Origin of the sequence: Peribacillus sp. TH14, from assembly GCF_016651145.1 — a bacterium.
In the GTDB taxonomy this organism is placed as follows: Bacteria; Bacillota; Bacilli; order Bacillales; family DSM-1321; genus Peribacillus; species Peribacillus butanolivorans.
In genome coordinates this window covers 4226519-4284189 of sequence record NZ_JAEKEK010000001.1, presented here as the reverse complement: position 1 = coordinate 4284189, position 57671 = coordinate 4226519, and the positions used below count along the sequence as shown (strand labels likewise).

59 protein-coding genes, 7 pseudogenes and 1 riboswitch (2 of these 67 running past the window's edge) are annotated in these 57671 nt (G+C 36.4%); of the genes and pseudogenes, 15 read left to right on the top strand and 51 right to left on the bottom strand.

Going from position 1 to position 57671, the window contains the following annotated elements; genetic code table 11:
* Positions 1-380 carry the 5' end (the start) of a DNA topoisomerase III gene (locus JFU50_RS20915; RefSeq protein WP_201185456.1) on the bottom strand. Its footprint begins 1795 nt before the window's first position, so only the first 380 of its 2175 coding nucleotides appear in the window; its start codon is at positions 378-380; its stop codon lies beyond the left edge, outside the window.
* Positions 381-759: 379 nt separating this feature from the next.
* Positions 760-894: a hypothetical protein gene (locus JFU50_RS31535; protein WP_274608359.1), complete on the bottom strand. Its 135-nt coding sequence runs from the start codon at positions 892-894 to the stop codon at positions 760-762.
* Between the two features lie 112 nt (positions 895-1006).
* Between JFU50_RS31535 and JFU50_RS20910 the strand changes: the two genes are divergently transcribed.
* Positions 1007-1156 carry a hypothetical protein gene (locus JFU50_RS20910; protein WP_201223939.1) on the top strand — a complete coding sequence of 50 codons (150 nt, stop codon included), beginning with the start codon at positions 1007-1009 and terminating at the stop codon, positions 1154-1156.
* 108 nt (positions 1157-1264) lie between these two features.
* Here the strand turns inward: JFU50_RS20910 and JFU50_RS20905 are convergent, their stop codons facing one another.
* The 8 genes and pseudogenes from JFU50_RS20905 to JFU50_RS20875 all read right to left on the bottom strand — a co-directional run bounded on the left by JFU50_RS20905 (position 1265) and on the right by JFU50_RS20875 (position 8910).
* On the bottom strand, positions 1265-1408 hold the full coding sequence (locus tag JFU50_RS20905; protein WP_201188178.1) for a hypothetical protein: 144 nt from the start codon (positions 1406-1408) through the stop codon (positions 1265-1267).
* A 481-nt stretch (positions 1409-1889) separates the two neighbouring features.
* Positions 1890-2198 carry a MaoC family dehydratase gene (locus JFU50_RS20900; RefSeq protein WP_342366290.1) on the bottom strand — a complete coding sequence of 103 codons (309 nt, stop codon included), beginning with the start codon at positions 2196-2198 and terminating at the stop codon, positions 1890-1892.
* Entirely contained in the window at positions 2176-2334 is a 159-nt protein-coding gene (locus JFU50_RS31770) for a MaoC/PaaZ C-terminal domain-containing protein (RefSeq protein ID WP_342366289.1), read from the bottom strand. The genes JFU50_RS20900 and JFU50_RS31770 overlap by 23 nt, the downstream gene beginning before the upstream one ends.
* Positions 2335-2537: 203 nt before the next feature.
* On the bottom strand, positions 2538-4004 hold the full coding sequence (locus tag JFU50_RS20895) for a GntP family permease (RefSeq protein ID WP_201185459.1): 1467 nt from the start codon (positions 4002-4004) through the stop codon (positions 2538-2540).
* Between the two features lie 147 nt (positions 4005-4151).
* Positions 4152-4539, bottom strand: a pseudogene (locus tag JFU50_RS20890) (CoA-transferase); the annotation flags it as partial.
* 61 nt (positions 4540-4600) lie between these two features.
* Positions 4601-5395, bottom strand: a complete 795-nt coding sequence (locus JFU50_RS20885; protein ID WP_201223937.1) for an enoyl-CoA hydratase/isomerase family protein — start codon at positions 5393-5395, stop codon at positions 4601-4603.
* 197 nt (positions 5396-5592) lie between these two features.
* Positions 5593-7146, bottom strand: a complete 1554-nt coding sequence (locus JFU50_RS20880; protein ID WP_201223935.1) for an acyl-CoA synthetase — start codon at positions 7144-7146, stop codon at positions 5593-5595.
* Between the two features lie 396 nt (positions 7147-7542).
* The gene (locus tag JFU50_RS20875; protein ID WP_201223933.1) at positions 7543-8910 is read right to left on the bottom strand and encodes a sigma-54 interaction domain-containing protein; all 1368 of its coding nucleotides are present in this window, start codon (positions 8908-8910) and stop codon (positions 7543-7545) included.
* A 1538-nt stretch (positions 8911-10448) separates the two neighbouring features.
* Positions 10449-10596, top strand: a riboswitch (cyclic di-AMP (ydaO/yuaA leader).
* Between the two features lie 167 nt (positions 10597-10763).
* Here JFU50_RS20875 and JFU50_RS20870 point away from each other — a divergent pair.
* Positions 10764-12026 (top strand): cation:dicarboxylate symporter family transporter, encoded by a 1263-nt coding sequence (locus JFU50_RS20870; RefSeq protein WP_201185466.1) that lies wholly within the window; start codon positions 10764-10766, stop codon positions 12024-12026.
* A 594-nt stretch (positions 12027-12620) separates the two neighbouring features.
* Here JFU50_RS20870 and JFU50_RS20865 read toward each other — a convergent pair.
* The 10 genes and pseudogenes from JFU50_RS20865 to JFU50_RS20820 form a co-directional block, all read right to left on the bottom strand.
* Positions 12621-12974, bottom strand: a pseudogene (locus JFU50_RS20865) (GyrI-like domain-containing protein); the annotation flags it as partial.
* 95 nt (positions 12975-13069) lie between these two features.
* Entirely contained in the window at positions 13070-14077 is a 1008-nt protein-coding gene (locus JFU50_RS20860; protein ID WP_201185469.1) for a histidinol phosphate phosphatase domain-containing protein, read from the bottom strand.
* Positions 14071-14859: a DeoR/GlpR family DNA-binding transcription regulator gene (locus JFU50_RS20855; RefSeq protein WP_201185471.1), complete on the bottom strand. Its 789-nt coding sequence runs from the start codon at positions 14857-14859 to the stop codon at positions 14071-14073. Before JFU50_RS20855 ends, JFU50_RS20860 begins: the two co-directional genes overlap by 7 nt.
* Complete coding sequence (locus tag JFU50_RS20850; RefSeq protein WP_201223931.1) at positions 14856-15860, bottom strand: ABC transporter ATP-binding protein; 1005 nt, start codon at positions 15858-15860, stop codon at positions 14856-14858. The genes JFU50_RS20855 and JFU50_RS20850 overlap by 4 nt, the downstream gene beginning before the upstream one ends.
* Positions 15857-16636 (bottom strand): ABC transporter permease, encoded by a 780-nt coding sequence (locus tag JFU50_RS20845; protein ID WP_201223930.1) that lies wholly within the window; start codon positions 16634-16636, stop codon positions 15857-15859. Before JFU50_RS20845 ends, JFU50_RS20850 begins: the two co-directional genes overlap by 4 nt.
* Positions 16633-17469, bottom strand: a complete 837-nt coding sequence (locus JFU50_RS20840; protein ID WP_201223929.1) for an ABC transporter permease — start codon at positions 17467-17469, stop codon at positions 16633-16635. Before JFU50_RS20840 ends, JFU50_RS20845 begins: the two co-directional genes overlap by 4 nt.
* A 29-nt stretch (positions 17470-17498) precedes the next feature.
* Positions 17499-18317 carry an alkaline phosphatase family protein gene (locus tag JFU50_RS20835; protein WP_201223928.1) on the bottom strand — a complete coding sequence of 273 codons (819 nt, stop codon included), beginning with the start codon at positions 18315-18317 and terminating at the stop codon, positions 17499-17501.
* The gene (locus JFU50_RS20830; protein ID WP_446728187.1) at positions 18307-19332 is read right to left on the bottom strand and encodes an ABC transporter substrate-binding protein; all 1026 of its coding nucleotides are present in this window, start codon (positions 19330-19332) and stop codon (positions 18307-18309) included. Before JFU50_RS20830 ends, JFU50_RS20835 begins: the two co-directional genes overlap by 11 nt.
* 583 nt (positions 19333-19915) lie before the next feature.
* Positions 19916-21376 (bottom strand): catalase, encoded by a 1461-nt coding sequence (locus tag JFU50_RS20825; protein WP_201223923.1) that lies wholly within the window; start codon positions 21374-21376, stop codon positions 19916-19918.
* 1035 nt (positions 21377-22411) lie between these two features.
* Complete coding sequence (locus tag JFU50_RS20820) at positions 22412-22918, bottom strand: hypothetical protein (RefSeq protein ID WP_201223921.1); 507 nt, start codon at positions 22916-22918, stop codon at positions 22412-22414.
* Positions 22919-23125: 207 nt separating this feature from the next.
* Between JFU50_RS20820 and JFU50_RS20815 the strand changes: the two genes are divergently transcribed.
* The gene (locus JFU50_RS20815) at positions 23126-24400 is read left to right on the top strand and encodes an IS110 family transposase (RefSeq protein WP_201223919.1); all 1275 of its coding nucleotides are present in this window, start codon (positions 23126-23128) and stop codon (positions 24398-24400) included.
* Between the two features lie 476 nt (positions 24401-24876).
* Here the strand turns inward: JFU50_RS20815 and JFU50_RS20810 are convergent, their stop codons facing one another.
* The 7 genes from JFU50_RS20810 to JFU50_RS20780 form a co-directional block, all read right to left on the bottom strand.
* Positions 24877-25320 carry a carboxymuconolactone decarboxylase family protein gene (locus tag JFU50_RS20810; protein WP_201223916.1) on the bottom strand — a complete coding sequence of 148 codons (444 nt, stop codon included), beginning with the start codon at positions 25318-25320 and terminating at the stop codon, positions 24877-24879.
* 396 nt (positions 25321-25716) lie between these two features.
* Complete coding sequence (locus JFU50_RS20805) at positions 25717-26508, bottom strand: DUF817 domain-containing protein (RefSeq protein ID WP_201225140.1); 792 nt, start codon at positions 26506-26508, stop codon at positions 25717-25719.
* A gap of 69 nt (positions 26509-26577) precedes the next feature.
* Entirely contained in the window at positions 26578-26799 is a 222-nt protein-coding gene (locus JFU50_RS20800) for a helix-turn-helix domain-containing protein (RefSeq protein ID WP_201185490.1), read from the bottom strand.
* 10 nt (positions 26800-26809) lie between these two features.
* Entirely contained in the window at positions 26810-27292 is a 483-nt protein-coding gene (locus JFU50_RS20795; RefSeq protein ID WP_201185492.1) for a DUF2975 domain-containing protein, read from the bottom strand.
* Positions 27293-27786: 494 nt separating this feature from the next.
* Positions 27787-28068: a hypothetical protein gene (locus JFU50_RS20790; RefSeq protein WP_201223914.1), complete on the bottom strand. Its 282-nt coding sequence runs from the start codon at positions 28066-28068 to the stop codon at positions 27787-27789.
* A gap of 10 nt (positions 28069-28078) precedes the next feature.
* Positions 28079-28468, bottom strand: a complete 390-nt coding sequence (locus JFU50_RS20785) for an SHOCT-like domain-containing protein (protein WP_201223912.1) — start codon at positions 28466-28468, stop codon at positions 28079-28081.
* Between the two features lie 15 nt (positions 28469-28483).
* Entirely contained in the window at positions 28484-28849 is a 366-nt protein-coding gene (locus JFU50_RS20780) for a DUF2089 domain-containing protein (RefSeq protein WP_018393054.1), read from the bottom strand.
* 148 nt (positions 28850-28997) lie between these two features.
* Between JFU50_RS20780 and JFU50_RS20775 the strand changes: the two genes are divergently transcribed.
* Entirely contained in the window at positions 28998-29165 is a 168-nt protein-coding gene (locus JFU50_RS20775) for a hypothetical protein (protein WP_201223908.1), read from the top strand.
* Between the two features lie 494 nt (positions 29166-29659).
* Here JFU50_RS20775 and JFU50_RS20770 read toward each other — a convergent pair whose 3' ends face one another.
* The 8 genes and pseudogenes from JFU50_RS20770 to JFU50_RS20735 form a co-directional block, all read right to left on the bottom strand.
* Positions 29660-30013, bottom strand: a complete 354-nt coding sequence (locus JFU50_RS20770) for a hypothetical protein (RefSeq protein ID WP_201223907.1) — start codon at positions 30011-30013, stop codon at positions 29660-29662.
* A gap of 51 nt (positions 30014-30064) precedes the next feature.
* Positions 30065-30364, bottom strand: coding sequence for a hypothetical protein (locus JFU50_RS20765; RefSeq protein WP_201223905.1), 300 nt, complete (start codon positions 30362-30364; stop codon positions 30065-30067).
* Between the two features lie 9 nt (positions 30365-30373).
* On the bottom strand, positions 30374-30589 hold the full coding sequence (locus JFU50_RS20760; RefSeq protein ID WP_201223904.1) for a hypothetical protein: 216 nt from the start codon (positions 30587-30589) through the stop codon (positions 30374-30376).
* A gap of 8 nt (positions 30590-30597) precedes the next feature.
* Positions 30598-30792, bottom strand: a pseudogene (locus JFU50_RS20755) (GNAT family N-acetyltransferase); the annotation flags it as partial.
* A 164-nt stretch (positions 30793-30956) separates the two neighbouring features.
* Positions 30957-31391 (bottom strand): hypothetical protein, encoded by a 435-nt coding sequence (locus tag JFU50_RS20750; RefSeq protein WP_242486043.1) that lies wholly within the window; start codon positions 31389-31391, stop codon positions 30957-30959.
* A gap of 249 nt (positions 31392-31640) precedes the next feature.
* Positions 31641-32147, bottom strand: coding sequence for a DinB family protein (locus JFU50_RS20745; protein ID WP_201223900.1), 507 nt, complete (start codon positions 32145-32147; stop codon positions 31641-31643).
* A 332-nt stretch (positions 32148-32479) separates the two neighbouring features.
* Positions 32480-33280 (bottom strand): nucleotidyltransferase domain-containing protein, encoded by an 801-nt coding sequence (locus JFU50_RS20740; RefSeq protein WP_201223898.1) that lies wholly within the window; start codon positions 33278-33280, stop codon positions 32480-32482.
* A gap of 632 nt (positions 33281-33912) precedes the next feature.
* Positions 33913-34317, bottom strand: a pseudogene (locus JFU50_RS20735) (IS110 family transposase); the annotation flags it as partial.
* 165 nt (positions 34318-34482) lie between these two features.
* Here JFU50_RS20735 and JFU50_RS20730 point away from each other — a divergent pair.
* Positions 34483-34604: pseudogene (locus JFU50_RS20730) on the top strand (IS6 family transposase); the annotation flags it as partial.
* Here the strand turns inward: JFU50_RS20730 and JFU50_RS20725 are convergent.
* Positions 34600-34783 (bottom strand): annotated as a pseudogene (locus JFU50_RS20725) (Tn3 family transposase); the annotation flags it as partial. The pseudogenes JFU50_RS20730 and JFU50_RS20725 overlap by 5 nt on opposite strands.
* 252 nt (positions 34784-35035) lie before the next feature.
* Here JFU50_RS20725 and fmdA point away from each other — a divergent pair.
* On the top strand, positions 35036-36214 hold the full coding sequence (gene fmdA, locus JFU50_RS20720) for a formamidase (RefSeq protein ID WP_201185513.1): 1179 nt from the start codon (positions 35036-35038) through the stop codon (positions 36212-36214).
* A 28-nt stretch (positions 36215-36242) separates the two neighbouring features.
* On the top strand, positions 36243-36515 hold the full coding sequence (locus JFU50_RS20715) for a zinc ribbon domain-containing protein (RefSeq protein WP_201185515.1): 273 nt from the start codon (positions 36243-36245) through the stop codon (positions 36513-36515).
* 533 nt (positions 36516-37048) lie between these two features.
* Here JFU50_RS20715 and JFU50_RS20710 read toward each other — a convergent pair.
* The 5 genes and pseudogenes from JFU50_RS20710 to JFU50_RS20690 form a co-directional block, all read right to left on the bottom strand.
* Positions 37049-37321, bottom strand: a complete 273-nt coding sequence (locus JFU50_RS20710) for a hypothetical protein (protein WP_201223896.1) — start codon at positions 37319-37321, stop codon at positions 37049-37051.
* A gap of 132 nt (positions 37322-37453) precedes the next feature.
* On the bottom strand, positions 37454-37873 hold the full coding sequence (locus JFU50_RS20705) for a hypothetical protein (protein ID WP_201223894.1): 420 nt from the start codon (positions 37871-37873) through the stop codon (positions 37454-37456).
* 323 nt (positions 37874-38196) lie between these two features.
* Positions 38197-38571, bottom strand: coding sequence for a hypothetical protein (locus JFU50_RS20700; protein WP_342366288.1), 375 nt, complete (start codon positions 38569-38571; stop codon positions 38197-38199).
* A 239-nt stretch (positions 38572-38810) separates the two neighbouring features.
* Entirely contained in the window at positions 38811-39650 is an 840-nt protein-coding gene (locus tag JFU50_RS20695) for a tyrosine-type recombinase/integrase (RefSeq protein WP_201223892.1), read from the bottom strand.
* A gap of 264 nt (positions 39651-39914) precedes the next feature.
* Positions 39915-40398 (bottom strand): annotated as a pseudogene (locus JFU50_RS20690) (SRPBCC family protein).
* A gap of 346 nt (positions 40399-40744) precedes the next feature.
* Between JFU50_RS20690 and JFU50_RS30865 the strand changes: the two are divergent.
* Genes JFU50_RS30865 through JFU50_RS30855 form a run of 3 tightly spaced genes read left to right on the top strand, consistent with a single transcriptional unit; the run spans position 40745 to position 41974 of the window.
* Positions 40745-41158 carry an IS110 family transposase gene (locus tag JFU50_RS30865; RefSeq protein ID WP_242486028.1) on the top strand — a complete coding sequence of 138 codons (414 nt, stop codon included), beginning with the start codon at positions 40745-40747 and terminating at the stop codon, positions 41156-41158.
* Positions 41155-41664, top strand: coding sequence for a transposase (locus JFU50_RS30860; RefSeq protein ID WP_242489067.1), 510 nt, complete (start codon positions 41155-41157; stop codon positions 41662-41664). The genes JFU50_RS30865 and JFU50_RS30860 overlap by 4 nt, the downstream gene beginning before the upstream one ends.
* Positions 41642-41974: a hypothetical protein gene (locus JFU50_RS30855; RefSeq protein ID WP_231688430.1), complete on the top strand. Its 333-nt coding sequence runs from the start codon at positions 41642-41644 to the stop codon at positions 41972-41974. Before JFU50_RS30860 ends, JFU50_RS30855 begins: the two co-directional genes overlap by 23 nt.
* Before the next feature lie 146 nt (positions 41975-42120).
* Here the strand turns inward: JFU50_RS30855 and JFU50_RS20680 are convergent, their stop codons facing one another.
* Complete coding sequence (locus JFU50_RS20680) at positions 42121-42993, bottom strand: AraC family transcriptional regulator (protein WP_201223890.1); 873 nt, start codon at positions 42991-42993, stop codon at positions 42121-42123.
* A 111-nt stretch (positions 42994-43104) separates the two neighbouring features.
* Positions 43105-43557 (bottom strand): GNAT family N-acetyltransferase, encoded by a 453-nt coding sequence (locus tag JFU50_RS20675; protein ID WP_201223888.1) that lies wholly within the window; start codon positions 43555-43557, stop codon positions 43105-43107.
* 389 nt (positions 43558-43946) lie between these two features.
* On the opposite strand from JFU50_RS20675, the gene JFU50_RS20670 reads away from it, so the two are divergent.
* Complete coding sequence (locus JFU50_RS20670; RefSeq protein WP_201223886.1) at positions 43947-45182, top strand: IS110 family transposase; 1236 nt, start codon at positions 43947-43949, stop codon at positions 45180-45182.
* Positions 45183-45826: 644 nt separating this feature from the next.
* On the opposite strand, the gene JFU50_RS20665 is transcribed toward JFU50_RS20670, so the two are convergent.
* Positions 45827-47011, bottom strand: coding sequence for a serine hydrolase domain-containing protein (locus tag JFU50_RS20665; protein ID WP_201223884.1), 1185 nt, complete (start codon positions 47009-47011; stop codon positions 45827-45829).
* A gap of 295 nt (positions 47012-47306) precedes the next feature.
* Between JFU50_RS20665 and JFU50_RS20660 the strand changes: the two genes are divergently transcribed.
* Positions 47307-49100, top strand: coding sequence for a helix-turn-helix transcriptional regulator (locus tag JFU50_RS20660; RefSeq protein WP_201223882.1), 1794 nt, complete (start codon positions 47307-47309; stop codon positions 49098-49100).
* Positions 49101-49642: 542 nt separating this feature from the next.
* Here the strand turns inward: JFU50_RS20660 and JFU50_RS20655 are convergent.
* From JFU50_RS20655 to JFU50_RS20645, 3 genes are all read right to left on the bottom strand, one after another.
* Entirely contained in the window at positions 49643-50155 is a 513-nt protein-coding gene (locus JFU50_RS20655) for a hypothetical protein (RefSeq protein WP_201223880.1), read from the bottom strand.
* A 277-nt stretch (positions 50156-50432) separates the two neighbouring features.
* Positions 50433-50699: a hypothetical protein gene (locus JFU50_RS20650; protein WP_242489066.1), complete on the bottom strand. Its 267-nt coding sequence runs from the start codon at positions 50697-50699 to the stop codon at positions 50433-50435.
* Between the two features lie 326 nt (positions 50700-51025).
* Positions 51026-51628 (bottom strand): hypothetical protein, encoded by a 603-nt coding sequence (locus tag JFU50_RS20645; protein ID WP_201223878.1) that lies wholly within the window; start codon positions 51626-51628, stop codon positions 51026-51028.
* A 227-nt stretch (positions 51629-51855) separates the two neighbouring features.
* Between JFU50_RS20645 and JFU50_RS20640 the strand changes: the two genes are divergently transcribed.
* From JFU50_RS20640 to JFU50_RS20630, 3 genes are all read left to right on the top strand, one after another.
* A complete protein-coding gene (locus JFU50_RS20640) occupies positions 51856-52467 on the top strand; it encodes a TetR/AcrR family transcriptional regulator (protein WP_201223876.1) in 612 nt (203 codons plus the stop codon).
* Between the two features lie 671 nt (positions 52468-53138).
* Positions 53139-53624, top strand: coding sequence for a DUF2690 domain-containing protein (locus JFU50_RS20635; protein ID WP_242486046.1), 486 nt, complete (start codon positions 53139-53141; stop codon positions 53622-53624).
* Positions 53625-54080: 456 nt separating this feature from the next.
* A complete protein-coding gene (locus JFU50_RS20630; RefSeq protein WP_201223874.1) occupies positions 54081-54182 on the top strand; it encodes a YjcZ family sporulation protein in 102 nt (33 codons plus the stop codon).
* Positions 54183-54323: 141 nt separating this feature from the next.
* Here JFU50_RS20630 and JFU50_RS20625 read toward each other — a convergent pair whose 3' ends face one another.
* The 4 genes from JFU50_RS20625 to JFU50_RS20610 form a co-directional block, all read right to left on the bottom strand.
* The gene (locus tag JFU50_RS20625; RefSeq protein WP_201223872.1) at positions 54324-54698 is read right to left on the bottom strand and encodes an STAS/SEC14 domain-containing protein; all 375 of its coding nucleotides are present in this window, start codon (positions 54696-54698) and stop codon (positions 54324-54326) included.
* Between the two features lie 320 nt (positions 54699-55018).
* The gene (locus JFU50_RS20620; protein ID WP_201223870.1) at positions 55019-56434 is read right to left on the bottom strand and encodes a DUF4179 domain-containing protein; all 1416 of its coding nucleotides are present in this window, start codon (positions 56432-56434) and stop codon (positions 55019-55021) included.
* A complete protein-coding gene (locus JFU50_RS20615; RefSeq protein ID WP_207196119.1) occupies positions 56427-56969 on the bottom strand; it encodes a sigma-70 family RNA polymerase sigma factor in 543 nt (180 codons plus the stop codon). The genes JFU50_RS20620 and JFU50_RS20615 overlap by 8 nt, the downstream gene beginning before the upstream one ends.
* A gap of 386 nt (positions 56970-57355) precedes the next feature.
* Positions 57356-57671, bottom strand: partial view of a DUF192 domain-containing protein gene (locus JFU50_RS20610; RefSeq protein WP_201223868.1) — the 3' portion only. 71 nt of this gene lie beyond the right edge of the window; only the last 316 of its 387 coding nucleotides appear in the window; its start codon lies off the right edge, out of view; the stop codon is at positions 57356-57358.

Sequence of the window (57671 nt, the reverse complement as noted above, 5' to 3'; positions counted from 1 at the left end):
ACGCTGCATAGATTGACGATATTGCGTACAATCAATTCTCCTTCACGACCGGCATCGCCAGCATGAATAATTTCATCCACATCCGACTTCCTAAGCAAAGTTTTCACAACATTGAATTGCTTTGCCTTTTGTCGAGTCACTTCATATTGGAATTTCTCAGGAATCATCGGCAATGTATCAATCGACCATTTTTTCCATTTTGAATGATACGTTTCCGGTGAAACTAGTTGACATAAATGCCCGACTGCCCATGTTACATAAGCACCATCCGGAAAAAGTTCATTCGGCAAAATTTCTATATAGCCTTGCTGTTTCTTCGTTTTAAATTGACCTGCTAACGTTGAACCTTGATCTGGTTTCTCCGCAATGATTAGCTTCATATTTTCGTCACCTAATCCGTTAAAAAATATCTTTCTTTATTATTATACCTTAAATATATATATCGGCTAGATTTGAGTTAGTTTTTACAGAACTGCTCCTGCAACGGGATAGAATAATTACTTAACGCCGGTGGAGAATGGGATTTTCATGCATATAATAAGGCCCGTCCAAATATAAGCAGATTAATATGCAAAAAAAGCTACACTAAATGATTAGTTTTTCTTTTGACAATTCAGCTAAACTAGAATTTCTTGTCCATATTTTTTTAAAATTATGGATGTTTTGTAGTGTGATATGCTTTTCTTTATTTCTCTTTCCAATAAGAGTCCCCTTCTTGTAGAATGGGTTATCCGGATTTAATATAAGTTGAGTCGCAATTCAAAAAGAGCAGCCGTCAACGGTTCTGCTCTTTTTGAACCATTCGCAAACCGATAGAAATGGTTTCTTAGCTTCTGTTTTCATTTTGCCTTTATTCAGATCCCCTATTTCTAATCCATACCATCCTTTTTCCATAAAACCGCCTCATACTATGTAAAATATGGCATAATTCCCTTATGTAACTAACCGGGTGGGAGGTTGCCTTACCCCTATCTCTTTTATCTAAGAGAGAAGGGAGGTGACCGCAATGGATCTTCTAATAGACGTACTAGTGGAAGTTGCCAATTCGACAGTTGTATATTTATTTAGCTTCCTTCCTGCTAAAAAAGTCAAAAAGAAAACCACCCGTTCTACATCCAAACAGCACGGGAGGCCTTCTAAGAAGCGTAATATTTAGGAGCAACCGACCACTTTGGATTGGTTACTAGGCGAGATGTTAGCGCATCTCGTCTTTTTTATATATTCCACATTATAACATAAATATACTAAAAAGATAAAAAAGAAACTACTTTCCCTTCGATAGTTCTTGCTTTATTTTACTCCGGTTATATGATCCTTTGCCTTTCTTATTCAAAATCACACGAGTTGAGGCATCAAATCCCCAACTTAATCTACTATTGGTCATTTCACCGATTGTTTTCTTTCTCATATACATACCTGCTTTCTTTGAGACTTTCTTAGACCGCTACATTATTTCACAAGGAGAAGTGTTTTGGTTTTGGCCTATTTACACAGCTGTAACAAAGAGAATAGATAAAGAGCGATTGCTAATTAAATGCAGTCGCTCTTATTTTGATTATTATGTTATTCTCGTTTCTTCTGCCTACCGCCACGTTTAATTTCTGTGCTAAGTTTGGGGATAATACTTTTACTTCGAATTTCCTCTTATAACCATAAGCTAATTCGATAGATTTAATCAATGATAGTGATTGTATTCCAAAGCACGTTTTAAGTATTAATTACAGCTACTTCAACGGCTCCCTAATTTGAGCAAGAATTATTTCAATGTCTCTTAAATCTATAAACTATGTCATCTAGACATACTTTTTAGAACAAACGCCATCTGAATTCAAGTTTGATTTGCACCTGCTCAAATATTTAATTTTGTCGCATTATAAATTAAGTGATTACTATATTTTCACATGGGTATTAGAATTGACCATAATTTTCATATTGGCTATGGCTACAGTTTCTCCGTTTTGTTTTTTTATTTCTTGGATGACTGTTACAACACCTTGATAGCCTTTTTCAAAAAGGTCAATCACCTTTAATTCTACATGTATCGTGTCCCCAATAAAGGTAGGGTTTGTAAATCGAACCTTCTCCAATCCATAAAATGCAACGACGATTCCTGGTTCAAATTGAAATAAGCCAGTTGCAGCCGAAAGTATAAGCATTCCGTGTGCTATCCGCTGCTTATACTGTGTATTTGCTTGCATACTCCTTATCAATATGGAGGGGAAACCAGTCACCGCTAAATGCAGAAAACATTACTAGATCTGCCTCGGTTATAGTACGTCCTTTCGACACCCATGTTTCTCCGATTTCATATTGATGGAAATATTTATTAAACATTATTTCATTCTCCTTTTATTTAGGCTTGAAAAAAGTAGGCAGAAATTTCAGATATTTAATACTATAGACTAAATAATTTAGTGATAGTTCTTAAAATCAACACCTATAAAAAATGTTTTTCATATAGAAGACGTACTATTCCATGTAAATAGCGTTTAAAGCTAGAAATCGAAATGTATTTTCCTATGCTCACCGGCAAATATTTAAACGATAGCAAACAAGCTGAATATACCAATTACAAAGAATACAGCAAGTGTCTTTATAATGGTAATAACAAAAATGTCTTTATATGCCTGGCGATGAGTGAGTCCCGTAACTGCTAGAAGAGTTATTATAGCTCCGTTATGTGGCAAAGTATCAAATCCACCTGCAGACATAGCAATGACACGATGTAAAACTTCCAACGGAATGTCAAAATGAGCAGCTGTTTGTATATACGTATCCGCCATTAAGCTCAACGTAATGCTCATCCCACCAGATCCTGAACCAGTAATGCCGCACAAAACATTTGTCATGATCGCCCCATTAATTAAAGGGTTCGAAAACATTCCAGTAAGATAATCTTGTATCACAGTAAAGCCGGGTAAAGCTGCAATCACACCCCCAAAACCATATTCGGTTGCCGTATTCATGGTTGCAAGCAATGCCCCACTAATCCCTATATTAATACTTGATTGGAAATTTAATTTGACAGCTTTAAAGTTTAATAAGACGGTTGCTATTATCCCGAGAATAAGAGCCATCTCTACAGACCAAACACCAATAACTTTAGACATATCAACATTTCCATAATCTTTCAACCCAATAGTAGCAAAATCGAATCCTTTGGCATACCAAAGAGGAAAAGACTCAGTAAAAAACTTATTCATCACTCCAACTAACACCAACGGAATAAAAGCAAGCCAGTCTTTTCTACTTATGGCTTTTTCAGAATCCATTCCCAACTTATTAGTCGTTTCCACCGATATAGCAGAACTAGCTGCCATTTCTGCTTCAGCAGCTTCCCTATCAATAGCTTTATCACCAATTCCAAAATACCCTTCACCATTTCTAGCTGCCTTATGTCGACAATGATTTAAGTATAAAAGGCTCAAGGAAATGATAAATATTGCCCCAATAATTCCTAGTGTCGGTGCAGCATAGATGTCAGTTTTAAAGAATCCCGTTGGAATGACATTCTGAATTTGTGGAGACCCTGGAAGTGAATCCATGGAAAAGGTAAAAGCACTAACTGCAATTGTCGCAGGAATTAAACGCTTTGGAATATTAGCTTCGCGAAATAGCTGAGCAGCAAATGGATAAATGGCAAACACTGCAACAAACAAACTAACTCCGCTATAAGTCAGGATTGCGCCCATTATCACAATGGCTAGAATGGCTTGTTTAGCCCCGATAAAACGGACAATAATTTTAGCTATGCTCTTTGCAACACCGCTTATTTCAACCAATTTCCCAAAAATAGCACCTAGTAGAAAAACCGGGAAATATAATTTAACAAATTCAACCAACTTAACCATAAATATATTAGAGAAGAAAGGTAAAACATGTCCAGGATCCGTTAAAAATACAGCAAACAAAGCACACAATGGTGCAAAAAGTATAACAGAAAATCCTCGATATGCTAGAAACATAAGTAATCCTAGTGAAATAATAATAATCATTACATCCATATTGATTCCCCCTTTTTCTCAAAGTATAATATGTTATCATTTGTTGCTGGTTTGAATCCATTTCCCCCAAGACTTCTTCGGCATTAAAGTTCACTTTTCTTGTCTACAGAACTCTAATTATTTTCCCGAATAAATCCATTGTTTCTTTTAAACGTCATTTCTTTGAGTTTTGTGTGTACATCTAAAGATTTGTTCGACTGTGAATCCTTTTGCGACTTCTATTAGTTTCAAGCCCTTTTCTGTAACGTCCTTTACCGCAAGATCCGTGATGATATGTTCAACCACGCTTTTTCCTGTGAGCGTAGGGTGCACTCTTTCAGAATTTTGGATTCGCCATGTTTATTAACGTGTTCCATAATCACAATTGTTTTGCGTGCACCATGGACAAGGTCCTTCGCTCCGCCCATTCCTTTCACCATTCTCCCTGGAATCACCCAGTTAGCCAAATCACCATTATGGGGCACTTCCATTCCTCCTAAAATGCAACATCAATATGCCCTCCGCGAATCATGGCGAAAGATTCCGCACTATAGAACTAGACGGACCCCGAGGAACTTTTTCAAAAATTGACTTGACTCTGGTTTTGTCATGAGGGATTACTGATCAACGAAATTTGGCTCTCTTTTATTAATAAAGGCTTCAACACCTTCCTTAACGTCCTTAGTCTGAAAAACATGACCAAAATTTTCAGCTTCAATCACGAGTCCATCTTCAAGTGTTTGTTCATAACCATAATCAATAGAATGCTTTGCAAAAGTTAAAGATTGTAAAGAATAATTGCAAATACATTTTGCAATTTCCATTGCTTTTTCTAAAGATTCCCCCTTTGGCACAACATGATTAACAAGCCCTATTTGTTTTGCCTCTTCTGCATTCAGTGGCTCTCCAGTAAAGATCATTTCTTTTGCTTTGGCTTTACCTATCAGTCTAGGAAGTCTTTGAGTTCCCCCTGCCCCTGGAAACAAACCCAATTTAATTTCAGGAAGCCCAATCCTAATTTGTTCCTCTGCAATTCGAATATCACAACTTAAGGCAAGTTCACATCCTCCACCTAATGCTAATCCGTTGATTGCAGCAATAGTTGGTCGAGATAAACGTTCAATTTTATTAAGTGGTTCCTGAAGCCAAAGTGATTTCCCCTTTCCTTCTTCCACTCCTTTTCCAATCCATGCTGGAAATTCTTTAATATCCCCTCCAGCAACAAAAGCTCTTTCGCCTTCACCAGTAAGGATAATGACCTTAACGTTGTAATCGCTTTCAATTTCATCTACCACAAGATTCAATTGTTCTATAACATCTGCGCTTAATACATTAACAGGTGGATTATCAATAATAATCGTTGCAATATTACTCTGTTTTGACCATGAAACAACTTGATCCTTATTCTTCATCGGCTTTCCTCCTCAACCTAAAGTGTACTTGTGGGTTCCAGATGCTCTGGCATTGTTGAAAAACGTGCATCAGTGAGTAAACCCAGATATTTATGTTAGAATCCTTGATGGTTATGTGCATGTTTAAAACAAAGTGAAATAATGTATTCACAAAACCTTTTTATAGTACCTTTTTTAACCTTCGAGAAATTCCTTATTTATTCCATACCACTAAACTGTTTTCGAAGAATAAACTTTTGAACCTTACCGGATGGGGTACGTGGTATTTCATCAACAAATGTGACCTTTCTAGGTTTTTTGTAGCTAGCAAGATGTTCCTTACAGTAATTAACAACATCTTCCTCCGTAAGTTTGGCTCCTTCTTTTTTAACAATAACAGCACATACAGCCTCAATGTATTTCGGATCAGGAATACCAATTATAGAAACTTCCTTCACTTCATCATGGCGGTATAAGACATCTTCAATTTCCGCAGAGTAAATGTTTTCACCACCGCTCCGAATCATATCTTTTTTTCTGCCTGCAATTGATAGATACCCATCATGATCGAATTTTCCCATGTCTCCTGTTTTACACCACCCATTCACAAATGTTTCCATTGTGGCATCAGGTTTTCTCCAATAACCCTCAGAAACCGCTGGACTTTTAATAGCGATTTCACCAATTTCACCAACAGGCAAAGGCGTTCCATCCTCATCGATAATATTAATTTCTGTAAGTGGCATTGGCTTTCCAACGGTATGGCCTTTTGTAAAAGCATCCTGTGGTTCAAGCGAAGCCGCAATTGGTTGTCCTTCAGTTAACCCGTAAACTTGAACAACTCCAATTTGAGGAAACCTCTTTTTTAATTGTTCTAGTGCCCATGGCATTAGCGGGTCACCACCTGTATAAATAGTTTTTAAAGATTTTAGCTGATACTCTTCAATTTCAGGCAGATTTAGCATTTCATAAATCATAAAAGGGAATAAAAAAGAATCGGTCACATTTTCCTGTTCAATAACGGAAAGAATTCTTCCAATCTCGAATTCTTGGCTTTTTGTAATTATTACGCTTCCACCCATCATAAGAGTAGGAAGTGCGATATCTTCCATCGCTCCAACATGGTATAGTGGTCCTGTCGTCATGGCAACTTCTCGCCCTGTAAATTTCCATTTCAGCGCTTGTATCGTGGAAAACCAGAAAGTTGTATCATGAGTCCAAATTGCACCTTTAGGTCTTCCCGTTGTGCCTGATGTGTACATCAGCATGACCGGATCGTTTAATTTAATGTTATCGACTTTGACCTCATCTACCGAACCACTTTCTAAAACACTCCATGACTCAGACCAACCTGGGATTGAGCCATGTCTATGAGGTAGACAAAAATAACGCTCAACAGAAACATGATTACAAACTGATTCCAGATGATTGGCTAAGTTCGAATGGAAGCACAATATTCTTGTCTGTGAATCATTTAATGCATACTCAAGCTCAGCACTTGAAAGCCTAAAATTAAGTCGAACTGCAATTGCACCGATTTTCGCAATGGCAAAATATAGACTAAAATATTCGAGGCAGTTGTAAAGTAAAATACCGACACGATCCCCTTTTCGAACGCCAAATTCGTAAAGCTTGTTTGCATACGCATTTGATAAATGGTGGAGATCGATGTACGTCAATGACCTTCCTACTTCTTCTTTTATTGCTATTTTTCTAGGATTTATATTATTTAAATCATTTGCCATTTTTCTTGTGATAAAACCAACATCCAATGAAATTCCTCCTTTTCAAGGTAAGCAGATTCAAAATTCAATACTGTTCAAAATAATTCTCAATCTTTCTAAACAAGGCCCAATTTCTTTCCTCCTTTCTTCTAATTTTGGTTGCAAGATTCATTCCAAAACGGAAAAACCCTATACTGACTTACTTTTCTTATTTATCGAGGAATATCCAAATGTTTATTTTCCGATTTTTCAGAAAATAAATAAAAAAAATCAACTTAAGTTAGATCAGTTGATTTTTTATTCTTCAGTTTTCATAATTTATATAATAATTAATCTGTTCTATAGCCTTTTTTCTCCTTTAATGTGAACTATATCTACACTAATACGGAAATTATAATATAAATCCGGGATTTCGGAATGCATTCTGAAATCCCGGATTTATATTTATTGGTCAGAAATTTGATATTTTTTAATTTTATCGTAAAGGGTAGAATTTCCTATTCCAAGAGCTTCCGCAACCCGTTTTTTATCAAACTTAAACCTCCTTAACGCTCTTTCTATTGTCTTCTTTTCTGTTTCCTCTACACTATCCTTTAAACTTACTTCTTTCCTATTCACCTTATGACGTTTTAGATAATCAGGTAAAGCATCTTTTCCCATTACCTCGTCATTTGATAGGTGAACACCTGCATCAATCACATTCTCTAGTTCTCTGACATTCCCTGGCCAGTTATATTGCTCTATTAATGAAAGCACCTCAGGGTGTATAGAGGTTACTCGTTTTCCTATTCGGGCTGTGACTTTTTTTAAAAAATAATCTACAAGTAAAGAGATATCTTCGATTCTATCACTTAAAGGAGGAACAAATAATTGGACAGCATTAATTCTATAAAATAGGTCTTCACGAAATAGCTTTTCTTCAACCAATTTTTCTAAAGGGCGATTTGTTGCAGCAATCACTCGAACATTAAGTTTTTTTGGGTAAAGCGAACCTACAGGCTCAAATTCTTTCTCCTGAAGGACCCTTAATAACTTGACTTGCATTTGCTGAGGCATATCACCAATTTCGTCAAGGAAAACAGTTCCACCATCAGCAAATTGAAACTTTCCAATTTTACCTCCCTTTTTTGCCCCTGTAAAGGCACCATCTTCATACCCGAAAAGTTCAGATTCTAACAAGTGTTCCGGAATTGAACTACAATTTATTTTCACTAGTGGTTTGTCGCTTCTCCCACTTAACTGATGAATGCTATGTGCTATTATTTCCTTGCCTGTACCGCTTTCTCCTCTAATTAGTACAGAGATATCACCTCTAGCCACCCTTTTCACACGTTCTTTTAACTGTTGTATTTTTTGTGAATTGCCAATTAAATTGTGTAAGGAATACTTTACTCCATTTGTAACATCACTTTCATTTCTGTAAAAATTATGTTTTGTCAGTATCTCCTTAATGTGGCTATTCATTTTATTCCAGTCATCAAGATCACGAAACATTATTGTCCCAATCGCACCAATTATTTCCTCATTTTCGATGATAGGAATGCGATTAGCGATAACAAAATCACCACGAAGAAAATGTATATCAGCGATTTCCGATTTACCTATTTGCACTACTAGGTGTAGCCTTGTATTTTCAATTATATTCGTCACATGTTCACCAATCACTGAGTCGCGTTCAACATTTAAAAATTCACAATATTTATTGCTAATATATTGAATTTTCCCATTACTATCGACAATTACAATTCCATAATATGTACTTTCAAATACCATATCTAATAGTTTATTATTGGAGAATTGTCCAGTCTTCATCATAAGTCTCCTTTACCTAGAATCCTTTACCATATAATACCACGCATTATATTCAATACATATTTACGAAGTGAAAATGTTTCAAAAAAGACTGCGAAATAAAGTGTTCATTAAAAAGAAATCGATGGAGATATTTTATACCCTCACTAGCGTAATCAATCGGATTATAACGATCTGAGTATGCCATTTCCGAAAAATAAATAAGTATACTAAAAGACTTTAATCCTTCCAGTTTATATTTTAGGGAAGCCATACTCTAATATGTTTGTCAAATAGGTTTGGAAAATGAGATCACATACGTAAATAATCAAAAGACCTATTTAGTATTTGAAACAGAGTAATAAGCCAAAAAAAGGATAATGGTAAAAAACTATTCTTTTTTTCGTGGTTATCCTCTGCTTTCTCTCATAAATGAAAGTTTACGCTGCTGTCCCGATACTTGAATAGAAAAAAGCTCTGTAAAGGTTCCTCTTAACAGAGCTTACCGACATATTAAAGTATTTTTACCAAGTCTTTTCTAGCACTCAAGCAAATACTCTCACCTAGATAATCCATTTGCTCCTCATCAGATAGGTTAACAACAATCTCCTGAGAGCCTGATACACACTATACCACTCTTTTTGAACCAACAAAATGGACCTTTTTTAATTTAGCCTCAAACGTAATTCTATTAGGCTGAAAGCGACTTTGGGTAATGTTTAAGTGTCGAAGATGATACTCAGTCACTCCCTTGTTTTGAAAAAACTTTAGAGCATACTCATGTATATTCCTCCCTAAATCAGCTCGACGTTTTTCAGGAATTAGATAATAGATTTAGATAATAGATTTACATAACCAATCTCATTGCCTCTGACTGTCGTATTGTAAGCTTCAATTGACCAATTGGTATGCCATTTTCTACCACTATCACAAAATCATCGGGTATTTTCCAAGGAATAAACTTTAACACACTGTAAGTCTAAATTACACGATAGAAGAAAAAAATGAAAAAAGGGAACTGTTATGGCTGAAAATCAATCAAGTTTACCTTGAAAAATGTAGGAACTATCCGATATATAAAAATAATTAAGTGTTTATATTGAGAACAATAATGGTGGTGTGTGCTCAGTATGGAAATTATCGAAAAATATCGAAAAATGTCGAAAAAAGTCTTATATTCCCGAATTTTCTTTAAATAATTATTGTAAGCGCTTCATTTTAATGTTACATTATTGATTCATCCCTTAAAAATAAGGAAGAAAGGAAGTATTTTATAATCACTGAATAGAACTACATAGATTAAAAAAGGAGGATGAAATTGGTAAAAGAGGAAGCGTAAATGGGGATTTACACCACACACATATCTCAAAGATTACCAAACTTTATATCAAACTTGCGATTTTAAAAAGATTTTAAATGTCTCATGTATTAATATCATTTGAATCATCGTATTTTCAATGAGCCCACTCTAAAAAAGAGGATAAATTTTTATAATCGTAGAGAAAGATGGCGTGCCCCTAAATCCTATAATAAATATTTACAGATTAATATTTTTATTATAAGTTGGTTCTCTTAATCTTATTAATAGAACGGGGAAACCATTTTGCTGATATTTTCCGCTAGGGGTGAATTCAGAGATGATAGGGTATTTGTGTTTCCAATTCCTAACCCGACAGCTAACCTCGTCAGAGTCTAAAGGGAACATGTATGAATAGTCACGCCAATAGGAATCGACAAATGAAGTGTCTTTTCTTTCGGTATAAAGACAGAATTTTCAAAAAATAAAATTCACTTTCTTTCTATTTAATAACTTGTATCCCTTACGAGACAAAATGTTTTTACATCAAAGAACTTATGGAATGTGAGGAAAGTAAATGAAGAAAATTAAATTAAGTTTAGCTAGCCAAATATTCATTGGATTAATTCTAGGGATTATTGTTGGTGCCATTTTTTATGGTAATGAGACTGCCCAAGGCTATTTACAACCATTGGGAGATATGTTCTTACGCATGATTAAAATGATTGTTGTACCAATCATTGTTTCAAGTCTGATTGTTGCCGTTGCAGGGGTAGGCGATTTGAAATCAGTAGGTAAAATTGGTGCCAAATCACTTTTATACTTTGTGGTAGTAACGCAAATAGCAATTCTTGTTGGTCTGGTTTCCGCTAATTTACTTCAGCCGGGCGCTGGTATAAACATGAACCAGCTTGAACAAACAGATATATCCAGTTATGTAGATACAGCAGAAACTAAGCAGCATGAATCTTTTGTAGATACAATTGTTCACATCGTACCATCGAATCCGATTAAAGCGATGGTAGAAGGCGATATGCTAGCCATTATTTTCTTCTCTGTATTATTTGGCGTTAGTATTGCCGCAATTGGAGAAAAAGGTAAACCGGTATTTCGATTCTTCCAAGGTACGGCAGAAGGGATGTTCTACTTAACCAACTTGATTATGAAATTCGCTCCAGTCGGTGTATTTGCACTAATAGGGGTAACAATCTCTAAATTCGGTTTGGCGTCATTAATTCCTTTAGGTAAGTTAGCGCTTTCAGTATATGGAACAATGCTTTTCTTTGTACTTGTCGTTCTTGGAATTATTGCTAAAGTAGTAGGGTTTGGTATTTTTAAATTGATTAAGCTTCTAAAAGAAGAGTTAATTTTAGCATTTTCAACAGCTAGTTCGGAATCCGTCCTCCCAAAAATCATGGAAAAAATGGAGAAGGCCGGATGTCCAAAACATATTGCATCATTCGTAATTCCGACAGGCTACTCTTTCAACCTTGATGGTTCTACGTTATATCAAGCATTAGCAGCCATTTTCATTGCTCAAATGTATGGAATTGATTTGAGCATCATGCAGCAAATTACCTTAATGCTAGTGTTGATGATTACATCTAAAGGAATTGCAGGTGTACCAGGTGTCTCCTTCGTCGTCCTTTTGGCAACACTAGGCACCGTCGGTATTCCAATTGAAGGCTTAGCATTTATTGCTGGTATTGACCGTATTCTTGATATGGGTCGTACGGCAGTGAATGTTGTAGGTAATGCACTTGCAGCAATCGTTATTTCTAAATGGGAAGGTCAATTCCACCCTCCTGCCAATAATAAAAATCTAGAACAAGTATCTTAATATTAAAATCCAGAGTAGTGTGTCACTCTGGATTTTTTTGGTGTAGTTTTCTGTTTACCTTCACGTCAGATCATTCCTTCCTGCTTCCAAATTTAGTGACTTTCATTTTGTCTCAGTCAGAAGTCTTAAACATGAAAATGCCAGATTGCCAGATGTTCAATTACCATTTACTTTCTTTTAAGGCTTTACTTCCTTCGTTAATCTCGTATGAAAAAATTCAATAAAGGTATTATCGTAAAGGAAACCTTTTCTTTAAATGGATGAGATGAGAGTGATATTGTTTCTTCCTCACAGGACTAATACTTGCCTTGCTCATTAAGTATTAGGTGATTTTGTTTGTCTTGCATTTTAAACTTCATATCAGGGCTTCCTCCTTAAGGTTTTGAGTTAGAATGGTATCTACACTCATATCTTACTGAGGAGCTCTATTTTTTTCAAAATCAAAAAATAGCTATCTACAGGAATGCTAACCTGCCCCGATAGTTCCATAATAAAAAAGATTACCTTAGCCATTATTGAAGTAAAGTAACTGGTAGTTGAGTAAAAAAATAAGAGCTGTCGAAACAGCTCTTCGCATAAATCTTTCGCCTATGCTTACTTTTTCAAAACAGGAATCCATATTTCACTTCTAAATGTTGGTGAGGTTACATCTTTTTTTTCGTTCCAAAGGATTTCTGGACCTTCTATTTGTTCATAGTTAGAGGATTGAAACCATTCGGAATAAATACGTCCCCATACATTTTGCAGTGTTTCAGGAAAAGGTCCGACTGCTTCGAATACCGCCCATATATATGCATCAACTTCAAGCAGTGTTAAGTTATCTGGGCACTCCCTCGTTGAGGCTACGCCTATATAATGATCAAGCTCCCCTTTTTCCTCCAACCTGCCTTCGGAAAAGTTCGCAGATACACTAAGCAGTCCTAATGGGCTGACATTCGATAGTTTTTGTTGCAATTTGTAGCTGAAGTCGCTGGATCTTCACCCATTCGGCGTGTGCAAAATTCGTGCATCTCGCTCCAGGGGGCGGCAAAAAAAGACCCATTTTACCGGATCTGCACTAAGTTTCTTTCTCTTTGATGGAAGGTTGCTAGATGTGAGGCACCTAATTGCTGCAACATTTTCTTGTTCTCTGCAACATATTTTCCCAGATCATCTGGATAGTGTGAATCTGAAGAAAGGGTAATCGGAATACCTTCGTTAACAATTGTCGTTAGAAAATCAATGGATGGGCACATATCTTTGGCCGGATAGCGATAGTATAAACCCGCATTCACCTCTGTGGCGGTATTCGTTTCCTTTAGTGCGACAGCAATGCGTTCATACCATTTTTGATTAAAAGATTCATTGTTTACTTTGAAATTAAATACTTTTAAATTATCTAAATGTGCAACAAAATCAAACATGTTTGAACGGATCATTTTTTCAACTGTTTCATAAAAACGAGTGTACAGCTCTTCTAAATCATATTCTTCAAAGTGAGATGCGGTTTGTGGGTTATCAAATCCCCAGCCATCCATATAATGAATAGAACCAATCACATAGTCCCACGGTTTTCCTTCTAAGAGTGCTTCTAGTTCCTCTTCTTGCCCGACAAAATAATCCGCTTCAATTCCTAACTTTAATGAGACACCTTCTTTTTCCCAGCGTTTTTTTGCTGCTACAATCGCTTCAACGAACTCATCCATTTTTTCTGTCATGACATTTTTTATCCAATACGATTGTAATACACCAATTGAATCGCTCGGATCAAGATTTAACGCCTTTTCAAAATAATTTTTTGTTTCTTTAAAACGATACAAATGATCGACAATACCTACTTCTTTCAATCCGATTTGTTTCGCTTTTTTTAAATATAAATCAAGCCACTCTTCGCCGTAACAACCACCATTCAGTCGCTTTTGCAACTGATTCACTTGATACTCAATTTTTTCTTTCGAGCCGTATTCTTGCACTTCGTTTGGCTGAAAATGTCCAAGGGCTTTTGCCGTACGTTCAAGCCAATTAAACGAATACGGGCCTTCTTCTAGATGTACATGATAATCGATTAACATTCTGATCCACTCCTTTTTGCGATAATCCAACGTTTATACCATTCTTTCCATTCCTTCGGACAAGGCTGATTACTAATGACTTCATCAAAATGGCTCGCATCACCAAATGAAAAGAAAGACGGAATACCTATTTTTGATGAATCTACAAGTAAAATATTCTTCTTGCTTCTTGCCATCATTTTAGCTGAAACGAGTGACTCATCTAAATCATAATCATAGATTGTATCTCCAACAATTCCACCGCAGGATATAAACGCTTTATCCATATGCATATGACTTAACCATTCTAGCGTCATTGCACCCGAGACAGAGGATTGCGCAGGGTTCGTAAATCCACCTAACAAAATAACCTTGCCCGTCACACGCTTCTCTTCAATCGCTTGGTTAAAGCGATCTGCTGCTGCAATTGAATTTGTCACAACAGTTAAATTTTGAACATTTTGAATTAAATCGGCAATATGAAATGTTGTCGTTCCAACATCGATGCCAATCGTATCACCATCTTCAATACGTGATATCGCTTCGAATGCAATTTGTTCTTTTTCTGCACGATTGATATCAAGCTTCCGTAAGTAAGCTTGTTCTTTTTCTAATGTTGTATATAGAACTGCTCCTCCATGCACTCGAGTTATCTGCTCCAGTTCTTCTAACTCGGTCAAGTCTCGACGAATCGTTTCTGGTGTAACAGAAAACTTCTTTGCCATTTTTGCAACTGATACGCGTTTCTCCTCATTCACCCATTGAATAATTAAACGATGGCGTTCTTCCTTTAATTGATTCATGATAAGGCGATTACATCCTCTGGTTCTACGAATAATTGATATTCCATACCTTTTTCAAATGCAGAGGCACGATGATGCAATTGTTCAGTCGTAAATTGCTTATTGTCCGCATGAAAAGTTGTACGGATCACATTTCCATTCATAATAGAATCGCCAGCAATTGCGCTTAATTTGTAAGAGGAGACCTGAGCTTGTAAATGAATAGATTCTGGACGTATCGCATATTTATCTGCGGATAACGCTACATTTTTTCCAATTAATTTTCCTATCTGCTCTTTTGAAAAAACATTGTATCGTCCTATAAAATTGGCAACAAATTCGGTTTTAGGATGCGTGTAGATTTCAGATGGTGTTCCTTCTTGTGCAATCTTTCCATTATTCATGACGAAAATACGATCGGAAACAGACATCGCTTCTTCTTGGTCATGTGTAACAAGAATCATCGTCATATCCAGTTCACGTTGAATCGCTCGAAGTTCGACTTGTAGATGTTTACGAATTTGTGCATCAAGCGCACTTAACGGTTCATCAAGTAACAATACTTTCGGACGAACAACGAGAGAACGAGCAAGCGCGACACGTTGCTGCTGACCACCGGAAAGTTCATGCGGATACGCCTCTTTCTTCTCTTGTAAACCAACGAGGTTTAACATTTTCCCTACTAGCTCTCCCACTTCATTTTCTGGTTTTTTGAGCATCTTTATTCCAAACGCAACATTTTCATATACGGTCATATTCGGAAATAATGCGTATGATTGAAATACCATACCTACTCTGCGGTTTTTCGGCGAAATTTTCTTCATATCTTTCCCATCAATCATCACTTGACCGCCAGTCGCATCTGTTAGTCCAGATAATATACGCAAGATTGTACTTTTCCCACAACCACTTGGTCCAAGTAACGTGACAAATTCGCCATCTCTAATGTTCATATCAATTCCAGAAAGAACTTTTGTATCTTGATATTGTTTATAAACGTCTTTTAACACTACGTAACTCATGCGCGTGTCATTCCTTTCGCTCTTTTCGTTAATGTCGCCATTACTAGCGTCAAAATACCCATCAACACGATGTATACGAACACAATCGCACTCGCAACATGACCACTTGTACTTAATTTTGACATTAAATAAATTTGAACCGTTTCAAAACGAGAACCTACAACGAGGTTTATCAAAACAAATTCGCCAAATAAAACAGAGAATGATAATAGCGCTGAAACAAATAATCCTGGATAAACTGATGGAAGCAACACTTTCCGGAAAGCTTCCATTTTTGAAGCGCCTAGTAATTCCGCTGCATCCATTAATTGACGGCCTTGAACATTCCGTAAGCTATTTCGTGTTCCTTGGTACATATATGGAAGCACGCTAATGACATATACCCCGAGCACAGCGAGGATCATCGGTAAACTAGTTCCTGAATAAAACCGAATTAAACCAACTGCTAAAATAACACCAGGGAAAGCATATACCATCACAACACTTGCCTGGAACCACTTTTCTAACGATGGAAAGTATAATACGATCACGAAAATCGCCGGCACAATAAATAATATAGAAATGAAAACTGCACTACCTGAAAGAAGAACAGATCGTCCGAACGCTTCTATAAATCTTGCATCTTGAAATAAAGTCTTAATCCATTCCAACGTTAATCCTTCCGGTAAAATGGTTTTATTCCATTCCGTTGAAAATGCATACAAAGCGGTCGCTAGAATTGGTAGGGCTAAATATACACCGATCAGAATGAGGATGACGATTGTAAATTTTTTCATCGTTCTGACAAATCCTTTCTCGTTTTCTTGGTGAGCCATTCACTAAGTAACATCCCGATAATCATGATCACACCAAGTAAAACAGCAATGGCACTCGCCAATTCTGGTTGAGCAAAAATATCCCCCGTAATGAGTGCCCCGATACGAATTGCCGCTAAGTTAAAATTACTCCCTGTTAAGGCGTAAGCAGATGCATATGCACCTATCGCATTAGCGAACAATATAGTGAACGTGCCCGCAATACCAGGAAATAAAATAGGCAGTCCGATTTTTTTCCAAAATGTAAATTTAGAAGCTCCTAATAACGTAGCGGCATCTTTCCATTGTTGCTGAATACCGTAATAAATCGGATATAAAAGCATGATTGAAAGCGGGAGTTGAAAGTAAATATAAATGAGCAACAGCCCTGACCAACTATAAAGAGAAAAAGATAAATCCCAGCCGAACGAATCAAGCGCTAATGTAAAGAGACCGCTATTTCCAAGTAAGACGATAAATGCAAAAGCGAGTGGTACACCCGCGAAGTTGGAAGTCAAGTTGGACAAAATCAATAACCGTTCACGGACCGGTTCAGGAAAATACGTCATCGCATACACACCTAACAAGGAAACGACTAACGCGACGAATGCTGAAACGACTGACAAAGCTAAACTGTTTTTAAACCCTTGTAAAATATAAGAACTTGTTAACACTTCTTGATAATGTTCTAACGTAAACCCTTCACTATTTGAAAAACTACTCATCAACATGTAAAAGAGTGGTAAGAGAAAAAAAAACGTCATCAACAAAGCGAACGGGACTAGTATGAAAAGTACTCTTTTTTTTCCATTCATAATCATGATGTCTCCCTTTATTTAATTGACTAGACCCCAGGTATGATGAGAGGGACCATCGCTTCTGATGGATCGATTCCGAGTAAATGGCAAGCAAGTGGCGCCACTTGTAGCTGAGAGATAATTTGATCCTGAACAACCGGCTTCACTTTATTCGAAGCAATAAATAACGGAACATGGCGATCATTAGTTGTATTCCCACCGTGATTTCCATCGCTTGTCATTCCGTGATCGGCTGTCACGATAATGTTGTATCCAAGTTCCATCCATTCTGGCAACGAAAGTGCCAATAAGGCATCTGTAGCTAAAACGCGATTTCGATATTGAACAGAATCTGCTGTAAATTTATGTCCATCATCATCTACATTCATCGGGTGAATATAGATGAAATCTGGTTTCTTTTCTGAAACGAGCCACCTAGCTTCTGCGAATAAATGGTTATCTGGATAATGATCTTCAAAGTAGAACAGACCATTTTCAATAGGGGCATCTTTATCTAATTGAATTCGATCCATTCCAGGACGAAATGGCGCATGATTATATAGCTCACTTACCCAATGATAAGCAGCTGCAGCGGTTTTCTTCCCGCTGCGTCTTGCTAAATGAAACAGACTTTCTTGTGTTGATAAGCGGACGACTCCATTGCCAACAATTCCATGGACTAAAGGTGGCGTTCCAGTCAAAATCGTTTCATATAGTGGCCGAGATAAAGAAGGGACTTCCGATTTCACTTCATAACGCGCGACCTTTCCTTGTTCAACGAGATGTTGCATAAAACCCATATGAGAACACGCTGTATCAAAACGCAACGCATCCACAACGATCATAATTAAACGATTATTTGACATGGATTAACACCTTCTCTTGCCACATTTGAGGAATTTGTTTCGTTGTTTCTTCCCAAGCCTTTTGATCGCCAACTGGTTGGGCATTTTTATACATGTTATCCGGTAATAGAAGAGATTGAACTTCTTCTGATAATTCAACATTTTCACGAATTGGACGTGCATACCCTTTTGCTAAATTTTCTTGACCCTCATCTGAAAGAATGTATTCACGAGTCAACATAGCAGCATGCGGTTTTTTTGAATATTTATTAATGATTGTGGCATAACCAGATGTAACAGATGCCTCTTCTGGAATCGTTACGTCAAATCGTGCTTCATCAACTTGTTTACGATAACCCAGTGCATTAAAGTCCCAAAGTAAAGCAACATCAATTTCACCTTTTTCTAGATTAGCAACACTAGGATCACCAGCAGATAAACGACCTTGTTTCGCTAATTCTGCAAAGAAGTCAATACCCGGTTGAATATTCTTTTCGTCTCCACCGAAAGCATAAGCAGCTGCTAATATAGCAAATTGTGCTTGGTTTGCTGTTAACGCATCACCAATACTAACTGTGTAATTACCATTTTTTATATCTTCCCAAGAAGTCGGGACCGTTTTTACGTTATTCTTATCTGTAATAATTGCCATCGTTCCCGTATAGCCAACTACCCAGTCTCCGTTATCATCTTTCGCCCAATCTGGAATGTCATCCCAATAGGACGTTTTATAGGGAATCGTTAAGTCTTGTTCCTCTGCAATAGGTCCAAAGGCAATTCCAACATCACCAATATCAGCTGTTGCATCATTTTTTTCAGCTGCAAATTTTGCTAACTCTTCTGCACTCGACATATCTGTATCAGTATGTTGCACATTATATTTTTCGCCCAACTCATCCCAAGTTTCCACCCAGTTTGCCCAAGTATCCGGCATCCCAACTGAATTAACTTTGCCTTCTTCTTTTGCCTTGTCTTCTATTTGTGTCAATGTCAATTTGTTATAATCTGCTTCTTCTCCTGCGCTTGATTCTTTAATATTATTATTTGATGAACATGCTCGCTAACATTGAAATAGTCATTGCACCGATTATTCCTGTTTTCCACTTACGGTTCCAAGACATTGTCGTTTTCCCCTAAATATGTTTGTTTTTATTTTGTTTCACACTATGAATATACAAAACAAATATTAAGCAAACATAATTCCCACACTAAGCTTTTGTAAATCTCAATTTACAGAAGCTTTACATCCAACATTCTATTTAAGATGACTAAAGTAATAAGTACCAGAGCCGCCCGTCACCACGCTAAGGTAAGAAATTAGAAAAACTTAAAATCGGTGCCTGTCACTCCCGATATTTACTAGATTTTGTCGACAGAATACTAGAGAGGGAGAGTTCGTGATGATTGATGAATTCTGTTTTCTTTCAAAAACACCACAAAAACTCAGTCCTAAGACTGAGCCTAATTTAGCAGTATTCATAAGTGTGGCGCCTTGAAAGGCATCCTGGATTTGTAGATCATTGTCGAAGTGCAGGGCACCCCAATCTATAGGGCAGGTTAATTAACGGCAAAGCTTCTTTTTTCTTTCTATTTAAAAATTAATATTATTTTTTAAAACCTTATATACAAATTTTACTGTTCATTAATAATAACCAAATTTTAATTTTTATATCTTTATTGTTTTTTTGTTGTATCTCAATTCTTTTTGCCAAGTCAGATGATACCTTATTTAAATACTCCATAACTTTCTTTCTAATATCATCGGATATGACTATCAAGTCGCTAGCCAAATTTTCTACAAGATGTTCTTTTTCTATAGGAGTTAACTTCATATAGAATTCACCAGCCTGCATAAAATCATCATGCTTTGTTATAGAAGTTCTTTCTAGTTTTCCTTCAACATATCTTCCATCACCACTTGTAATTTGGTTAGCCGTTGTCCAGTCTTGCTGTTGATTGACTGGTACTTTTCGAAATTCAGGCCCAATTCTTCTTCTTTGAGAATCATTATAAATATTGGCTCGGCCCTGCAGTATTTTATCATCAGATAATTCTGCACCGTCAAGTAAATTTGAAGGGGAGAAGGCGACTTTTTCTACTTGTTCCATATAATTATCAGGATTTTTACTTAATACCATTTTCCCTACTGGTATAAGAGGGTATTCTTTCTCATCCCATACTTTTGTATCGTCTAAAGGATCATAAGAAAGATGGGCTTCATCTGCAGGATCCATGAGCTGAACGTATAAGCCATATTCCACTGATTTACCACCCGCAATAGCATCGAATAGATCTTTACCAGCATAATCAGGGTTTTCAGCGGCTAGTCTATTTGCTTCCTTGCGACCAATGTATTGTACACCTTCAAATGGATACCAATGGTATTTAACATACTTTCTAATACCTTGAGCATTTCTCCAAACATATGTATTCACACTATGTCCTGGTATGTGACGAAGACTTTTTACTGTACCTGCGTCAGAGTAGAGACGTACAATAAAATGAATAGATTCGGGTGCTCTTGCTACAAAGCTCCAAAATCTATCAGGGTCAATTAAGTTATTTTTGGGTGAAGGTAAGAATGCTTTAATAAATTCTGGGAAACGTATCGAATCACGAACAGAAAAGACGGGGATATGATTACATAAAAGGTCAAAAACACCTTCTTCTGTATAAAATTTTGTAGCGAAACCACGTACATTTCTGGAAGTATCAGGTGTTCCTTTCGTACTGACAGCTAATGAAAAGCGAACCATAACAGGTACCTTATGATCAGGATTTTGTAAAAAGTTCAGTTTTGTGTATTCGGACATCGAATATATCGTTTGAAAATAACCAAATGCACCAAATCCTTTCACATGAACCGGTCTTTCTAATATTTTTTCATGAATAAACTCTTGTAAGGACTCGTGGAGTACATTATCTTGTTCCAGTACAGGTCCTCTAGAGCCGACTGTCTGTGAATGAAGTTTAGCTGACTCATCATTAGTCCGTTTGGAGAGGTCTCTATATAACTTTTTTCTTTCATTTGAGTCTTCTTCTGATAAAGCTTGCGTCTGTTTAGAATCTTTTTCATTCATTATCATGGCCTCCAAAATTCATTTTCCTTCAATCGTTACTAAATATGATTATTAAGCCTCGAATATGTATCTTCTACTTTTATTTTCAACATTTATTAGAAATATAGTTTTTTAAAGTTATCAACTTTTTTCAGGACAATACAAAAAAGTCAAATTAAATCAGTGTTTGAACATACCGCTAGGTAAAGAAAACTCATATGCCGTGGGCCTGTTGGAATAGGTGGAATTATGAAAAAATGAAAATGACGAAGGGAAATTACATGTGCAATAAAAAAGTATTACTTTTCTTAGTTTGAAAAAACATAAGTAAGCTATATAAACCAATAACAGCAGTAATAAATAATAGTGTCATTAACATCTGTACTGTATTTACAGTGTTTGATAAATGACGTTTCCATATTTTCGTAATATTTCCTTTTAAAACTAAAATGTCCCTTTAGCTCAATAAGAAAAGCTAACCTTATTAAATAATCGCTCTGTAGAAGAACTCAATATAATAAATGATCGTGTATTCATAAGACTAATAAAATAAAATGCATTTTTTTAAAATGTATATATATGTTAAAATCATAATAACAAATATTGGATAAGGCGGATGCATATATGAGTAAAAATGAAGAGGAAAAACATAAAATAAAAAAACTGCATTGGATAGAGCAGGTCTAAGAACTTTTATGGGAAACCCTGAGGACTTTGAACTTTCTTTTTACGGAGTATTTATGGCTTGCGTCCCAATCTTCATATTAGGAGTTGTAGTTTGGTACAATTGGTAATTAACCAACATTTATTTATTAAAAAATGAAGATAATTAAGTTAACCACATAATAACCCAGTATTGCTAATATCGCTGCCCCCACTTTTAACCACATTTTTGTATCTCCTATTGTTGTTTTAATTCCACTCAGTTGGTCAGTAGTTATAGCTGTCTTTCTAAGGACATAGTTTAAAGGTAGAACTGAGGTCTAAATACCTTCTGTGTGGGTTCGACTCCTACGGTTCCGGAGGTGTCTTTTTATTTTTCGTTATACTGTGGTTTCATTCTTCCCACTCATAATCGGGATTAAATTCTTGCGGATCTATTTCTGCTTCTTTATATGTAACGGGTTTTCCATTTGGCAACGTGACAGTTATTTCGGTTTTTTCTTTATTTAATTCTAACGTTAGAAAAGAAGTCTTGTTTGATTCTTTGCTAGATATTATACCGGTTAGTTTTGATCCAGTAGATTCTGATAACTGGAAATGCTTTATGATTTTATCTTTTCCCGTTTTAGTGAATTTTTCTAATGTGAACTTGGATCTACCCTCACCACCGTCACCATCACTTTTGATTAGTATATAAGATCCACCATTCATCCAGCCACCATATATATGATACTTGGGTGCTTCGTAAGAGGGTACATCCTCTTGTTGTGTAGAATCTTTCACCTCATTTTTTTGCTCTACATCTACCTTTTCATTTTTTATGACTTGTTCTTGTTCGTTGTCACAAGCAGCAAGACTCCATATAACCAGGAGTCCTACGAAGATTTTTTTAAAAGTCAAAGGCCTGTCCTCCTAAAAGATGAATGTAAATTTCGAACCATTAAATTATCCACCCTAACATTGAGAGCAACCTCACTTATTGAAGTAAAGCACCCGTTAGCATTCCTGTAGATCGTTAAATATCAGGTTTGAAAAAAATAGAGCCCCTCAGTAAGATACGAGTATAGTGTCCAATCTAACTCAAAGTCTTAAGGAGGAAGCCCTACTATGAATTTTAAAATGCAAAACAAACAAAATCAACTGATTGAAAGAATTACGGATCAACATCTAGTTGTTGGTGTGGATATCGCCCAACACGTACACGTGGCCCGTGCTGTAAACTATCGAGGCATTGTGATCGGGAAACCTTTGTCTTTTGAAAATAACGAAGAGGGTTTTACTAGATTACTAAATTGGATCAAGGAACTAAAACACATGAAAAACCTAGACACCACGATAGTCGGAATGGAACCTACCGGTCATTATTGGATAAACCTTTCAAAGTGGCTAGTCAAACAAAACATGGATGTCGTTACGGTCAATCCTCACCATGTCAAAAGAAACAAAGAAAATCGTGATAATACGCAATCCAAAAGTGATAAAAAAGATGCCCTTGTCATCGCTGATATGGTGAAGAATGGCTATTATGCCTTCGTTCGTTCCACTTCAGAATCATTTGAAAAACTTCGTGTCCTTATGGCCAACCGAGATGTGATCGTTAAGCGCCTTGTTAGATCCATCAACCAGATTAATCGCTGGGTGGATGTTGTCTTTCCCGAGCTCCGGCAAGTGTTTAAAGACGTATCATGTAAAGGGGCAATCGCAACCCTACGCCTCTTTCCTACCCCAGCTGAAATATGTTCCTTACAGCCTCAAGATATCGTAACCGGGTGGAAATCATGTATGAAGCGACATTCCGGGCATAAAAAAGCCCGTTCCCTGATTACATTGGCCAAGTGTTCAATTGGTACGAAACAAGCCCTTGATGCGTATAAACTTCACTTGGAACAGTTAGTAGAGGAATATGATCTCGCTTCATCCCAACTCGAAAGAGTGACGCAAGAAGTCACAAACGTCTTGGAACAGATTCCATTTGTTAAGCAAATACTTGCCATTAAAGGAATCAGCGAAATTTCACTGGCGGGCATCTTAGGAGAAGCTGGAGATCTGAGTGGGTTCGCTCACGGGAATGCGCTCCTTCGTCATGCAGGATTGCATCTCGCTGAGGCAAGCTCTGGGAAGTGGAAAGGCCAAATTGTTCTTTCCAAACGTGGAAGATCACGCCTGCGGCGTTACCTCTTCCTTGCGACCATGAGTCTGGTGATGAATAACCCTGAGTTTAAAGCCCTACACTCGAACAATGTTAAGGTGAAGAAGATTAAGAAAATGAAATCCATCATGAAACTATGTGGAAAACTCGCCCGTGTCCTAGTAGGGATTGCTCGTAATGGCTCTGTCTATAAACCGGAAATGGTATTCCCTCTTGAACAACCAGCAGCGTAAATTTACATTCACATTGTTTTTAAGAAAGTTGGCTTATTCGTAGGATTTCAAAGAAAGCACGAAGTACTGGATATATAGAACAAAAGGGCAATGACCCGTTCCGTTAGCAAAACCAGCCTCCACCCCTTGGATAGGCATGACGAAGGAATGAAAGGGCATATGATTATGACCCGTTGAGACATGGGAGGGAAAGCCTCCAGGGGCAGCGTGGAAAATGCGTGCAGCATATGTAATAATATGGGATTCTCATTGGATCCCCTATTTCAACCTGCCCTCATCTTATCAAAACGGTCCTATCTCTTTCGTTCATCTAAAGCAACCTATACCATGTGGTTTGAAATCCTGCGAATAAGCGAGTATTCGTGAGCATTATCTATTAAACTGAGGGAGTTCTATAAGACCAATTGTAGAGTTGACACAAAATATGCAACAAAATAAATGAAAAAACGAACACCATAGGATGTTCGTTAAGAAAATTAACTCTTAGTTGCTGTATTGCCCATTGCAATAGAGATTCTATTCCAACTGTTTATTTGATTAATAATAAGAACTAGATCAACATATTGTTTCTCATCATAATGTTCTCGGACACGCTTGTATAAGTCATCAGGAACTCGTTTTGTTGGTATCAAGGTAATATGCTCAGTAAGTTCCAAAGCAACTTTTTCTTCAGGTGAATAAAAATCGCATTCTTCCCAGGCATTTAAACAATAAATTCTTTGTTCAGTTTCCCCCATCTTACGAGCATCGGATGTATGCATATTGATGCAGAAGGCACAACCGTTAATTTGAGAAGCTCTAATTTTGATCAACTCTCTAGTAGTTCGATTAATAGAAGAGTTTTTAGTGTACTTCTCCATATCCATCATAATTTTCATACCATCGGGTGCAACATCATTGTAGGAGATTCGTTGACTCATAAGGCACAACCCCTTTGCTTTAAGATAATTTTATTATACCCGCCGACGACCATTTATACCATTTTTTTACTTTAGGTATATTTATAATCAAGAGAAATTTTAGCTGGAATAGAACATTTAGTTGCTTCGCAGTACGTTTAAACAGAGAGACTGTACAGCACATATCCATACAGTCATACTGTGAAAACAAACGTCATTAACTGTGCGTTTACATTAAGCTTCTTCAACTAAACTACCTCTCTAGTTCCATAAGAAGAAAAAAGCAACAATTCGAAAGTTGCTTTTTCCAATTTATCTTATTCAGAATTTTGTACGCTAGGAGAACTTCAACCTAAAAAAAGTCGAATTCCTTACTATGCTAAGGATCCAACTTTTTTAAAAGAGGGTTCTTAACAGTTATAAAAATTGACTAGCATCGGTTCTAGTGGAATTTTTCCCCTTAACCTGCTTTAACATCGCTACTATAAGGAAACTAACAATGACTAATAAGAGCCATGAACTTACCTTTCCTAGATGAACGAGACTCCATGCATCGGTTTGGTTTGGATATTCCCAAGCTCCAAAGAACGTTGCGATATTTTCGGCTATCCATATAAAAAATCCGATGAGCACAAAAGAAAGTGCGATTGGCATACGATAACGAGTTCCAGCAACCTCGTATATGACCCATGATCGCCAAAAGACGATAATGACAAGTCCAGACAACCACCAACGAATATCAATCCAATAATGGTGGGTGAAAAAATTCAAATAAATCGCAGCTGCAAGAGGTACAACTACCAAAAACGGTGGCCACTTAACCAATTCAACCTTTAACCTTCTCCACGCCTGGCAAAGATAACTCGCTACACTTGCGTACATGAATCCGCTATACAAAGGCACTCCAAAAATTTTGAAATATCCTTCCTCTGGATAAGACCATGAGTCCATATGTACCTTGAAAAGTTCAAGAGCAAGACCAATAAGGTGGAACAATGTGATAACTTTTAGTTCGTCCCGTGTTTCAAGCCCAGAACGCACCATCCACCACTGCATCAGAAGGCAGATGATGAGCAGCCAGTCATACCGTGGCAGAAAGGGAAGCGGCATAAGTTTTGTAAAAGCCAACGAGGCAAAAATAACGGCAGGAAACAAACATGATAGGGCCTGCTCCCAACCAAAACGAACGAGTTGTTTTAGTGCTCTCATGATTAGTGCCTCCATTTTTTTAATGGTTAAATTCATGAGTAACTCCCCTTTTCTTTTTGTTCCTCTTTTTTAATCTTGGGTGTCGTCATCATTTCGATATTCTAAAATATCTCCAGGCTGACATTCTAAAGCCTTACAAATCGCCTCTAAAGTTGATAATCGAATCGCTTTTGCCTTGCCGTTTTTCAATATAGAAAGGTTAGCCATCGTTATTCCAACCCTCTCAGAAAGTTCTGTAACACTCATTTTCCTTTTAGCCAGCATCACATCAATATTGATTATAATTGCCATGTTATTCACCTCAGACTATTAAGTCATTCTCTGATTTTATATCGATGGCTTCTTGTAAAAGCCTTTGAAGAACAGCAGCAAAGACTGCAATCACCATTGAAGAAAAAATAATGACCAATCCGATTAATATGATACCTGGGGCGTCGTCCAGCTCCGCTATGAGATAAAAGAGCGGCATACCTACCACATACAAGATACTGATTGTGATTGCACAGTATTTTATTTTTGTTAGAGCACTTACAGATAATTCCGAGAAAGCTTTGTTCTTGTCAATATAGCTTAAAAGTTTAAAAGCTTGATATAGAGCAAAGTAAAATGGTATCGCCGATGCATACAAATCGATTAATACGAGATATTTGATATAAGTCATATCCGGATACAATTCTGCTGCAAACTTCGCTATCTCAGGCACCAAAAATATGCACAAAGCAAGAACTGGAATTCCAATAAGAATAACAGCTATCTTTAAAAAGAGTGTTGTTCCTCGTTTCATAAAAAGCACCTCACTTATTTATTGTCAATTTAATTTAACACGTTTTTTATCGTTTTACAATAAAACATTGTTGTTTTTTATTATATAATTATTGTTACCTAAATATCCTTTCATTTTAAAAAATATAAAAAAGCATTCCTCATTACGAAGAAATGCTCTATAACTTTAAACTATTCAATTTATAACTTGTTCAACTAACCTGCCCCGTTAGTGCCATAAGAAAAAGTATCGCCGCGACGAACCCTTGTTATTGAAGTAATACAATTTATCACAATGTGAGTCGGTATAATTCATTTATAAGTGAATTATACTTTCAGTTCTGATTATAAAGTCTATTTCGTTAAGTAGAAGTGACACTTCACAAATTTAGTGAAGAATAGTTCATTTAAAATTAAATAACTTTATTGTTTTTTTATAATTTTCTCGGTATTGTAGCGAGAAATTAGGCTTTTTCTTCAAAATGCCAGTCAGTGGTCGGTGTATTCTATAATAAATTATAGTCTAACCTTAACCTCAGTACCGTCCTTAGCTTTGACATCTACTAGCACGATCCCCTTATAATTTTTCAGTTCCTTGACGATAGGCTTTAGCGTTTTTTTGTCTATTAGTGGAAAGGTAAAGTCCAGTTTTTTTCTTTCGAAGTGGTCTTTTGTCCATTTGTTTGCATTTTGCTGAAAAAATTTTGAAGACAAAATTGAAATAACAATGTTTAAAATAGCATATGGAATTGGGATGGTAAACCGAACGTCTTTTGCTTTCACTTTTACATGCATCATAAGCAAATCACTAATCAATGATGACCGAAACGGTATCCCCGTTTGCCGATTTAATATCAACAATTTGGCCATCTAATTCGTTTTCGATTGCTTCAATAATAAGGCTTATGTCTATATCTTTAATGTATTTTTCCGATTGAGGAATACTCGTCGCGATGCTGTGTCCAGCCATTAATACTACCTTGACAAGTTTTATAGGCAAATTGACCGTGACGTTATCATTTTCGGCTGATACAACACGAATTTTTAATTTTTTATCTAAAAATTTAGTCGGTTTTTCAAAAAGCTTATTACCTGTTTCTTCTTTCTCTTTTAATACCTGGATCAGTTCTGATCCCTTATCTGCATCAATCTTCCCTTCTTGAACCATTGTTAACACTCTTGTAATTTCCTCTTTCATATGATAAATACCTCCCTATTCCTCTTTTAAGAGCTTAATGGCTTCTTCTGGTGTGATTTCGCCATTTTCCAACATGGTGACAACTTTTTTCTCGTCTACTTCATTTTTCTTCTTCTGCACATATCCAAGGGATGAAATGATGTCTGTTAGCTTGCCTCGAACCGTTGGATACGAAATCCCCAGTTCCTTTTCAACTTCTTTGATATTCCCTCTGCATGTTAAAAATACTTCCACAAAATGAAGCTGATCCTTTGATAAGGATGCCAGCTTAGATAATTCAAACTCATTTTCAATCGTAGTGTGACAATGAGAGCACTGCAACTTTGTAATTTTCAATGTTTTACTGCAGACAGGACAATTTGTGATTACTTTATAAGCCATAATGAAATTCCTTCCTTTTAGTTGATTCGATTATATAACAAGTAATTAAAAATATAAATAATAAAATTTAAATTTTTTAATCCAAAAAATCAATAATATTAATTTATTATTTAATATTATTAATTATCCATTTTCATTATTTACCATAATGTTTGAAATTGTAGACATTCATCTTGGTGAAAATACCCAGTTACATAATGAGCACGATTACTTAGTCTTTGAGATGCTGATAATAATCCATGGATATTTGATATTAATATTCCAACTGATGATGATTCAGCAGTCGTTAGCATTGATGTATTATTTAATGATTTAAACTTGAAAATTATTAAGCTTACGGGTTGATTAATCTCAGATTATGCAGTGGTTTGAGGACTTAGTCTACATTTTGGTTATTCCAGAATATGGTGCTAATGTTGAATAAAACTTAGATTTTTAAACGACTTTATTGTTATATTTTTAAGTACAGTGAAGTATCTTATATCGAAAATTAAACAACTATATTTTAACCCCGTCCTAAATTTAGAACGGGGTTATGCTTGTTTTAGATTTTTTAAATTAAATAACTTTATTGTCTTTTTACACTAAGAAGAACTTTATATTGTTATACATTGCAATTTTTTCTTATTCAACTATCCTGCCCCTTTAGTTGCATAACAAAAAGGTTGCTTCAGCAACCTCCCTTATTGAAGTAAAGCACCCGTTAGTTTAAGTAGGAAACTTCACAATCTCAATAGAGCAAAGCCTATTGGTACATAATCAAATTTTTATCTTTAGTTGTATAGATTCCAATAAGAAACACGAGGACCCTTATTTATTTTCTTGTACTTCTTCAATTTCTTTTGCGAATTTTTTTAGAACATCATCTTTCATAGTATCGTGAATTTCTACTTTTTCTACATCAGTATGCTTATCTAAATGTTCATGTGATTGCGCTCCTATTTTAGCAGTTGTTACCGCTTTCTCTGCTACTTCTTTTTCAACCTCTTCTTTAAATTCCTCTTCTTTATCTAGGTTGAAACGTCCATTATTCATATTAATCACACTATATTCACCATATGTGTTTTTGTTTAAATAAAGAACATAAGTATTATCTTTTTCCAATTCTTTATAATGTTCTGTTGTTAGAATACGATCAATTAAAGAAATAAGTTCAATAATCATTAACTCACTATTTTCTCCAAGATTAGAACCTTCTGGTGTTTTTAAAACTTTTTAAATTGTAATTGGTGCTTTTGTGTAATAATCTTCAATTTCGTTTATTTCTTGAGCTGTTTCTGATTGAAAATACGTAACAAAATGTTCTCTCTCTTCAAAATCTGAATTCACTTCTGCAATAACAACAAGTTCAGTTTCTTTGAATAAACTTGATTCTTCATCATATTCTAAGTAATTTGCACCTACACTAATTGTTTCGGTCTCATCTGTTTTTTCACCAAATTCTTTTGCTTCATTTGAACATGCACTAGAAAATAATATCCCTATTAATACTGTACTCAATAATATCTTTTTCATAAGTTTCCCCTAAAATGGCCATTTTTTAGTGACTTCACCTGAATCATAGCTTGTTAGACTTGAAGGTATTGTTCTCCACCCTTGTGGCATAACAGAATTATAGGCTTTCGCTACATGTGCCATTTTAATAGAATGACCAATCTCATGTGCAGCATTCATTCGAATATAAGAGGCCGTATAATTTGATTGGGCTCTCATTTGATTATCATACATTGTAACAGTCACATAGGACTTTTTCCTTCCTCGTTTTCTGCTACAAATACATCGCTATTAGTAATGTTCTCTTTCCATAATTGCTCTCGTCCTTCATAAATCAAATTATTTAAGTATTCGTCTGGAATGATATTCGCATATGTAGTTTTCCAACTATCAACGTGTACTTTTGCTATACCTTCAGCATCAGCCAACGTTGCCTCTCTGATTATCATATTAGTTTCCCCTTTCAATCTTTCTCATATATATCAATATTCGGTTACGAACATAGAACATCCTTGTTCAACTAAACTGACCCGATAGTTCCATAAAAAAAGAGCTGCCAAAGCAACTCACTTATTGAAGTAAAGCACCTGTTAGTTCTTTAAGGAATAGCAGTTTAATGGTATTGAAACCAAACAAACCATCCTTTTTCCTTACTTTTAGCTAAAAATATTTGACCTTGGCCTAAGCTAGCTCCAGGTGCTTTGGGGAAATCTAAACGTACAGGCCATGATTTTTCAGCAATTTCTTTGCCACAAAAGGTCTTTGCCATTCCAAAATAGTCTTCTTCATCTTTATTGCCAACTGTTTCGGGAAAAGGTTTGGCAGTTACTACATCCCACTTAGTATATATGTCAGGAAAATCATCTATTCCAGTTCCATAAGTTTTTGGTATTAAAGTATTTAACGCTTTTATTACCTCTTTTTTATCCTTAATCGATGTTTTCTCTAATTCACTTAACACAGGACATTCTTTAGGTTGTGCGTATCCTTGAATTGAACAAAAAAACAACATCGGAATGGTAATAATCAATTTATATAGCATTTTCATAAAACTCACCTCAGAAGTTATCTTTCCTAATTTTAAGAAAAATAGTCCAGTTTTTGAGGTGTAATAGCTCAATTGTTATTCAACTAATCTGCCCCTTTAGTGCCATAAGAAAAAGAGTCGCCAAAGCAACTCCTTTATTGAAGTAAATTACCAATAGTAAAAGAAGATTTGAAGCTTTATAAAAAAGTTTTATCATTTCTGTGATCTTTCTTCCATCGAAGTGCTTTTTACTGGCGAGAACACAAAAAGTTATATTTTAAAGAGAAAAAATACAAAATCCGTTGGTATTCCTTGTTCACCTTGTTGATGAAGCATCGCCGTCACATTTCCGCGATGGTAGGTTCCATGATTTACTACATGGTGAATGAGGTCGGCAAGTATGAACTCCATACGCCCATATTGAGGGTGCTCAGTAATGAGGATTTGTTCTAGATTCTTTTGCTCTGCAAAAAAACTGTGAAATTCCTCTGAAAGACTATCATAGAACGCTTCGAGTTCATCTATCGACACTCCCGATACTATTGACTTTCGACGCTCAACTTCTCTTACAGTATCATGGAAGCTGCTTCCTTTCATCGTCTCCAACCAGGTAATATCTGTTGCATAAAGATGCATCAGAACATTTGAAATAGATGAGAAAACACTTTTAACAGTCTCGTTATAAACCTTATCAGGTAGTTGCTTCAAGTGCTGGAACACTTGTTGGTTAGCCCAAACATGGTAATCGTACATTTTCTTTACTCGGTTATTTTCCATTATCATACTCCTCTCTGTTTTAAAATTGAGGAAATTATTAGTACTACCAGGAATATTTAATTTTTTTCTTTTGTTCAGTTTGCTTCCTACATCTATATTCGACTATAGAAAGAATCATACTTTAAAAATGCCGCCAATTGGCGGCCATCTTATGGCACTAACGCACCCGTTAGTTCTATAAGAAAAGCGATTCTTAAAGAATCGCGCCCGATAATGGAATAACTATGAAGCTTCTATTAGCTGGCTTTAAACTCAATCGTTTCTCGGTTTTAACAGCCAGGTTGTTTTCTTTGTATTGATTATTTATGGACTGGAACTTCAGCTGGATAAGGTTATAAGTTATTACTTTTTAACAAATCATCTAAATTGTCAACCAGATCATTTATATCACTTAATAGTGTTATGGTATTGTTGCTAAGAATCATGATTATGTTTTCTTCCATCTTGTCTGGGAGATATTTGCATGTTTTTTGTGCGATCTTAATTAACTTCTTTTCTCCAGGGTGTGGCAACTCGTTAATCGCAAATAAGATATCAAAGTAACTTGCAAGTAACGCAGCAACCCTATGATTGACACTTATGTAGTCTTTTCTTTTTAGAGCTTTCTCGATTTGACAATAGTAGGATGTAACACTGTCTCGTAATAAAGGGTAATTTTTGTTAAGGATATTTTCTTTTAATTCTTTTGGAAAGGCTACGTTAATTTTATCCTGTAGTTTCTTTAATTGACCATTTTGATCATATAGTATTTTGGAATTTAAATAATTACTCCAAAAGCATGTAGTGTAACCGACCTGAGCCTGGAAATTCACTACCGTTTTCATAAGTTCGTTTTCAATCCAAGCATAATTTCTATATATAATTTCTATACCAATATTGGGTTCATTTAGCGTTCCATCATCTTCTGTTTCCCAATACTGGTTATTAATCTCCATATAATCCGAAAACGGTTCTAACAATTTTTTGCGAGTGCTGGTAGGGATTTCTTGATCACTATAAATATACAAATCTATATCAGAATGTTCATCTTGGGTATTTGTTGAAAGAGAGCCAGAGAGTACAACACCTTCCACTTCTTCTAACTGAGAAAATACAGACGAAATCTTCATAATCATGTCATTAATAGTATTCATTTTGGATTTCTTCCCATCTATTTTTTATTTTTCGTATTGCCCCAATTATAGGGTATTTATGGGATGTAAACCATTTTTATATTGGTAAATTGCTACCCTTAAAACAAAAATGAGGAGTTTAAAAAATTGCATTACCCTTATTCAAGAATATGGCCCAATTGTTAAAAAAAGGTCAAATAGCACTCTTGAACTCCCTCAGTATGATAGCTATATCTCTCGAATGCTCACTTATTCGCAGGATTTCATAACCCTTGAAAATACATTAACGGTTAAAAGCAATGAGCTCAGATCATTTTGGTTTCATGGAGGCATAGTTAAATAAAGGAGTAATAGGAAACTCCATATTCTACCATATAATGCACATAATCGAGGCTTTCCCTCCCATGTCTAAACGGGTCATCGAAAAATATGCCCTCTCATTCCTTCGTCATGCCTATCCAAGGGGTGGAGGCCAGTTATGCTAACCTAATGGGTCGGTGCCCTTCTGTTCAAGAAATCTGGTACTCCGTGCATCTTTGAAATCCTACGAATAAGAAAACATTCGACAAAAGATAAGCTGAAAATAAAGTATTAATTATTTTCAAGTGAGGTTCCCTTCGAGAACCTGTAAAGCATGATTTATTCAATAAAAACTAGGCTGCTAGAGCTGAAAAAGGTTGTAATTTTTGTGGGGAATAAGATTCATTTCGTTTGGCTATGCCTACAAATACTCGAGCCAGTTTACCAACCAATTTTATAATTGATTTCATTTTCTTTATTTTTTTCACCTTAACATTATTAGCTTGCAACGCTTTAAACTCAGGGTTATTCATGACAAGGCACATCGTCGCTAGGTATAAGAAACGCCGCAGTCTGGATCTCCCACGTTTAGAAATGATAATCTGACCTTTCCATTTACCAGAGCTCGCCTCGGAAAGATGTAACCCTGCATGACGAAGTAGAGAATTACCGTGGGCGAATCCACTTAAATCTCCAGCTTCCCCTAAAATTCCAGCTAAAGAGATTTCACTGATCCCTTTAATAGCCAACGACCGTTTTCGGTTACTTTTTAAAGCAATAATACGGTCAGTAATTCGGGTTAATAACCCCTATCTAAAAGCTATACCAAAATCAAATTACTAAAATGAAGAGTTTAAACCGTTTTTAGTGAATCATCTTACAATATCTGTCTTAGCGTATAATAAGTGCGTTTTGACGGTTGGACCCCTATATTGAGTGGTGTTGAAGCCATGCATATAATAAAAAGGGACAGATTGATTTACGGAATCAGTCTGTCCAAAATCAGAAAGAATTCATTGACCAAGTGTTTGGACTTATAGCATAAAATACGATTCCGCTAAGAATCTACTAGTACTAGAACCGTAATAACCAATCCCTCCATAGCCCCCATAGAAAATATGATTTTCAGAAAATAGATTTTGCTCATACAAATCCCATTTTGCACCATCGATGGGATGCGCCGTTTCGCGTTCCCCAATACTTTGGCAAATTGAATTTGTTATAGGGGTAAAGGTAGGATCCGTTGATTTTACCGCCATTCAGTCTTCCTGGAAACAGCCGCGTTCCCCTGCCGACCGTTTGCGAGTAGACAATGCGGCTTTTAGTCGGGCGTGTCATCAAGATTACGCTCGTCGGGGGGGGCGTCGTATCCCTCTGTTAAAATATGAATAATTTGACTATTTTTGTTAAAATGGTTAATATGAAAACGTATACATAGACTAACTTCATAGATCAATAGATTGAAGGAGGAGTAACATGCCTAAAACTTTGTTTAAACTTGATCTCAGTAAGCCAATGGAGCAACAGGCACACCCGGGGCATAATCGCTGGCATCCGGATATTCCCGCTGCTTTTTCGGTGGAGCTGGGCCAATCTTTCCGCATGGAGTGTAAAGATTGGACGGATGGACAAATTAGCAACAATGACGATCCTAGCGACATTAGGGATGTTATTTTGCCGCGAGTTCATGTGCTAAGCGGACCGGTTTATGTAAATGGAGTGGAACCGGGAGATTTATTAGTTGTTGATATTTTGGATATCGGTGCGTTTGCCGAGTCTGAATGGGGTTTTAATGGGATTTTTGCGAAGGAAAATGGCGGAAGTTTTTTAACGGAACATTATCCGAAAGCAGCGAAATCTATCTGGGACTTTGAAGGAATTTATACGACTTCAAGGCATGTGCCGGGTGTTAAGTTTGCCGGGCTCATCCATCCGGGGTTAATTGGGGTGGCGCCTTCAATGGAGCTTCTGCAAGAGTGGAACAAACGTGAAAATGAATTGAAGATGACAGATCCTGACCGCGTACCTGAACTAGCAACTTCTCCTCAAGCAGAGCATGCAGTGCTCGGCACGTTAAAAGGAGCAGAATTTGACCGGGTGGTCAAAGAGGGAGCGAGAACTGTTCCTCCAAGGGAAAATGGAGGAAACTGTGACATCAAAAATTTATCAAAAGGTTCAAGAATCTTCTTCCCAGTGTTTGTGGATGGGGCAAAACTTTCGGTAGGTGACCTTCATTTTTCACAAGGGGATGGCGAAATCACATTTTGTGGTGGAATTGAAATGGCGGGATGGATTGATCTTCGTGTCGACGTGATCAAGGGCGGTATGGAGAAATATAAAATTAAAGACAATCCTGTCTTCAAACCTGGTCCGGTTGAACCGAATTATTCCGATTATTTAGTGTTCGAAGGCATTTCAGTAGATGAGTTTACAGGAAAACAACATTATTTGGATGCGCATATTGCTTACCGCCGGGCTTGCCTGAATGCGATTGAATATTTGAAAACACTCGGTTATACAGGGGAGCAGGCTTATATGCTATTAGGTACAGCGCCTATTGAAGGCCGGATAAATGGAATCGTCGATATCCCGAATGCGTGTTGTACGGTGGCCATCCCGACCCAAATATTTGATAAAAATATTGATCCGAAGTAATAAATAGATGGATGAAGGGGGACTTTCCTTGCCTAGTTACACCTTTAACTGCAGTCATTGCGGTGAGTTCACACTATTCTTTAAGTCAATGGCAGGCTATAAAGGAACAGCGCAATGTCCGGACTGCCAGCAGGGGGCTTCCCGTGTCTACCAACCACCCAATTTGTTTTCTTATTCGAAGGAAATACGTACCCGTGTTGAACGAGGGATGGAGCCTCGTAGAATGACAAAAGAAGAATTAGGGCCAAAACAAAGAAAACGGAAACCACAAGTCAGTCGTCCATGGCAAGTAGGGCAGTAAGCAAAGACGATTTCTTCTATAAACACTAAAAAAAGCACAAAAAGGAAGATCAAATTCCTTTTCGTGCTTTTTGTTTTTATTCAATGGGGTAAAGGGTAGCATCTAAGATTTTACCGCTATCTGTTCAGAAAGTCGTCCTTTTCTGAACACGCTCAAATTCCCGTTGAAATGAATGTTTGTTACTTAGGTGATAATTTGCACTTATTTTAAGTGCTATTCTGCACGTATATTATTACTGTTACTTTTCATTTGTTTTGTCGTTTTTTGTCATAGAAAAAGGCGTATAGAAGGGGTAGCGCCAACATTTCGGATTTTGTATGCTAAGCAAATCCCAGCAAAAAAAGGCCGTTTCCTGTACGTTAGGAAATGACTTTTATTTCTCTTATAGTGCTAAAGCATCTGTTGAAAAAAGAATCAACTGTAACTTTGAAATAAAGATTGATCAAAATGGATTCTTTTCTAGTGATTTAGTAAACAATTTTTATAAAATAGTTTGATTATTTTTAGTGATCCTTGTAGAACTAACGCACCTGTTAGTTCATTAATATGTCTATTCCCCTTCCACAAAACATTATCGTTAGGATGAACCAAAATATATAATCTCTTTTTTTAACAATGTAGTTTTCAATTCCTGTTAGAAGGATGATTATTCCTGCAATTAATCTTAAAATTCCAGAGTAAATATAATCTATTCTGTCATAAGTTTGGAAATATAATATTATTGCAAAGATTATCAATACCCACTGTATAAACAGAATAGGTTTATTTCTGTCATCCCAAAATTCTTTTCTCAAAAAAGAACGCATTATTTTATCTCCTCAATCTAAATCAAAGTCTACTTGTATTATAAACTGTAATGAACTAAACTGCCCCGTTAGTTGCATAAAGAAAAAGTCGCCTTAAGACAGCTCCGATCTTCAACTAACGCACCCGTTGAACTACCGCCACCATTCTTTAACGGTAATTTCATGTGATTTCTTATTTTTATCTATAATTTCTACAAGACAATCATATTTTTCTAATTCACCACCTGAAGCACTAATATGTGGGTTTTCTAAATTAAAAACTATGCTTGCTGTTGCAGAACAAATATTATCTATCGGAATATTTTCACATTTTAAATGACGTTCGAAATCCTTCCCTAAATCATTTAAAGACTGCTCTATGACAGGGATTTCAAAAACTTTAGGTTTAATACTACTTCCTAAAATATCTATAACAATACTATCCATATTTTTCTCTTTAGCGATATTATATAAATGTTCAATAACATATCCGTTATCTCGATAATTCATTAAACTTAAAAAGCTATGAACAGTGTTATGTCCTATACTTTTTAATAATTTTAACTTAGCCATTTTAGCCGCTTCCGTACCATTTTCTTTAAATAAATTTTACCATGCTTCTTCAACTAAACTGCCCCGTTAGTTCATTAACAAAGTATCAAACTTTATTTCATGTCTACACAAACACCATTTACTGTATCTTGTTGTATTATGGCTCGTGTAGCGTTTGTGAACGTACTAGTCAATTCAGTTAACTTCACTTCTTTTCTGGAAAAAAGGGCAGTAGTAAAGCTCAATTTTAATAAATTATACAAAAATATTTAGATATTAATTTTTTTTTAGAAACTTTTCATATAAAAAGCTACCCATTAAGAGTGGGTAGCAAGTAATACAAGTTATTTGAAAACAATTTGTAGTTTTCCATATACTTTGCCAGAAGAGTATCCATCTTTCACATCAACATAAAATTTACCTATTTTCATACCTGTGAATAATGTCTTTCCACCTGCTAAGCTATGATAGCCTGTGCACTTTCCAGTACTAGCATTGCAGAGACGAGACCATACGTTACTATAATTAGTCAATAACTTACTTCCAGAAGAAGTCTTTAAATAGATTGGGGAAACTAGTTCTACCTCTAAGTCACTACCTTTGTTAGGATTTCCAATTTCACCATCCCATTTTCCATCTTCTGTTTGAAAAGAATACTGAGGAACACTTGCTTGAGCAGAAGAAGTACCTAATACCATTCCACCTACCAGAACTAACACAAAGGTACTTAAGATTGAAAATAAGCTTTTTATGTTATTTCCTCCTCCAATCTTTATCCCTTTTATAATATCAGAATAAACTGATTATTTAAATGATTAAAAATGACTATAGCTTCTTAGATTCAAACATCTTTTGGTTGCGTCATCTTCATCGTTTTAACAGTTCTAGTCACTACGTTTGTTGAACTAACCTGCCCCGATAGTTTATTAAGAACAAAATAAAAAGGACCCTTGGTCCCTTAAAAATACTTTCTATACAAGTCTCTCCGCATTGCACCACTTAGATATGCATAAATTTTTGCGGTTTCACTTTTTTCATGACCCATTAAATTTTGAATCACTTCTAGAGGCGCTCCATTATTCAATAAATTTGTGGCGTAACTATGTCTAAGCTGGTGGGGATGAATGCTCTTTTTAATGTCCGTTCTCTTTGCTACCAGTTTTATAATGTTTCTCGCTTGAGAAATACTCATTCGATGGGGTGCACGTGTTGTCACAAATAGTGCTTCCTCATGATCTTTTCGTTCATTTAAATATCGCTTCAACCATATTTCACAACGAGTATTGAAATATACTTCTCGTTCTTTATGTCCTTTACCTAATACGATTGCTGATTGATTAGAGAAATTGATTGAGGCCCTATCTAGAGTTATTGCTTCACCAATTCTGCATCCTGTTGAATACATAAACTCAAATAAAGCATTTTCGAATGTTGTATGACAAGCTTCCCGCAAATGTTCAATTTCCTCTTCAAACAAGTATTTTGGAACCCTTAATTCTAATTTTGGTTCCTTGATTTTGGAAGCAGGATTTCCATTAATTAAATTTTCATCCTGAGCCCATCTAAATAAAGATTTAATAAATCGAATTCTGTGACCCAGACTGGATGGCTTAAGCTTTTCAGCTGCTTTTCCCAGATAAACTTTAAGAGAATTAGTTGAAAGTTCTTGAATGGATATATTTCCAAAACTATTCACCAACAAGTTAAATTGGACGTAATAGGCCTTTAATGTTTGTGGAGAATAACCTTGGATTTGCTTATCTGCCTTATATAAACCCCATACATCAGTTAAGATCATACCTGTTTCTCTCCACTCTATACCATATTAATAGACAGTATAGACAAAAGAAGAACTATTATACTAGATTAGTAGATTTTTCATTAAACAATAGCACCGTTAGTTCATTAAGAACTGGTAATTTTAAAACGAGTACAGCTATTAATCAACCATTACTCCTAATCCATCAAGTCGTTTTTGTATAATTTAAAAGCATTTTTATAATAAAAGTCCACTCTTCTGGAACAAAAAAAGGCAACAACAACACCCTGTTGTTAAACAAGGTTAGAGCATATTCTCGGCAATCTTTTTCAGTGCCTTTGCACGAGAAGCGATAAATGCTCTCATGTACTTCTCCAAAAACAACTTATCAGCTAAAACTCCAATCGGACCGAACGGTGACTTATATTGAAATTTATCTATCATTATAGTTCCGCCTGGTTCTTCTATAAACTGATGTGTGTGAACAAAAGAATGGAAGGCTCCCTTCACCATAATATCTACAAACTTATTTGGTTTTTCCATTAATGTCACTTGGGCTTTCAGCCTTTGTTTAATACCAAAGGGAATGGCTTCCTAAGTTACAGTATCTCCCTCCTCTAATAGCCCCTCTGTCTCACCTTCAACAGCAATTTCCTTTGTTTTCGCTGTCGTTTTGGTGTGGATATCCACGCTCCTCAAGGTCAAAACATATTTCAACTGGTGCTTTGTTGATACTCAATAACAGGCATTTTTCATTCTCCTTATATAAGCACTTTCTAACCAACATTATAGCTGTTATAGCAAATTTCACCTAACCCTTATTCCATTATCCTGCCCTGTTTGTTCCATAAGAAACTCCTATGGCGGCGCTCCTCGCCGCCACCATCTACCACGAAAACCTGCTCTTTACCCAAAATAAAGTCTAACCCATTAAACCCTTGACAATAATGGATGATAACAATACAACCAGGCTGAACTTTTTTTGGTGGATCTTAAGGAAGATACCCTGTATAAGAAACTGGTTGTGACAGTATTGAAGAACCATTTAGTGTACTACAAGTACGTATACAAAAATTTTTGTAACAAATCTCCTGTCATATGTATTGTTAATCTTTTATTGAGGTGATTCTCCTATGGAAGCAATGATTGAACGGTGTGCTGGCCTAGATGTACACCAAGAAACAGTAGTAGCCTGTGTATTATTTGGTCCATTAGATAAAAAGCCAAAAACCTCTATTGAAACGTTTTCAACTACAACAACGGGACTCTTGGCTTTAAGTGATTGGTTAACTACCCTTCAGGTATCCGATGTTGTGATGGAAAGTACCGGAGTCTACTGGAAACCAATATGGAATATTCTCGAAGATTCTTTTCACCTTGTTCTTGCCAATGCCAGGCATGTCAAAAATGTTCCAGGGCGTAAAACTGATGTGAAAGATGCCGAATGGCTTGCCAAGCTTCTAAGATGCGGACTTATTGAAAGCAATTTTGTTCCACCGGAGGATATTCGTGATTTACGGGATCTTACTCGTTATCGAAAAAATTGATTCATCATCGCACATCCGAGCAGAATCGCATTCACAAAATTCTTCAAGATGCTAATATCAAGCTAACATCCGTACTATCAGACATTTTTGGTGTATCGGGACGCCGTATCCTTGAAGCGATTCTAAACGGTGAAAAAATAGAGACCGATGGTCTTCGAAAAATGGTGGATTGGCGAACAAAAGCTAGTATTACGGACATTGCCAGTGCAATTAATGGACGTATTCGCCGTCATCATCGTGATATGTTGCGTTACCATTGGGAGCATATGAGTTATTTAGAAAAAGCCATAGAAGAATTGGAAAAACAAATCGATCAACTCCTGTCCCCCTATCGTAAGGAAGTAGAATTATTGGATGGAATACCTGGTGTGAACAAAGCCGCCGCGACTACTTTTATTGCAGAGATGGGCGTGGATATGTCCGTATTTAAGTCAGCTAAACATCTTGCCTCTTGGGCTGGTGTGAGTCCTGGAAATTACGAAAGTGCTGGTAAAAAAAACGAGTAAAACCACACAAGGTAACAAAGCTTTGAAAACGATGGCTGTAGAATGTGTACTAGCGACATCAAGACAAAATAATCGAATTGCTTCACATCGAAAAAGGATTACCAAACGGCAGGGAAAAATGAAGGGACGAATCGCTTCTGCTCATTTACTACTAACGATTGCTTACAACATCTTAAAAACAGGGGAACCCTATCAAGAACTAGGCTCAAATTATCTTGAAGAAAAACAAAATAACAAAGAATTAAAAATGATCGAATACCTAAAAAAGAAAGGCTATACAATCGATCCATCTGAACAACAAACTGCATAACCAGTTAAAATAACGACATAGTACATTTACGTCCTTCAAAAAAATTAGAATATGGTGGGCTTATTTAAGTATGGCCTTTCACTAAAGTGTTTTCATACAAAAAAGCTGCCTTAAGACAGCTCTTCGGATAAATCCTTCGCCCATCCTTACTTTTTCATAACGGGGATCCATATTTCACTTCTAAATGTTGGTGAAGTTACATCTTTATTTTCATTCCAAAGGATTTCCGGCCCTTCTATTTGTTCATAGTTAGAGGATGGGAACCATTCAGAATAAATACGACCCCATACATTTTGCAGTGTTTCAGGAAAGGGGCCGACTGCTTCGAATACCGCCCATGTAGATGCATCAACTTCAAGCTGTGTTAAGTTATCTGGACACTCCCTCGTTGTTGCTGCGCCGATATAATGATCAAGCTCCCCTTTTTCGTCCAACCTTCCTTCGGAAAAGTTCGCAGATGCACTAAGCAGTCCTAATGGCTCGACATTCGATAGGCTTTTAAGTTCATTTATCGTTTTCTCGTCTAATCTTTCCCACATAGATGCGATCTCTGGATTAACCCCGTTAAAAATGATTGGAACTCTTTTTTTAATTCCAATTATGTGAAATGCCTCTTTTTCTTCAATTCGATAGTTCATTTCACTGCCTCCTTTAATGGATAATTGGAAGGACATCGGTGGATAGGCTTTAAGTGAATGGCCATTACTTCTCGCTTCTGATGGTGTGATGCCATGCAAATGTTGAAACGCTCTTGCAAAAGAATCTGGTGAGCTGTATCCGTACTTTATCGCTATATCAATGACCTTTATGTTGTTATCTTTAAGCTCAAACGCTGCAAGCGTAAGTCGTCTTCGGCGGATATACTCGGATAGTGAAATACCTGCAAGGAACGAAAACATCCTTTTAAAATGATATTCCGAGCAATAAGCTAGCCTTGCAACTTCTTTAAAGTCGATTTCGTTCGTAAGATTTTCTTCAATGAATTTAATGGCATCATTCATATTTTTGAGCAAACCCATTCAATGACCTCCTTATATCAATAGAATAGCAGGAGTTGAAACGAATCATCCGACATTCTGTGCACGATTATGTAGGGTCTAATCCCTTTCGCACCTGTTGTTAAAATAGTCTTATTGTTGATATGGGGATTTACGGACTTTTTGCATAAACCGTTCTGGATTATCAATCTGATTAAAACCGTATTTTTTATATAATGCATGTGCATCATTAGTAGCTAACATAAACCTACGAACCTCTTGTAGTTCGGAATGGTTGGTGATAACATCCATTAACCATTTTGATAATCCCAATTTACGATAGTCTGGTAATATAAACACATCGCTAAGGTACGCAAATGTTGCTAAATCTGTTATTACCCTTGCAAAACCAACTTGTTCAATACCTTCATTTCCTATTTCACCTTTATAAACCCCAAAACATAATGACGTATTTTCAATTGACCTTATTACTGTTTCCTTTGGTATCCCCTTTGACCAGTAAGCTTCTTGATTCAAAAAATTATGTATTAACTCTACATCTAAATACTGTTTATTAGTAGAGATCGAAAATCCTTTAATATTCATTTTACATCCCCCTGAACTTTTTTAATTTTCTGTAATTATATCAAACAACCGATTTTAATCTATTAAATTAACTTGCTCGATTAAGTTCATTTACCATCTTCTTTAACAATCTATCCCCTTGTTGAACTATCCTGCCCCTTCGTATTATAAAGGTCAGCCAGTTATTTCTGGTTGAACAATTTTTATATCGATATATGATAACGGTATCCGGGGTAGAACGTACCTGCCCGTGGGGCTTAAGATCCCGTCAACTAAACAGTTCGCCCCCTACTTGCTTAAACATGATTTGGCTGGTTGGAACCAAGATCTCGTATAACAAGCGAAGCTATGATACTGCAAGAAGGATTAGGGGTTACCGGCAAATATTATGTTTTTGGAGGAGATAAAAAATGAATCCAGTAGTTGGTCTGGATGTAGCTAAAGGTGAAAGTCAGGTTCAAGCATTCTTGGATAAGAAGAAGCCTTATAAAAGAAGTTTTAAAGTAGCACATACCATTGAAGGGCTAGAGAGCTTACACCAATATCTTAGAGAGATAGAAAACTTAGCAGGAATTCGACCTCCGGTCGTTTTAGAGTCTACTGGGCATTATCATACTCCAGTTGTTCAGTATTTCGAGGAAAGAGGTTATTTACTAATTATCATTAACCCACTTGTCTCCTATCGAGCAAAGAGCTCATCTCTACGAAAAGTAAAGACAGATGTGATTGATGCTTACCATCTCTGCGAGCTGTATTATAAAGAAGATTTGGAACCAAATAAAAAACGAGGAATTCAACTCTTAAACCTTCGTAATCTTACAAGACAACACGAAAATGTAACGGGTATATATGTACAAACGAAACTTCAATTTCAAGCAGTTCTTGATCAGGCTTTCCCTGAGTATCATGGGGTTTTTGGGGACTTATATTCAGTTGTCTCTTTACTAACCTTATTAGAATTTCCTACATCTAAAGATGTTTTGGTAGTCGATGAAGAAGCATTAGGTAATAAAATCGATGAATTATGTACAAGTCGTTCAAGAAAGTGGGCAAATACAAAGGCAAAGAAACTTATAGCTGCAGCAGCTAAAAATCCCTTTCAGACAACACTGTATCAAAGTCACATAATGAGCTTAGAAATGTATATCAAAATGCTTATGGAATACCAAAAGCACCTATCAAAGTTGGATGAAGAGATAGGTGCTTTGGCTAAAGAAATTGAAGAATATAAGATAATCCAATCAATCCCTGGTATCGGTGAAAAAATCGCGGCAACGATTATTTCTGAAATTGGTGAGATTGATCGGTTTAATCACCCTAAAAAACTCGTAGCATTTGCAGGAATTGATCCTAGTATCTTTGAATCTGGTAGATTCAAGGGATCCGTAAACAAAATAACCAAAAGAGGTTCGAGTAGATTACGGCATGCCCTATATATGGCTGTTCGATGTGCCATTCGTGATTGTCGCAAAAAGAAAACGACTGATGAAGTCATCCCTCGTAATAAGAGATTACGTGAGTTCTATGATAAGAAACGGAAAGAAGGAAAGCCCTATAAAGTAGCTGTTATAGCATGTGCTAATAAGCTTCTACAATGGATTTATGCACTATTACAAAACAACTCGACTTTCCAAGATCTAGACTAGTTTGAAAGTGCAACTAAATATCACAAAACTTTCCAAACGCTGTTCGTAGGGGGCTATTTGGTATGCATATTTTTAGTATAGCATGAAATATTTTTAGTTTTTATTGATAAATGTTGACAAACTATTAGCTGGTTTAGTTGCATAAAGAAAAAGTCGCCTTAAAGACAGCTCCGATCTTCAGCTAAAGCACCCGTTAGTTCTATAAGAAAAGCGAAACTTCTTCTAGAATCGCGCCCGATTGTGGAATATCAAACTTCGTACAATTGTATCAGATGGATCAGTCTTTTTTGAACGCACCTGTTAGTGAATGAAGTATCTTAATGAAATCTAATAGATATCAAAAATTAACAACGATAATTTAATGACTGTTCCTTGTAAGAGCTACTTTCACAATGAACATTCTTTTTACTCATTGGTAATTGTATAAAAACATATAATTTGTTTTTTTGAGAACCATTCAACTTAACGTTTGTAACAACAAGAAAAATAAAAGGTTGATTCCTTAACGGCTTTTTTTAAGGTTAAATTTGCTTACTTTACAAAATTCCCGAAATGTTGGCAGTACCCCTTACATGAAGAGACTGCAATCTCAGCAAGAAAACCGACACCGCTCTCAAATAAAGGGAGCGATGTCGGCTTTAAACTTAACGGCCAAACTCCTTATTGATTATTTTATCGTGAGCCGGCGACACTACCGGGCCTACCGCGTTGATGGCCGTTATCAAAATATGCTTCCCGTCTAGAGATCCAACGGCTCTCGATTCATATCCGAAAGTACCGCCGGCATGCCCCCAGTAGGATTGCCCGTCCGCTGTTTTAAATTCATAAATTCCTAGTCCGACTTTACCAAAAGGTCCATCTACTGTTGTGTGCATCTGGTCCATCATCTCTTGAGATAGAAGCTCCCCGCCCAACAGCGCACTGAAGAAGGTAGTCAAATCTATGGTTGTTGAGACTATATCTCCGGCTGCATTTGCCCATGATTGATTCATTTCTGTAAAATCATACAAATGACCCGATCTGTCCATATTATATCCTGTGGCATGCTTACCCGGAATTTCGTGACTATTTCCCATCACAAATGTTCCTGTCATCCCAAGAGGTATGATGAAACGTTTCCTGATCTGCTCCGCATACGTTTCTCCTGTTACCTTCTGAATAATTTGACCGGCTAGTACAGTATTCATGTTGGAATAGTTCCAGCCCTTCCCTGGCGCAAATACAGGCGGCTTTGAAAGTCCCATGCCGATAAGCTCATCGACGGAATAGTAACGGTACGGATTTTGAGGCAAAGTAATATCTCGGAAATCCAAATCTGTATAGCTAGCAAGCCCACTTGTATGATTCAATAACTGACGAATGGTAATTTTATTGCCGTCATACCCTTTACCTTTTATGACCCCTGGCAGCCATTTTTCGACCGAATCATCCAGATTCAATTTTTTCTCGTCAGCCAACTGCAATACAACGGAGGCGGTGAACGTCTTCGAAATGCTTCCAATACGGAATGAGAAATCGGACTCCACCGGGCGTGGTACTTCGTAACTTGCTGTACCTGTAGCGTAAGACCAGCTTTTCCCGTCCTGTAGCCCGCCAGCTATGACACTTGGGACTCCTTTGGTGGTAACTACTTGATCCATGACGCGTTTGACTTCTTCCCGATGCTTTCTTTTCTTTTCTTTCTCGTTATTGCCAACTTTATCGATAGCTTGATAGGTTGCCGTCTGATCTTTTGCGTGGACAGTTCCATAAGCATGGAAAGCCAGTGGACCCGCCAATATAGCTGTTAAAGTAAGTGCAACTCCTTTTTGAATGGTGAATGATTTCATAATGCATCGCTCCTATTATTTTAGAATGTTGTTCTGATTTACCCCCTCATCTTACCTCCGTAATTGTAAAATCGAACAGTGATAAAACCGCGAAGCTTTTGATGACATCTTATTTGGACCTGTCACTTATAACGCATGACAAACTGTCAACTGTCATATATGACGTACTTTCTAAGCTAAATTCTAACCATCCCCCCCCTCTTTCGCTTGACGGATCGGGAAGTTATGGTGCATGATAGCTCTGAATCATTCGGCAATTGGTTTGAAAAAAAATACAAGTAGGTGTTCATAATCCGTGTTCTCCATAATGAAAAAATGGTTCTGGTATGATTGGATATTTGTGGCCATACGAACGCTTTGGCTGGTCATAATCACAAGCGCTGATTTTATCAATCCGTCATTAATCGATGCGTCGCTTTGGATTGTTCTTTCTCTTGCTTTTGTCGTTTACCTCGTTCCATTAATCGTCCGCTATAGGAAAGAAGACCGGTATCTTGCAGTCGATGTCACGGCAGCGGGCTTTTTTCATCTTTATTTAGCCTACGCAGCGCCGGGATTGCTTTGGTCTTTCGTTTTACTCGTGATGATTATCGGGTTGGAGAGCAGTCGAAAAACCTATATGTGGACAGGTGTCCTCTGTGGAATCGTATTCCCTGCATTGAACGGTTGGATCGCTGATCGTCTCCCGTATGAGTTTATCGTTAGCTGCAGCCTTGGTTTTGCCATCGGCATCGCGTTTAATATATTAATTCAGTCCCATAAGCAAGCCCGAATTATTCAAGAGCAGAAGCTGTTGCTGGAGCAGCATATTAAGCGGATTGAGGAGCTTACACTGATAGAGGAGCGCAGCCGGCTTTCACATGAGCTGCATGACACGATTGGCCATGCGCTTACCTCGCTCATCGTTGGCGTCGAATCGCTACGATCGTCCGTGCCGGATTCGCAGATCGAGAGGATCGATTCGCTTGTCGGTATTGCCCAGCACAGTCTGGATGATATCCGAAAGCATCTGCACCAGCTTTCTCATACTCCGTTAAGCCATTCGTTAAGTGAATCGCTGCGGCAATTAACCGAAAAGTTTATGAAGTCGACAGGTATAACGGTCAAATTTCGTGTGATCGGCAATGAGACTCTCGTTATGCAAAAAATAAAATTTTGTCTGTATCGCTGCCTTCAAGAGTCTCTAACCAACGCGGTTCGGCACGGCCAGGCGAGCGTGATATCCGTTCAACTGCATTTCGATAGTCAGCAGCTCCGGTTACAGATCGAAGATAACGGCATCGGAATGGAAGAAATCCAATTCGGATTCGGGCTCAATGGGGTGAAGGAACGGCTTGAACTATTTCACGGCACGCTGTCCGTTCATTCCGGGTCTGGGCAAGGAACTTTCGTCATATGTAATATTCTGTTGCAGACAGAGCCAGTACATGACACGATCCGCCTGCTGATCGTTGATGACCAGGCGATCATTACCGACAGTTTGGAGCAACTTTTGGATCAGCATGCTGATTTTACCGTCGTTGGTAAGGCGGGGGACGGGTGCGAAGCATTAGAACATTGTGAGCGGTCGCAGCCGGATATCGTGCTAATGGATATTCGCATGCAGGAAATGGACGGGCTTGAAGCTTTACTTGAGATGAAACAACGATGGCCTGATATGAAGATTGTGCTCATGTCAACGTTTGAGGATACCTTGCAGGCAGCAACTGCATTGGAGCGCGGGGCGGAAGGCTACATGCTGAAGTCGATTCATCCGCGGGAGATGAAGGAAGCCTTGAAACTTATTTATAACGGAGGAACCTGGATCGACCAATCGGTCGCTACGCGTGTTTTCGAAGAGATGAGGCGTCAACGCGAGCAGTTGGAGAAGATCGGCTCAAGTAAGGAAAACTACCCGTACGGGCTTACGAAACGCGAGATGGAGATTCTGGAGCATCTGTCAAACGGGTTGCGCTACAAGTCGATCGCCGCCAAGCTATTTTTATCGGAGGGAACGATCCGAAATTACTGCTCGAATCTCTACTCGAAGCTCGACGTCAACAACCGCGAAGAAGCAATAGAAATGGCGCGAACGGAGAATATAGTGTAGGCGCTGGAGAACTTTCCGATTTTTCTCTTGTTTTTTTCAAATGCTTCTTCCCCGTAATATTCAAATCGTTTATCATGCAATCTAAACAAGTTAAAGTCATATAATAGTAGTTTGAACCATTATAGAAATTTAAACTGTTTTTCAACAAAAAAGCGCATTAATCCTCCTTGGATCAACACACTAGTTAAATTTATAAGCGCCTTGTATGTTTTTTTATTTTTAACACGTTTCTTATTCAGCTCCAGTTGTTTAATTACATTTCTTCACCATACAATTTAAATATCCATCTCATAAGAAGTGTTACTCCATTAAATGGCCCAATTGTTGAATAAAGATCAAACAGCACTCTTCAACTATCCTGCCCCGATAGTTGCATAAAGAAAAAGCTGCCTTAAAGACAGCTCCGATCTTCAGCTAAAGCACCCGTTAGTTCATTAAGAAAAGCGATTCTTATTAAAGAATCGCGCCCTTTTCTGGAATAACTTGCTTGAAATAAGCATATTAGATAGCTTTTCAAAAATCGCCCCATTATATAGAATTTTTCATTTACCTATATTACTCAGTTCTCTTGCTAAAATGGAACGCCTTAATCCTTTTTGTCGTAAAAATTCTTTTATCTCTTGTGGAGTTTGATAGGAAAGGCGAAGATGATAATAGTTAATGTATTCTATTAATGCAAAGCAATACAAAAACAAATAAAACCCGTTAAAATTAATTGGAGAGTAATTAGTATTTTTCAAGAATATAATAAATCCTAAACATAATAAAAAGACATTGATTCTTCTTAACCACAGGAAAATATATAATTGGCTATCGGATAAATTGTAACTTTTGTTATCCTTGACCTTTCTCCATTTTAAGTACCAATAGATACTACCCTGTAAAAGAATAAATTCGAGCAAAATAAATGCATAAATATTTTGCATAGAAGTTAAATAATGATCAAATTTATCCAATATATAGAGATATATAACCCAAATAAAAGCAAACATTATTAACGCTGAAAATTCACCAAACATTAAGTTATATAGTTTCTTTTCAACCTTCTTCTTCATCAAGTCCTCCTTATTCAAGAAAACTGCCCGATTACTTAATACCAATTATTTCAAAATAAGCAATCTAACTCAATCTTTTTTTCTACAAGGAAGACGCTTACCCTTATTTCGGATAAGCGCCCGATTATTAACAAAAAAGCCTATTGTTTTCCCTGCATATTTAACAAAAAATTTGTTTTGTAAATACCATTACTCACTTAGTTGTCTATAAATATGGATTTATTAACTTCTTCACTCGTTATACGAGATCTTCTTTGATACTGCAGAACCGTAAGACCTAGTGCTTTGCCCATGCAGAGAAATCAAAAAATTCTAAAGGAATAACACCAGCTAGAAAAAGCCCCTTAGTAATATATCCATAGACAGCATTCGTGATTGGCAATATGCAAGCAAACCAGCCCATAGCAAGCATTAAATATCTTGGGATCTTTTGTCCCCAAGGATGAACCAGTAATAGTGCAAATATTGCTGATGCTAACAACACTACAGATGCTCCCCAGTTTACTGCTGCCCACTTTGCCTCAACTTTCCAAACTCCAGGCATTAATGTCGTTTCTCCCAATGCCCAATAAATGTGGATGTGACCAGATACATGCCGCATAACCAGCCCATTTCATTTGATTAATCTTCAATTCTTTTCACCCCACTATTATTATGTGCAGTAAAATTAGTCTTGAAAATTTTACTATCATATTAAATAAATACTCGTTAATATAATCACGCTTATAGGTAATGAAAAAGGATCCTCTAATTGAAGATCCTTTTGTTAAACACAGATAACACTGTTTTAAAATGGTGTGGTGTTGAAATAATAGTTGTTTAATTTTCTCTATCCTATACCCATTTTTATCAAAATAAACAACAATAAAGTCATTTTAAAACGTACAGGGAAGATGCATTATTATTTGCCGAAACACCATTACTAAATTTGTAGTTTGATAAGTTTATTGTTTTTCCCCAGTAGTAAGCGTTGTTAAACCTAATATAGCCTCCACTTCTATACTCATGTTGATACAAGGTAGTTGATCCTTGACTAGCTGTACTGATTGAGGATATAGCGTCATCCCAAGATCTTGCCCACTCAGTAGTAATACTACCGATAATATATCCTACCCTGAGAGCATGGACCGATCCAGATTTATTTGCACCCGTATAAAAATCAGTACAACAAGTACCAGATCCCAAAGTTTCAAAGTTACTGGATACACTCGATTCTTTCTCTACTTTCTTTTCATTTTTGATATAATCATCTACTTTTTGCTGTGTTGTAAACCCTAAACGAACTTCATTCCCCTGTTCGTCCCCTGTATAGTAAATATGTTTGACATTGGGATCAGTTGCATTTGTCGATACCTGTTTCCCATCAATTAAATCGTACTGACTTTCCCCGGCCGCAAAAGATACATTAGAAAAGGAGAACATCGCTAAAAAGGTAACAGCAACCGTAAACATGAGACTGTAAATCGTTTTCACTTCAACCACTCCCTATTTATAAATTACACACCAGTTAAATATAGTCGAATTCATTTTTTCTTTTAAGGTTCGAAATAATTAATCTGACTAGTTAATGTCATTAACAACCAACTCCTTTATACGTGTTATTTTTTTAATACCAACTAGTCGGTATTAATCAATTTATTATATGATTAGTAATGTGTTACTATTAATGAAATATTCAGTTTTTTAAAAGGGGGTTTTTTATGTTAAATCATCATCAAAAACAATCAGAAGAAACCATCAACAAATTAATGCGATCAGGAATTGAATTGTTTTCTAAGCAAGGCTATTCTAGTACAAGCATTGATCAAATTGTAAAACATGCTGGTTACTCTAAAGGTGCTTTCTATGCTCATTTTTCCACCAAAGAGGAGTTCTTACTGAGGTTGATAAAAGAAGGTATTGATTTCTATTTTGAGGATTTAAAGGAAGCTCTTACTCAAAAAGATTGTGATTTACTAAATACATTTAAAGAATATTCTATGCGTTTAGTGAATGAGGCTTATGAAAAGGGGTCTTCTCCTATGCTTCTCCAAGGATGTATGGTTTCGAATGAATTACCTCAGATAAAAGAAAAGCTTATTCTCCAGATGGAGGAATGGAGGTCATTCCTTACACATTTATTTCAGAAAATGAAGGACGAAGGTATTGTCGGAAGTTCATTGGATGCTAGAATTTTAGCGACGGCTAGCATGGCTCTTTTTAATGGATTTAATCTGCAACATTTTGTTGATAATCGAATTCAAATACAGGACATGTTAAATGTTTTTGTTGAATTGCTTCAAATACAAAAACCTAATAAAAAAGATGAATAAGAGTATTATGTCTGAATGATGGTTTTTGAATACTCTATACAATTTTAGTTTACATAAAATCAATTTTGCAGACTAAAAAAGCCAAACCCATGTGTATCAGGGGTTTGGTTCTTAGTCGTTTTTTATCGTTTATTCAGGATTTTATACAACCATGATGTAGCAAGGGTTTGCTAGATGATCAATAAAAAGCCCTAGATTAACCACTAGAGCTTTTTCTATTTCATCTTTATTTATCTAATTATGAAAGCTGTAGGTTCGTAAAAGTAAACGTTTGCGAACGATTTGTTTTTATATTGAATTATACTATATAGAGCGTTCGTGAAATTTCGTTTTCTATTTACAAACGTTTGCAGATGAAAACGATTAAGCTTCCTTCTTCTTATATGGGGCAGTGCCAGGGTTCCTGTCATAGACCGCAAAGTAGTTCATCATCCCTAAAGCCTTGGAAAAGGCTTTTTTGTTTTACCTTTTTCTTTTAATACTTTAAGATCTTGTTCAAATTATTTAAAAAATGTCTTTTGATTATTTCTAACAATCATATTTTTAGATAATTTTGTATATTTATATCGCCTGTAATATATTACCATCATATAATAATTACATAAGTACCGACTAGTTGGTACTCGCAAATTTTCACATGGTAAAGTTTAGAAAAAAGGAGAGGTGTTATAATGAAAAAACTATTGAATATTGTGATGATAGCTACTCTTGTCGTTGGTCTCTTTTTTGCAATTACACCAATAAATAAAGCATTTGCCCTATCTTATGATGGTTCAAACCCTGTTTCAACAGGTTGTTCAAAAGATGCAGTTACCAAATCCCGTAGTGGTATTGTTGACAGAGACGATAATTTTTATGGAATAGTGGAGCTAAAATGGAGTGCGAAGTGTCGAACATCTTGGGGTAAAATAACGCTTTATCGTGCCGCTCCGTACGATAACGGTGCTTACTATGCGAATGCAACGGTGTTTAGTTACACTAGTAGTGGTACTTACAGAAAGAGATATAATTGTGCTGATGGTGGTGGTAACGGGGTGATAATGAAAGGTCAAACCTCCTGTTATACCGCTCAAGTGTATAATGGTGCTGGGTATAAAGCTTATGCTAGAGGGTATATCAATTGGGGTATAGCCAGTGGAACGACTGGTTGGTACTAATCTGCGAAGAAATTTTGCGTCCTTCAGCAAAATGAGATTTAGAAATTATAACTCTGATAATCCATATATATTTTGTTTTGTTGCATAATCGGCCGCTTTAATTAAACAAACAGCTAAAAGGATCTTCCAGCCGAAGATCCTTTTTTCATGCCTATAAGGGTGATTATGTGAACTATCGTTTTTTCGTTAGTTGAAGAAGAAAAATCAAAAGCATTGTTTAACAGAGTCTATTTTAAAGAAGTAACAATAAAAAAGTTTGTAAAAGACGTTAAGGAATCGACTTTTTTTTCTTCTTCTTAATGAACTAACGCACCCGTTAGCTCAATAAGAGGTACCTCCGACACTTTATCCTATGAGCAGAGATGGAGACTATTGTGTCATTTTCCTAATTAGAGCATAAGGTGATATAACCCACAATAAGTTCCTCCTTAAAAACAACTAAGGAGATGTTTCTGTATGTCAGATGGCGGTTTTGGATTTGGTGGAGGTTTCGCCTTTATAGTCGTTTTGTTTATACTCTTAATCATTGTTGGAGCCAGCTTTGTTGGTGGCTGCTAAAAATAGTATGAAAAATAGCCGACCTTTATTGGTCGGTTTCTTCAACTAATCTGCCCCGTTAGTTCTATAACATATTGTTGAGTTGACACAAACTGTGAAATAAAAAAAGTTACCTTTCAGCAACTTAGGAGTAGAAATCCATTATTTATATTTAGTAAGCCAGTCAATTAATTGGTCATAGTTACTTGAGAACATTGCGTTGTCTTTAGTATTAGACTGTTCAAGGTGAATTAGAATATCCCCTTCTTCTAATAAAAAAGCGACTGCAATAGTGTTCTCTAATATATTATTAGAGAACAATTTGTCTTTCCACAATTTTTGTACAGAAAAATGTTCTGGAGTATAACCTTTACGATTAACTAACAACTTATACTTTTTTCCTTGTCTAATAAATGAATAGCACGTTTTCTCAAATGAATTAAACCATGTGTTTACATCAGCAAGGGTTATGTAACCTGTCAAATTAGTAATAATAATATCTTCAGAAATGGATGTACTTATATTTTTAACATTCAATAAAAAAACAACTCCTTACTATTATTATAAACTAAATAATGGAAGGGAGAATAAATTTTAATGTTGCACAGTTCGAAGACACTACGCTTGTTGAACTAAACTGCCCGATAGTTGCATAAAGAAAAAGTCGCCTTAAAGACAACTCCGATCTTCAGCTAACGCACCCTATAGTTTAAGTACAATATTTCACAAACTTCTAACTAATAAAAAAAAGACGGTGACTTACATAAGTCATCGCCCCGATATTACTAATTATTCAATGCACTAGTAGAATTCCACTCGTCAACTATATGGTCCCTAAAATGAGCTACTTTAATTGTTTATTCATTCCCCACTGGAAGTACAACAGTAAATGGTTTTAATTCCTTAGCTGGGACAAAGCTTGAAAAATCAAATAGCAACATTGCATTTTCCAGCTTAAAATTCTCAATCCTTTCTTCTCCGTTTAAGTTAAAAGTAGATTGGAAGTGCGCTGTTGCCTTATCAATCATTTTTACTTTATTAAAGGGAATACCGTGGTTTTTAGGAGGCCATGGATTTTCCGGGTCGATCTTAGTTAAATATTCCTTATCAACCAACCAGAAAAGGTATTTCAAATTATGGTTAATTATTTCAAGTTTACCTTTACTCAAATTCTTCGGAAGCCCTGTAAGTTGATAATCTATTACCAATTTCCCACCTTTTTGAGTAACATCATTTACCTGCAGGCCTAAATTGAACCGTGTGCTTTTTAAGGTGAAAGATTTAATATTCAAAAGCTGTTGTACTTTTGGATCTGCGACATTTATCTGCGGATAAAAAGTAAGGGAAGTAATAGTAGAATTCAGCTTGGTCATCTCTGTCCGAACGGTACTATGATATCCATCTTCTTGTTCAGAATCCTCGAGAACTGTTTGGTTTCCAAACCTATACACATTTCCTTTATCATCAACAGCTTTTAATATAATAATGTCATCACCCTTGTATTTCTCCACGGTCTCATAAACAAGCGAAGATGACGCTTTTGCGGTAAGAATCTCTTTAATACGGATTTTGACCTCATCGTCCGGGTATCCTTGCTCTTGATTAATAGCAAATGTACGATTTTTTTCTTGTTGAATTGGAATATCAAAATTCCATTCACCTTTTATCCCGTTGATATTATGAATCGTTATGGGAAGAGTAGAATTCTCCTTAAATGATTTATAAGGATATACCATTTTCCATTGAAAGTTATATCCATTTTCCACTTTCTTAATGTCATTTGACTTTCCATTTAGCCAAGGGTCATGATCCCCTTTATTGTGTTCAAAGTTTACATCAAAGCTTACTTCTCCTTTTTCGTTATGCCCCTTTTCAACATCTTCATCTACAAATCCTGTAATTGATACTACATTGCCATCAAAGTAAGCGCTGGTCAGTTTTACAGTTACCCCATTTTTTGTAATTGATTGGTTTAATTCTGTAACTGCATCCTGGTTAGCTAATTCCACGCCTGTTGAATCATTAAATTCTTGAAAAATCCCGCCTATTAAAGGGGTATTAGCTAATACTCTATTCATTGTAGGATTAACAAATCCTGAGGCAACGGTGATTCCAAGAAGAGCAGCAGCAGTCGCCACACCTGCAAGAACCTTTTTTTTCTTTGCCCTTCCCCTATTGCCTTCCTTGTTTATCCCTTTGGAAATGGCACTAAATACTTTTTCTTTCGGTACAGCTATTTGTTCTATTGCTTCTTTGAGTTCCTTGTTATCCATGGCATTTGTCCTCCTCCTCATTTTTATAGGACTTTTTTAACTCCGCTTTCCCTCTGCTTAAATAAGTTTTTACGGTATTCTCTGGAATTCCCATGACACTGCTAATCGTTTTTATCGAGTAATCGTAATAGTAAAATAGAATAATAACAGTACGGTAATTCTCTCTCAGCTGCTGAATTGCATTAAGCAGCAGTATTGATTCTTCAATGTTTGGATTTACCTGACCCGGCAGGTTTGACAATATCTCATCACTCAAAGGAACAACATTGCTTTTTCTCTTTAGGACATGTCCCGAACATCGTATGACAATCCTGGTGAGCCAGGTCATAAAATACTCCGGATTTTTTAACGAATGGATAGATGTAAAGGCCTGATAGGTTGCTTCTTGGACAACATCCAACGCATCTTCTTCGTTATGTACATAAAGATAGGCAGTACGGTAGATTCTTTCATAATGTTGTTGAACTAACTTTTCAAAGGCGCTTTTATTACCTTTGATTGCTTTTTTAACTAGCCGGTGGCTTTCTATTTCCATCTTATTTGACCCCCTTTACTAATTAGTGGAATCTATAAACAAGAAAGTTTCAAAAAGTTTAAGTATTTTCCAAGAAAAGCATATCATGCAATTAAAATCCTAAGTTCAAAATAAATAAACGGAAACCATTTTTGGTTTCCGCTTTCTATTTTTCTTGAAATCTTTACAATTCTTTTAGTGTGTGCTACGACATCATATAAAAGCACTTCTTATTGAACTAACCTGCCCCGTTAGTACCATAAGAAAAAGGTCGCCTCAGCAACCTTCCTTATTGAAGTAAAGCACCCGTTAGTTTAAGTACATTTCTTCACAATCTTTTCAGTAATATTAACATAAATATCCATTAAACAATCATCTCACCTCTAAGAACTAGAGGTGAGATGAATTCAATCAAACTTTACATAATCCCCTTCTTTGATTTGATTCTTTTCAAACCATCCAAGATTCACTTCAATTGCATAATGATAAGAAAGTTCTGGATCATAGGTAGGACATTTATCCTCTTTACAAGGCTCCATATCAAGTATTTTTAGAATTTCCCCATCTGAATCAAGAAAAGCAATAGATAAAGGAATTAATGTGTTTTTCATCCAAAATCCACCATATATTTTTTCTGAAAACACAAATAACATCCCCTCATTTTCGGGTAATTCTCCAACAAACATTAGGCCCTTTTCTCTTTTTCTTTGAGTATCTGCAACT

What these genes read in the sequence shown, in the direction of transcription:
- JFU50_RS20885 (WP_201223937.1), bottom strand. Translation starts at nt 5,395, where the DNA reads ATGAAGAATAAGGATCAAGTTGTTTCATGGTCAAAACAGAGTAATATT.
- JFU50_RS20695 (WP_201223892.1), bottom strand. Translation starts at nt 39,650, where the DNA reads ATGATCTTAACTGATGTATGGGGTTTATATAAGGCAGATAAGCAAATC.
- JFU50_RS20900 (WP_342366290.1), bottom strand. Translation starts at nt 2,198, where the DNA reads ATGCAAGCAAATACACAGTATAAGCAGCGGATAGCACACGGAATGCTT.
- JFU50_RS20780 (WP_018393054.1), bottom strand. Translation starts at nt 28,849, where the DNA reads ATGGCTTATAAAGTAATCACAAATTGTCCTGTCTGCAGTAAAACATTG.
- JFU50_RS20750 (WP_242486043.1), bottom strand. Translation starts at nt 31,391, where the DNA reads ATGAAAATGCTATATAAATTGATTATTACCATTCCGATGTTGTTTTTT.
- JFU50_RS20770 (WP_201223907.1), bottom strand. Translation starts at nt 30,013, where the DNA reads ATGATTATTGAACTTATTTCTTTAATTGATCGTATTCTAACAACAGAA.
- JFU50_RS20845 (WP_201223930.1), bottom strand. Translation starts at nt 16,636, where the DNA reads ATGAAAAAATTTACAATCGTCATCCTCATTCTGATCGGTGTATATTTA.
- JFU50_RS20840 (WP_201223929.1), bottom strand. Translation starts at nt 17,469, where the DNA reads ATGAATGGAAAAAAAAGAGTACTTTTCATACTAGTCCCGTTCGCTTTG.
- JFU50_RS20655 (WP_201223880.1), bottom strand. Translation starts at nt 50,155, where the DNA reads ATGAAGAAGAAGGTTGAAAAGAAACTATATAACTTAATGTTTGGTGAA.
- JFU50_RS20640 (WP_201223876.1), top strand. Translation starts at nt 51,856, where the DNA reads ATGTTAAATCATCATCAAAAACAATCAGAAGAAACCATCAACAAATTA.
- JFU50_RS20855 (WP_201185471.1), bottom strand. Translation starts at nt 14,859, where the DNA reads ATGAATCAATTAAAGGAAGAACGCCATCGTTTAATTATTCAATGGGTG.
- JFU50_RS20825 (WP_201223923.1), bottom strand. Translation starts at nt 21,376, where the DNA reads ATGAATGAAAAAGATTCTAAACAGACGCAAGCTTTATCAGAAGAAGAC.
- JFU50_RS20790 (WP_201223914.1), bottom strand. Translation starts at nt 28,068, where the DNA reads ATGATGCATGTAAAAGTGAAAGCAAAAGACGTTCGGTTTACCATCCCA.
- JFU50_RS20630 (WP_201223874.1), top strand. Translation starts at nt 54,081, where the DNA reads ATGTCAGATGGCGGTTTTGGATTTGGTGGAGGTTTCGCCTTTATAGTC.
- JFU50_RS20740 (WP_201223898.1), bottom strand. Translation starts at nt 33,280, where the DNA reads ATGAATACTATTAATGACATGATTATGAAGATTTCGTCTGTATTTTCT.
- JFU50_RS20905 (WP_201188178.1), bottom strand. Translation starts at nt 1,408, where the DNA reads ATGAGAAAGAAAACAATCGGTGAAATGACCAATAGTAGATTAAGTTGG.
- JFU50_RS20675 (WP_201223888.1), bottom strand. Translation starts at nt 43,557, where the DNA reads ATGAATATTAAAGGATTTTCGATCTCTACTAATAAACAGTATTTAGAT.
- JFU50_RS20835 (WP_201223928.1), bottom strand. Translation starts at nt 18,317, where the DNA reads ATGTCAAATAATCGTTTAATTATGATCGTTGTGGATGCGTTGCGTTTT.
- JFU50_RS20895 (WP_201185459.1), bottom strand. Translation starts at nt 4,004, where the DNA reads ATGGATGTAATGATTATTATTATTTCACTAGGATTACTTATGTTTCTA.
- JFU50_RS20670 (WP_201223886.1), top strand. Translation starts at nt 43,947, where the DNA reads ATGAATCCAGTAGTTGGTCTGGATGTAGCTAAAGGTGAAAGTCAGGTT.
- JFU50_RS20795 (WP_201185492.1), bottom strand. Translation starts at nt 27,292, where the DNA reads ATGAAACGAGGAACAACACTCTTTTTAAAGATAGCTGTTATTCTTATT.
- JFU50_RS20860 (WP_201185469.1), bottom strand. Translation starts at nt 14,077, where the DNA reads ATGTTAATCGATTATCATGTACATCTAGAAGAAGGCCCGTATTCGTTT.
- JFU50_RS20815 (WP_201223919.1), top strand. Translation starts at nt 23,126, where the DNA reads ATGAATTTTAAAATGCAAAACAAACAAAATCAACTGATTGAAAGAATT.
- JFU50_RS20705 (WP_201223894.1), bottom strand. Translation starts at nt 37,873, where the DNA reads ATGGCTAAGTTAAAATTATTAAAAAGTATAGGACATAACACTGTTCAT.
- JFU50_RS20800 (WP_201185490.1), bottom strand. Translation starts at nt 26,799, where the DNA reads ATGGCAATTATAATCAATATTGATGTGATGCTGGCTAAAAGGAAAATG.
- JFU50_RS20810 (WP_201223916.1), bottom strand. Translation starts at nt 25,320, where the DNA reads ATGAGTCAACGAATCTCCTACAATGATGTTGCACCCGATGGTATGAAA.
- JFU50_RS20850 (WP_201223931.1), bottom strand. Translation starts at nt 15,860, where the DNA reads ATGAGTTACGTAGTGTTAAAAGACGTTTATAAACAATATCAAGATACA.
- JFU50_RS20615 (WP_207196119.1), bottom strand. Translation starts at nt 56,969, where the DNA reads ATGGAAATAGAAAGCCACCGGCTAGTTAAAAAAGCAATCAAAGGTAAT.
- JFU50_RS20785 (WP_201223912.1), bottom strand. Translation starts at nt 28,468, where the DNA reads ATGAAAGAGGAAATTACAAGAGTGTTAACAATGGTTCAAGAAGGGAAG.
- JFU50_RS20775 (WP_201223908.1), top strand. Translation starts at nt 28,998, where the DNA reads ATGTTTGAAATTGTAGACATTCATCTTGGTGAAAATACCCAGTTACAT.
- JFU50_RS20665 (WP_201223884.1), bottom strand. Translation starts at nt 47,011, where the DNA reads ATGAAATCATTCACCATTCAAAAAGGAGTTGCACTTACTTTAACAGCT.
- JFU50_RS20870 (WP_201185466.1), top strand. Translation starts at nt 10,764, where the DNA reads ATGAAGAAAATTAAATTAAGTTTAGCTAGCCAAATATTCATTGGATTA.
- JFU50_RS20710 (WP_201223896.1), bottom strand. Translation starts at nt 37,321, where the DNA reads ATGCGTTCTTTTTTGAGAAAAGAATTTTGGGATGACAGAAATAAACCT.
- JFU50_RS31770 (WP_342366289.1), bottom strand. Translation starts at nt 2,334, where the DNA reads ATGTTTAATAAATATTTCCATCAATATGAAATCGGAGAAACATGGGTG.
- JFU50_RS20805 (WP_201225140.1), bottom strand. Translation starts at nt 26,508, where the DNA reads ATGAGAGCACTAAAACAACTCGTTCGTTTTGGTTGGGAGCAGGCCCTA.
- JFU50_RS20765 (WP_201223905.1), bottom strand. Translation starts at nt 30,364, where the DNA reads ATGAAAAAGATATTATTGAGTACAGTATTAATAGGGATATTATTTTCT.
- fmdA (WP_201185513.1), top strand. Translation starts at nt 35,036, where the DNA reads ATGCCTAAAACTTTGTTTAAACTTGATCTCAGTAAGCCAATGGAGCAA.
- JFU50_RS20910 (WP_201223939.1), top strand. Translation starts at nt 1,007, where the DNA reads ATGGATCTTCTAATAGACGTACTAGTGGAAGTTGCCAATTCGACAGTT.
- JFU50_RS30865 (WP_242486028.1), top strand. Translation starts at nt 40,745, where the DNA reads ATGGAAGCAATGATTGAACGGTGTGCTGGCCTAGATGTACACCAAGAA.
- JFU50_RS20680 (WP_201223890.1), bottom strand. Translation starts at nt 42,993, where the DNA reads ATGGGTTTGCTCAAAAATATGAATGATGCCATTAAATTCATTGAAGAA.
- JFU50_RS20650 (WP_242489066.1), bottom strand. Translation starts at nt 50,699, where the DNA reads ATGCCTGGAGTTTGGAAAGTTGAGGCAAAGTGGGCAGCAGTAAACTGG.
- JFU50_RS20745 (WP_201223900.1), bottom strand. Translation starts at nt 32,147, where the DNA reads ATGGAAAATAACCGAGTAAAGAAAATGTACGATTACCATGTTTGGGCT.
- JFU50_RS20620 (WP_201223870.1), bottom strand. Translation starts at nt 56,434, where the DNA reads ATGGATAACAAGGAACTCAAAGAAGCAATAGAACAAATAGCTGTACCG.
- JFU50_RS20875 (WP_201223933.1), bottom strand. Translation starts at nt 8,910, where the DNA reads ATGAAGACTGGACAATTCTCCAATAATAAACTATTAGATATGGTATTT.
- JFU50_RS20635 (WP_242486046.1), top strand. Translation starts at nt 53,139, where the DNA reads ATGAAAAAACTATTGAATATTGTGATGATAGCTACTCTTGTCGTTGGT.
- JFU50_RS31535 (WP_274608359.1), bottom strand. Translation starts at nt 894, where the DNA reads ATGGAAAAAGGATGGTATGGATTAGAAATAGGGGATCTGAATAAAGGC.